Origin of the sequence: Mycobacterium sp., assembly GCF_035314905.1 — a bacterium.
GTDB lineage: Bacteria > Actinomycetota > Actinomycetes > Mycobacteriales > Mycobacteriaceae > Mycobacterium.
The window spans coordinates 1-55,388 of record NZ_DATFYW010000097.1 but is presented as its reverse complement, the minus strand read 5'-3'; the positions used below and the strand labels follow the sequence as shown (position 1 = coordinate 55,388).

Annotated in this window: 59 protein-coding genes (1 of these 59 running past the window's edge); 27 read left to right on the top strand and 32 right to left on the bottom strand. The window is 68.3% G+C overall.

Going from position 1 to position 55,388, the window contains the following annotated elements; all coding sequences use genetic code 11:
- The 4 genes from cysD to VKG81_RS08065 all read left to right on the top strand — a co-directional run.
- Window positions 1-268 carry the end of a sulfate adenylyltransferase subunit CysD gene (cysD, locus tag VKG81_RS08080; RefSeq protein WP_324395314.1) on the top strand. 650 nt of this gene lie to the left of the window's left edge, so 268 of the gene's 918 nt are visible here — the last part of the coding sequence; the start codon falls outside the window, past its left edge; it ends in the stop codon at window positions 266-268.
- Window positions 268-2,130, top strand: a complete 1,863-nt coding sequence (cysN, locus tag VKG81_RS08075) for a sulfate adenylyltransferase subunit CysN (RefSeq protein WP_324395313.1) — start codon at window positions 268-270, stop codon at window positions 2,128-2,130. Before cysD ends, cysN begins: the two co-directional genes overlap by 1 nt.
- Entirely contained in the window at window positions 2,127-2,855 is a 729-nt protein-coding gene (locus tag VKG81_RS08070) for a 3'(2'),5'-bisphosphate nucleotidase CysQ (RefSeq protein WP_324395312.1), read from the top strand. The genes cysN and VKG81_RS08070 overlap by 4 nt, the downstream gene beginning before the upstream one ends.
- 105 nt (window positions 2,856-2,960) lie before the next feature.
- Window positions 2,961-3,440, top strand: coding sequence for an RrF2 family transcriptional regulator (locus VKG81_RS08065; protein WP_324395311.1), 480 nt, complete (start codon window positions 2,961-2,963; stop codon window positions 3,438-3,440).
- 19 nt (window positions 3,441-3,459) lie between these two features.
- Here the strand turns inward: VKG81_RS08065 and VKG81_RS08060 are convergent, their stop codons facing one another.
- From VKG81_RS08060 to VKG81_RS08050, 3 genes are read right to left on the bottom strand one after another with little or no spacing between them, the layout of a single operon-like run.
- Window positions 3,460-4,515, bottom strand: coding sequence for a nucleoside hydrolase (locus VKG81_RS08060; RefSeq protein ID WP_324395310.1), 1,056 nt, complete (start codon window positions 4,513-4,515; stop codon window positions 3,460-3,462).
- Window positions 4,516-4,546: 31 nt separating this feature from the next.
- Window positions 4,547-6,571, bottom strand: coding sequence for an SDR family oxidoreductase (locus tag VKG81_RS08055; protein WP_324395309.1), 2,025 nt, complete (start codon window positions 6,569-6,571; stop codon window positions 4,547-4,549).
- Window positions 6,572-6,611: 40 nt separating this feature from the next.
- Window positions 6,612-7,334 (bottom strand): VIT family protein, encoded by a 723-nt coding sequence (locus tag VKG81_RS08050; RefSeq protein ID WP_324395308.1) that lies wholly within the window; start codon window positions 7,332-7,334, stop codon window positions 6,612-6,614.
- Window positions 7,335-7,391: 57 nt separating this feature from the next.
- Here VKG81_RS08050 and VKG81_RS08045 point away from each other — a divergent pair, with 57 nt between their 5' ends.
- A complete protein-coding gene (locus VKG81_RS08045; protein ID WP_324395307.1) occupies window positions 7,392-10,703 on the top strand; it encodes an error-prone DNA polymerase in 3,312 nt (1,103 codons plus the stop codon).
- Between the two features lie 13 nt (window positions 10,704-10,716).
- On the opposite strand, the gene VKG81_RS08040 is transcribed toward VKG81_RS08045, so the two are convergent.
- Window positions 10,717-11,133, bottom strand: coding sequence for a TIGR03667 family PPOX class F420-dependent oxidoreductase (locus VKG81_RS08040; protein ID WP_324395306.1), 417 nt, complete (start codon window positions 11,131-11,133; stop codon window positions 10,717-10,719).
- 22 nt (window positions 11,134-11,155) lie between these two features.
- Between VKG81_RS08040 and VKG81_RS08035 the strand changes: the two genes are divergently transcribed.
- A complete protein-coding gene (locus VKG81_RS08035; protein WP_324395305.1) occupies window positions 11,156-11,803 on the top strand; it encodes a nitroreductase family protein in 648 nt (215 codons plus the stop codon).
- Between the two features lie 3 nt (window positions 11,804-11,806).
- Here VKG81_RS08035 and VKG81_RS08030 read toward each other — a convergent pair whose 3' ends face one another.
- A complete protein-coding gene (locus tag VKG81_RS08030; RefSeq protein ID WP_324395304.1) occupies window positions 11,807-12,271 on the bottom strand; it encodes a tRNA (cytidine(34)-2'-O)-methyltransferase in 465 nt (154 codons plus the stop codon).
- Window positions 12,272-12,517: 246 nt separating this feature from the next.
- Here VKG81_RS08030 and VKG81_RS08025 point away from each other — a divergent pair, with 246 nt between their 5' ends.
- The 4 genes from VKG81_RS08025 to VKG81_RS08010 are packed head-to-tail and all read left to right on the top strand — an operon-like array spanning window position 12,518 to window position 16,528.
- Entirely contained in the window at window positions 12,518-15,169 is a 2,652-nt protein-coding gene (locus VKG81_RS08025) for a sensor histidine kinase (RefSeq protein ID WP_324395303.1), read from the top strand.
- Entirely contained in the window at window positions 15,166-15,582 is a 417-nt protein-coding gene (locus tag VKG81_RS08020) for a roadblock/LC7 domain-containing protein (protein ID WP_324395302.1), read from the top strand. Before VKG81_RS08025 ends, VKG81_RS08020 begins: the two co-directional genes overlap by 4 nt.
- Before the next feature lie 6 nt (window positions 15,583-15,588).
- A complete protein-coding gene (locus VKG81_RS08015; RefSeq protein ID WP_324395301.1) occupies window positions 15,589-15,963 on the top strand; it encodes a DUF742 domain-containing protein in 375 nt (124 codons plus the stop codon).
- Window positions 15,944-16,528: an ATP/GTP-binding protein gene (locus VKG81_RS08010; RefSeq protein ID WP_324395300.1), complete on the top strand. Its 585-nt coding sequence runs from the start codon at window positions 15,944-15,946 to the stop codon at window positions 16,526-16,528. The genes VKG81_RS08015 and VKG81_RS08010 overlap by 20 nt, the downstream gene beginning before the upstream one ends.
- An 18-nt stretch (window positions 16,529-16,546) precedes the next feature.
- Here the strand turns inward: VKG81_RS08010 and VKG81_RS08005 are convergent, their stop codons facing one another.
- The 3 genes from VKG81_RS08005 to VKG81_RS07995 all read right to left on the bottom strand — a co-directional run bounded on the left by VKG81_RS08005 (window position 16,547) and on the right by VKG81_RS07995 (window position 20,424).
- On the bottom strand, window positions 16,547-19,057 hold the full coding sequence (locus tag VKG81_RS08005; RefSeq protein WP_324395299.1) for an FHA domain-containing protein: 2,511 nt from the start codon (window positions 19,055-19,057) through the stop codon (window positions 16,547-16,549).
- 36 nt (window positions 19,058-19,093) lie between these two features.
- On the bottom strand, window positions 19,094-19,723 hold the full coding sequence (locus VKG81_RS08000; RefSeq protein WP_324395298.1) for an MspA family porin: 630 nt from the start codon (window positions 19,721-19,723) through the stop codon (window positions 19,094-19,096).
- Between the two features lie 287 nt (window positions 19,724-20,010).
- Entirely contained in the window at window positions 20,011-20,424 is a 414-nt protein-coding gene (locus VKG81_RS07995) for a DUF952 domain-containing protein (RefSeq protein ID WP_324395297.1), read from the bottom strand.
- A 153-nt stretch (window positions 20,425-20,577) separates the two neighbouring features.
- On the opposite strand from VKG81_RS07995, the gene VKG81_RS07990 reads away from it, so the two are divergent.
- Both VKG81_RS07990 and VKG81_RS07985 read left to right on the top strand, forming a co-directional pair.
- Entirely contained in the window at window positions 20,578-20,775 is a 198-nt protein-coding gene (locus VKG81_RS07990) for a DUF7455 domain-containing protein (protein WP_324395296.1), read from the top strand.
- A gap of 186 nt (window positions 20,776-20,961) precedes the next feature.
- Window positions 20,962-21,936, top strand: coding sequence for a YihY/virulence factor BrkB family protein (locus tag VKG81_RS07985; RefSeq protein ID WP_324395295.1), 975 nt, complete (start codon window positions 20,962-20,964; stop codon window positions 21,934-21,936).
- On the opposite strand, the gene VKG81_RS07980 is transcribed toward VKG81_RS07985, so the two are convergent.
- Window positions 21,923-22,162 carry a DUF3039 domain-containing protein gene (locus VKG81_RS07980; RefSeq protein ID WP_324395294.1) on the bottom strand — a complete coding sequence of 80 codons (240 nt, stop codon included), beginning with the start codon at window positions 22,160-22,162 and terminating at the stop codon, window positions 21,923-21,925. The genes VKG81_RS07985 and VKG81_RS07980 overlap by 14 nt on opposite strands.
- A gap of 58 nt (window positions 22,163-22,220) precedes the next feature.
- Between VKG81_RS07980 and VKG81_RS07975 the strand changes: the two genes are divergently transcribed.
- The 3 genes from VKG81_RS07975 to VKG81_RS07965 all read left to right on the top strand — a co-directional run bounded on the left by VKG81_RS07975 (window position 22,221) and on the right by VKG81_RS07965 (window position 24,563).
- Complete coding sequence (locus VKG81_RS07975) at window positions 22,221-22,643, top strand: DUF3099 domain-containing protein (RefSeq protein ID WP_414685197.1); 423 nt, start codon at window positions 22,221-22,223, stop codon at window positions 22,641-22,643.
- Window positions 22,644-22,789: 146 nt separating this feature from the next.
- Window positions 22,790-23,749 (top strand): sigma-70 family RNA polymerase sigma factor, encoded by a 960-nt coding sequence (locus VKG81_RS07970; protein WP_324395292.1) that lies wholly within the window; start codon window positions 22,790-22,792, stop codon window positions 23,747-23,749.
- Window positions 23,750-23,870: 121 nt separating this feature from the next.
- Window positions 23,871-24,563 (top strand): metal-dependent transcriptional regulator, encoded by a 693-nt coding sequence (locus VKG81_RS07965; protein WP_324395291.1) that lies wholly within the window; start codon window positions 23,871-23,873, stop codon window positions 24,561-24,563.
- Here the strand turns inward: VKG81_RS07965 and VKG81_RS07960 are convergent.
- Window positions 24,560-25,615: a DUF4192 domain-containing protein gene (locus tag VKG81_RS07960; protein WP_324395290.1), complete on the bottom strand. Its 1,056-nt coding sequence runs from the start codon at window positions 25,613-25,615 to the stop codon at window positions 24,560-24,562. The two genes, VKG81_RS07965 and VKG81_RS07960, sit on opposite strands and share 4 nt — an antisense overlap.
- Window positions 25,616-25,806: 191 nt before the next feature.
- Here VKG81_RS07960 and sthA point away from each other — a divergent pair, with 191 nt between their 5' ends.
- Window positions 25,807-27,213, top strand: a complete 1,407-nt coding sequence (gene sthA, locus VKG81_RS07955) for a Si-specific NAD(P)(+) transhydrogenase (RefSeq protein WP_324395320.1) — start codon at window positions 25,807-25,809, stop codon at window positions 27,211-27,213.
- Window positions 27,214-27,215: 2 nt separating this feature from the next.
- Here the strand turns inward: sthA and VKG81_RS07950 are convergent, their stop codons facing one another.
- Window positions 27,216-27,998: a trypsin-like serine peptidase gene (locus tag VKG81_RS07950; RefSeq protein ID WP_324395289.1), complete on the bottom strand. Its 783-nt coding sequence runs from the start codon at window positions 27,996-27,998 to the stop codon at window positions 27,216-27,218.
- Window positions 27,999-28,186: 188 nt separating this feature from the next.
- Between VKG81_RS07950 and VKG81_RS07945 the strand changes: the two genes are divergently transcribed.
- Together VKG81_RS07945 and VKG81_RS07940 are read left to right on the top strand one after the other, a co-directional pair.
- Window positions 28,187-29,158: a PAC2 family protein gene (locus VKG81_RS07945; RefSeq protein WP_324395288.1), complete on the top strand. Its 972-nt coding sequence runs from the start codon at window positions 28,187-28,189 to the stop codon at window positions 29,156-29,158.
- Between the two features lie 77 nt (window positions 29,159-29,235).
- Entirely contained in the window at window positions 29,236-30,258 is a 1,023-nt protein-coding gene (locus tag VKG81_RS07940; protein WP_324395287.1) for an alpha/beta hydrolase, read from the top strand.
- 42 nt (window positions 30,259-30,300) lie between these two features.
- Here the strand turns inward: VKG81_RS07940 and nrdR are convergent, their stop codons facing one another.
- Complete coding sequence (gene nrdR / locus VKG81_RS07935; protein ID WP_324395286.1) at window positions 30,301-30,765, bottom strand: transcriptional regulator NrdR; 465 nt, start codon at window positions 30,763-30,765, stop codon at window positions 30,301-30,303.
- A gap of 82 nt (window positions 30,766-30,847) precedes the next feature.
- Entirely contained in the window at window positions 30,848-31,300 is a 453-nt protein-coding gene (locus VKG81_RS07930) for a LysM peptidoglycan-binding domain-containing protein (RefSeq protein ID WP_414685198.1), read from the bottom strand.
- A gap of 197 nt (window positions 31,301-31,497) precedes the next feature.
- Between VKG81_RS07930 and lexA the strand changes: the two genes are divergently transcribed.
- Both lexA and VKG81_RS07920 read left to right on the top strand, forming a co-directional pair.
- Window positions 31,498-32,175, top strand: coding sequence for a transcriptional repressor LexA (gene lexA / locus VKG81_RS07925; protein ID WP_324395284.1), 678 nt, complete (start codon window positions 31,498-31,500; stop codon window positions 32,173-32,175).
- Window positions 32,176-32,215: 40 nt separating this feature from the next.
- Window positions 32,216-32,488, top strand: coding sequence for a hypothetical protein (locus VKG81_RS07920; protein WP_324395283.1), 273 nt, complete (start codon window positions 32,216-32,218; stop codon window positions 32,486-32,488).
- Window positions 32,489-32,522: 34 nt separating this feature from the next.
- Here VKG81_RS07920 and VKG81_RS07915 read toward each other — a convergent pair whose 3' ends face one another.
- Window positions 32,523-33,683: an acyl-CoA dehydrogenase family protein gene (locus VKG81_RS07915; RefSeq protein ID WP_324395282.1), complete on the bottom strand. Its 1,161-nt coding sequence runs from the start codon at window positions 33,681-33,683 to the stop codon at window positions 32,523-32,525.
- Between the two features lie 106 nt (window positions 33,684-33,789).
- On the opposite strand from VKG81_RS07915, the gene VKG81_RS07910 reads away from it, so the two are divergent.
- Window positions 33,790-34,296, top strand: a complete 507-nt coding sequence (locus VKG81_RS07910) for a hypothetical protein (protein WP_324395281.1) — start codon at window positions 33,790-33,792, stop codon at window positions 34,294-34,296.
- On the opposite strand, the gene hflX is transcribed toward VKG81_RS07910, so the two are convergent.
- From hflX to VKG81_RS07885, 5 genes are read right to left on the bottom strand one after another with little or no spacing between them, the layout of a single operon-like run.
- Entirely contained in the window at window positions 34,278-35,693 is a 1,416-nt protein-coding gene (hflX, locus tag VKG81_RS07905) for a GTPase HflX (protein WP_324395280.1), read from the bottom strand. The two genes, VKG81_RS07910 and hflX, sit on opposite strands and share 19 nt — an antisense overlap.
- 46 nt (window positions 35,694-35,739) lie before the next feature.
- Window positions 35,740-36,612 carry a diaminopimelate epimerase gene (gene dapF, locus VKG81_RS07900; RefSeq protein WP_324395279.1) on the bottom strand — a complete coding sequence of 291 codons (873 nt, stop codon included), beginning with the start codon at window positions 36,610-36,612 and terminating at the stop codon, window positions 35,740-35,742.
- 4 nt (window positions 36,613-36,616) lie between these two features.
- Window positions 36,617-37,546 (bottom strand): tRNA (adenosine(37)-N6)-dimethylallyltransferase MiaA, encoded by a 930-nt coding sequence (gene miaA / locus VKG81_RS07895; RefSeq protein WP_324395278.1) that lies wholly within the window; start codon window positions 37,544-37,546, stop codon window positions 36,617-36,619.
- Entirely contained in the window at window positions 37,543-38,226 is a 684-nt protein-coding gene (locus VKG81_RS07890; RefSeq protein WP_324395277.1) for a hypothetical protein, read from the bottom strand. Before VKG81_RS07890 ends, miaA begins: the two co-directional genes overlap by 4 nt.
- Before the next feature lie 4 nt (window positions 38,227-38,230).
- Window positions 38,231-39,109, bottom strand: a complete 879-nt coding sequence (locus tag VKG81_RS07885) for a DMT family transporter (protein WP_324395276.1) — start codon at window positions 39,107-39,109, stop codon at window positions 38,231-38,233.
- A 195-nt stretch (window positions 39,110-39,304) separates the two neighbouring features.
- On the opposite strand from VKG81_RS07885, the gene VKG81_RS07880 reads away from it, so the two are divergent.
- A complete protein-coding gene (locus VKG81_RS07880) occupies window positions 39,305-40,630 on the top strand; it encodes a DUF349 domain-containing protein (protein WP_324395275.1) in 1,326 nt (441 codons plus the stop codon).
- Here the strand turns inward: VKG81_RS07880 and VKG81_RS07875 are convergent.
- Both VKG81_RS07875 and miaB read right to left on the bottom strand, forming a co-directional pair.
- Entirely contained in the window at window positions 40,627-41,211 is a 585-nt protein-coding gene (locus tag VKG81_RS07875; RefSeq protein WP_324395274.1) for a hypothetical protein, read from the bottom strand. The two genes, VKG81_RS07880 and VKG81_RS07875, sit on opposite strands and share 4 nt — an antisense overlap.
- On the bottom strand, window positions 41,208-42,707 hold the full coding sequence (miaB, locus tag VKG81_RS07870) for a tRNA (N6-isopentenyl adenosine(37)-C2)-methylthiotransferase MiaB (RefSeq protein ID WP_324395273.1): 1,500 nt from the start codon (window positions 42,705-42,707) through the stop codon (window positions 41,208-41,210). The genes VKG81_RS07875 and miaB overlap by 4 nt, the downstream gene beginning before the upstream one ends.
- A 121-nt stretch (window positions 42,708-42,828) precedes the next feature.
- Here miaB and VKG81_RS07865 point away from each other — a divergent pair, with 121 nt between their 5' ends.
- Window positions 42,829-43,557 (top strand): amino acid ABC transporter ATP-binding protein, encoded by a 729-nt coding sequence (locus tag VKG81_RS07865; protein ID WP_324395319.1) that lies wholly within the window; start codon window positions 42,829-42,831, stop codon window positions 43,555-43,557.
- Window positions 43,558-43,594: 37 nt separating this feature from the next.
- Here VKG81_RS07865 and recX read toward each other — a convergent pair whose 3' ends face one another.
- The 4 genes from recX to VKG81_RS07845 form a co-directional block, all read right to left on the bottom strand.
- Complete coding sequence (gene recX / locus VKG81_RS07860) at window positions 43,595-44,122, bottom strand: recombination regulator RecX (protein ID WP_324395272.1); 528 nt, start codon at window positions 44,120-44,122, stop codon at window positions 43,595-43,597.
- Window positions 44,088-45,128 carry a recombinase RecA gene (gene recA / locus VKG81_RS07855; protein WP_324395271.1) on the bottom strand — a complete coding sequence of 347 codons (1,041 nt, stop codon included), beginning with the start codon at window positions 45,126-45,128 and terminating at the stop codon, window positions 44,088-44,090. The genes recX and recA overlap by 35 nt, the downstream gene beginning before the upstream one ends.
- Before the next feature lie 224 nt (window positions 45,129-45,352).
- Entirely contained in the window at window positions 45,353-45,547 is a 195-nt protein-coding gene (locus VKG81_RS07850) for a DUF3046 domain-containing protein (protein ID WP_324395270.1), read from the bottom strand.
- 9 nt (window positions 45,548-45,556) lie between these two features.
- Window positions 45,557-46,729, bottom strand: a complete 1,173-nt coding sequence (locus tag VKG81_RS07845) for a glycosyltransferase (RefSeq protein WP_324395269.1) — start codon at window positions 46,727-46,729, stop codon at window positions 45,557-45,559.
- A gap of 42 nt (window positions 46,730-46,771) precedes the next feature.
- Here VKG81_RS07845 and VKG81_RS07840 point away from each other — a divergent pair, with 42 nt between their 5' ends.
- Window positions 46,772-47,218, top strand: a complete 447-nt coding sequence (locus tag VKG81_RS07840) for a limonene-1,2-epoxide hydrolase family protein (protein WP_324395268.1) — start codon at window positions 46,772-46,774, stop codon at window positions 47,216-47,218.
- On the opposite strand, the gene pspM is transcribed toward VKG81_RS07840, so the two are convergent.
- The 5 genes from pspM to pgsA all read right to left on the bottom strand — a co-directional run bounded on the left by pspM (window position 47,215) and on the right by pgsA (window position 50,426).
- The gene (gene pspM / locus VKG81_RS07835) at window positions 47,215-48,030 is read right to left on the bottom strand and encodes a phage shock envelope stress response protein PspM (protein ID WP_324395267.1); all 816 of its coding nucleotides are present in this window, start codon (window positions 48,028-48,030) and stop codon (window positions 47,215-47,217) included. The two genes, VKG81_RS07840 and pspM, sit on opposite strands and share 4 nt — an antisense overlap.
- Before the next feature lie 9 nt (window positions 48,031-48,039).
- Entirely contained in the window at window positions 48,040-48,858 is an 819-nt protein-coding gene (gene pspA, locus VKG81_RS07830) for a phage shock protein PspA (protein WP_324395266.1), read from the bottom strand.
- A gap of 130 nt (window positions 48,859-48,988) precedes the next feature.
- Window positions 48,989-49,315, bottom strand: coding sequence for a transcriptional regulator ClgR (clgR, locus tag VKG81_RS07825; protein WP_324395265.1), 327 nt, complete (start codon window positions 49,313-49,315; stop codon window positions 48,989-48,991).
- A 72-nt stretch (window positions 49,316-49,387) separates the two neighbouring features.
- Window positions 49,388-49,876: a nicotinamide-nucleotide amidohydrolase family protein gene (locus VKG81_RS07820; RefSeq protein WP_324395264.1), complete on the bottom strand. Its 489-nt coding sequence runs from the start codon at window positions 49,874-49,876 to the stop codon at window positions 49,388-49,390.
- Window positions 49,854-50,426, bottom strand: a complete 573-nt coding sequence (pgsA, locus tag VKG81_RS07815; protein ID WP_324395263.1) for a CDP-diacylglycerol--glycerol-3-phosphate 3-phosphatidyltransferase — start codon at window positions 50,424-50,426, stop codon at window positions 49,854-49,856. The genes VKG81_RS07820 and pgsA overlap by 23 nt, the downstream gene beginning before the upstream one ends.
- Before the next feature lie 132 nt (window positions 50,427-50,558).
- Here pgsA and VKG81_RS07810 point away from each other — a divergent pair, with 132 nt between their 5' ends.
- Entirely contained in the window at window positions 50,559-51,071 is a 513-nt protein-coding gene (locus tag VKG81_RS07810; protein WP_324395318.1) for an amino-acid N-acetyltransferase, read from the top strand.
- Between the two features lie 15 nt (window positions 51,072-51,086).
- On the opposite strand, the gene VKG81_RS07805 is transcribed toward VKG81_RS07810, so the two are convergent.
- Window positions 51,087-53,681, bottom strand: coding sequence for an FtsK/SpoIIIE family DNA translocase (locus VKG81_RS07805; RefSeq protein ID WP_414685196.1), 2,595 nt, complete (start codon window positions 53,679-53,681; stop codon window positions 51,087-51,089).
- Between VKG81_RS07805 and VKG81_RS07800 the strand changes: the two genes are divergently transcribed.
- Both VKG81_RS07800 and VKG81_RS07795 read left to right on the top strand, forming a co-directional pair.
- Window positions 53,656-53,970: a putative quinol monooxygenase gene (locus tag VKG81_RS07800; protein WP_324395261.1), complete on the top strand. Its 315-nt coding sequence runs from the start codon at window positions 53,656-53,658 to the stop codon at window positions 53,968-53,970. The genes VKG81_RS07805 and VKG81_RS07800 overlap by 26 nt on opposite strands.
- Window position 53,971: 1 nt before the next feature.
- Window positions 53,972-54,790, top strand: a complete 819-nt coding sequence (locus VKG81_RS07795) for a mycofactocin-coupled SDR family oxidoreductase (RefSeq protein ID WP_324395260.1) — start codon at window positions 53,972-53,974, stop codon at window positions 54,788-54,790.
- Between the two features lie 14 nt (window positions 54,791-54,804).
- Here the strand turns inward: VKG81_RS07795 and VKG81_RS07790 are convergent.
- On the bottom strand, window positions 54,805-55,388 hold a 584-nt coding region (locus tag VKG81_RS07790; protein WP_324395259.1), incomplete at its 5' end, for a ribonuclease J.

The window sequence follows — 55,388 nt, the reverse complement described above, 5'->3', positions numbered from 1 at the left end:
GCAAGTATTCGAGCGCGACGGCATGCTGCTGGCGGTCCACCCGTTCATGCCGCCGAGGCCCGGCGAGGAAGTCTTCGAGACCAGCGTGCGGTTCCGCACGGTCGGCGACGTCACCTGTACGGGTTGCGTCGAATCCAGCGCGGCGACAGTCGACGAGATCATCGCCGAGACCGCGGTTTCGCGGCTCACCGAACGTGGCGCCACCCGTGCCGACGACCGCATCTCCGAAGCCGGAATGGAAGACCGCAAGCGGGAGGGCTACTTCTGATGACCACGCTGTTGCGGATCGCCACCGCCGGTTCCGTCGACGACGGCAAGTCGACGCTGATCGGCCGACTCCTCTACGACTCCAAGGCGGTGATGGAAGACCAGCTGGCGGCCGTCGAGCGAACATCAAAGGAGCGCGGCAACGACTACACCGACCTGGCGCTGGTCACCGACGGGCTGCGCTCGGAGCGCGAGCAGGGCATCACCATCGACGTCGCCTACCGCTACTTCGCCACTCCCAAGCGGAAATTCATCATCGCCGACACTCCCGGCCACATCCAGTACACCCGCAACATGGTGACCGGCACCTCCACGGCCCAGCTGGCGATCGTGCTGGTCGACGCTCGACACGGTCTGCTCGAACAGTCCCGGCGGCACGCATTCCTCGCGTCGCTGCTCGGCGTGGCGCACATCGTGCTAGCGGTCAACAAGATGGACCTGATCGACTGGGAGCAAGAGCGATTCGACAACATCCGCGACGAGTTCCATGCGTTCGCCGCACGGCTGGGTGTGCACGACGTGACGACGATCCCGATGTCGGCGCTGCACGGCGACAACGTCGTGGCCAAGTCGGGCAAGGCGCCGTGGTACGGGGGACCCGCGCTGCTTTCCCATCTGGAAGAGGTTTACATCGCAGGTGACCGCAACCTGGTCGACGTTCGCTTTCCGGTCCAGTACGTCATCCGTCCGCAGACGCACGAGCATCTGGATCATCGAAGCTACGCCGGCACCGTCGCCAGCGGGGTCATGCGTCCGGGCGACGAAGTCGTCGTGCTGCCCAGCGGCAAGACGAGCCGGATCACCGCGATCGAGGGAACGAATGGCCCTGTAGCAGAGGCATTTCCGCCCATGGCGGTGTCGATCAGTCTCGACGACGACATCGACATATCTCGCGGCGATCTAATCGCGCGGATCAACAACCAGCCGCGCGTGACCCAGGAGTTCGACGCGACAGTGTGTTGGATGGCCGATGATTCGGCCCTGGAGCCGGGCCGCGACTACGTCATCAAGCAGACCACCAGGACGACGCGCGCGCGGGTCACGGCGCTGGACTACCGACTCGACGTCAACACACTGCACCGCGACCAGAATGCAACAGCGTTGAAGCTCAACGAACTCGGCCGCATCACGCTGCGCACCCAGGTCCCGCTGATGCTCGACGAATACACCCGCAACTCCAGCACCGGCTCGTTCATTCTCATTGATCCCGCCACCAACGGCACGGTCGCGGCCGGCATGGTGTTGCGCGACATGTCCGAACGGGCCGCCGCCGCCCGGGCGTCAAGCCCCAACACCGTCAAACACCGCTCTCTCGTCACGGCCGAGGAGAGGCTGTCGAGGGGATGCACGGTCTGGTTCACCGGGCTGTCCGGCTCGGGCAAGTCGTCGGTGGCCATGCTCGCCGAACGCAAGTTGCTCGGATCTGGAAGGCCGGCCTATGTGCTCGACGGTGACAACCTGCGGCACGGCCTCAACGCCGATCTCGGGTTCAGCATGGACGACCGCGCTGAGAACCTGCGCCGGCTGGCGCACGTCGCGAAGCTGCTCGCGGACTCCGGGCAGATCGTGCTGGTGCCGGCCATCAGCCCGCTGGCAGAACATCGCGAGCTGGCGCGGCGCCTGCACGAGGAGGCGGGGCTGCCCTTTTACGAGGTATTCTGCGACACGCCTATCGAGGACTGCGAAAAGCGCGACCCCAAGGGGCTTTACGCCAAGGCTCGGGCAGGGGAGATCAAGGATTTCACCGGCATCGACAGCCGGTACGAAGCGCCGGAGCACCCGGACCTACGGCTGGTGCCCGGCCGCAATCCCGATGAGCTCGCCGACCAGGTGCTCGGCCTGCTGGACGATGGGCGCCGATGACCGACCACGAGGTGGCCGAGCGGCTGGCCACGGCAGCCGGGCGGCTGCTGCTGGAGGTGCGCGACGAGCTCGCCGACGCCACCGAGGGTGAGCGGAAAGCCGCGGGTGACAAGCGGTCACACGACTTCCTGATGGCGGCTCTGGCGGCGGAACGACCAGACGACGCGGTGCTTTCGGAAGAGGGCATCGACAATCCGGGCCGGCTGTCGGCCGACCGGGTGTGGATCGTCGACCCGTTGGACGGCACCCGGGAGTTCTCTGAACCGGGACGCGACGACTGGGCCGTCCACCTCGCGCTCTGGCAGTCCGGTGAGCTGGTGGCCGGCGCGGTCGCTCTCCCGGCGCAAGGAGTTACGTTCGCCACCCCGGACGTCGCGACGCCGCCGATTTCGCAAGAGCCGCCTCGCATCGTGGTGTCCCGCACCAGGGCGCCCGCGATCGCGTTACGGGTTCGCGACCGCCTCGGCGGCACGCTGGTCGAAATGGGCTCGGCCGGCGCCAAAGTCGGGTCGATCGTGCAGGGAAATGCCGATGTCTACGTGCACGCGGGCGGCCAGTACGAGTGGGACAACGCCGCACCCGTCGCGGTGGCGCGGGCCGCGGGTCTGCACGCCTCCCGCATCGACGGCTCCGCGCTGCAGTACAACCGACCGGATCCGCGACTGCCCGATCTGGTGATCTGCCGTGCCGAGCTGGCCGAGGCCGTCCTCTCCGCGACGAACTGATCGATCTTGGCTTCGGCGACGGTGGGAAAACCAGACCTGCCGATCTGGATCAGGCAGTAACCGCCGCCGGCCGGAGAATCGCGCACTGATGGCAGAATTCGCACCATGCGGATGTCGGCCAAGGCGGAGTATGCCGTCAGGGCCATGGTTCAGTTGGCCTCGGTCGGCGAAGGCGTCCTGGTGAAAACCGACGATCTGGCGCAGGCGCAGGGCATCCCGCCGCAGTTCCTTGTCGACATCCTGTCCGACCTTCGCACCGACAGACTCGTGCGCAGTCACCGTGGCCGCGAGGGTGGCTATGAATTGGCCCGGCCCGCAGCCGACATCAGCATCGCCGACGTGCTCCGGTCCATCGACGGACCGCTCGCCAGTGTGCGCGATATCGGACTCGGCGAACTGCAGTATTCCGGGCCCACCACCGCGCTGACCGATGTGTGGCGGGCACTGCGGGCCAGCATGCGCTCGGTTCTCGAAGAGACCAGCGTTGCCGATGTCGCGGCCGGGAGGTTGCCTCGCCACGTCGGCGACCTCGCCGATGATTACCGTGACCAGGAACGGCGCCGCGGTCACCGGAGCCGCGACTGAGCGACGTCGCCGGTGACGCTCAGGCCAGCCCACGCGCGAACGGTCCGATGCGCTCCGTGAACCGGTCGAAGAACACCGCCGGGTCGACGCCCACGCCGACGTGCGCATTGGGTGTCCGGCCCCAGCGCCCGGTCCAGTCGGCGATGGTCATGCCTCTGGTGAGGGTGCCGGTCAGTTCGACGTCGACGGTCGCGGTCCGGGTCTGCACCAGGTCGGGATCGAGCGCCACCGCGGCCGCCAGCGGGTCGTGCAGATGGGCCAAATACCCTTCGCCCTGGTCGAAATGGAATTCGAAGTAGAACCGCATGGCGTCCTCGAGCACCCGGATCAGCGGGTTCGACGCCACCGAGCGGGTGCCCCGCGCGTCGGTTGCGCTCATCGGCAGCGTCGATGAGCCGGCCGCCTCGGCCAGCCGTGTCAAGATCGCAGGCGTCATCGCGATGTGCTCGGTCAGGTTGAGCCCCAGCACGATCGGGAGGTGGCCGGCGGAGAACTCCCATGCCCGGAACACTTCGGCCGCCGCCTCGGGGTCTACGCTGACGTTCCATTCGGCCACCACATCGGTGTTTCCGCGATACTCGAACGAGCCTGCCATGATCACGAGCCGGTGCAGCATCGTCGGCAACGTCGGCTCGGCGCGCAACGCCAGCGCAAGGTTGGTCAACGGTCCTGTCACCAGGCCGACCAGCCGGCCGGGGTGCGTCTGGGCGGCACGCACCCACGCACGTGCAGAGTCGTCGGCGGCGAGCTTGCGATCGTTCGGCGGTAGCTGCGCGTACCCAAGGCCCCGTGGGCCGTGGGTGTCCTCCGCGGTCCGCAACGGACTGCTGAGTGGCCTGGCGGCGCCTTCCGACACCGGCACACCGCTGACGCGGCACAGCTCGAGCAGCCCAAGATTGTTTTCGGAGACCTGCTGCACCGCAACGTTTCCGCCCGTCGATGCGATACCGACCAGTTCGGCGTCGGGGCTGGCCAACAGGTAGACCAACGCCATCGCGTCGTCGACACCGGTGTCGACGTCGGCGAAGATCGGCAACGGCGCCGTCTTGTCGGTCTTGTCCGTCTTGTCCGTCAAGGCGTTCGGCATCGCTGATGGGCGGCAGACACTACCAGTGCACGCCGGGCACGATCCGGACGGCGCGTCTGACCGGCCGGGTGACGGGCCGCAGCACCCGCATCCCGGTGACCGGCCTGGCCGGGCGCCGTGGCCGGCGGCGCGACGGACGCTGGGACGGCGACGGCTCGGCAGGCTCGATCCCGCGCGCCGCGGCCGAATCGGGATACCCCAGGTAGAGCTGGTGCAGAATCCGGCGCGACAGTTTGGGCGTGAAGTAGTTGCCGATCCCGGCCAACGTGCCGAGCGGGGTGTCGATGCGGGCCGGCTTCTCGATCAACGCGCGGACCACCATCGCCGCGGCATGCTCGGCGCTGATCGCCGGGGCCGGGTTGAGCCGCCGCGACGGTGCGATCATCGGGGTCTTCACCAGGGGCATGTGGATGTTGGTGAACGTGATGTGGTCGGACAGCGTCTCGGTCGACACGACATCGGCGAACGTGTCCAACGCGGCCTTCGTCGGCAGGTACGAGCTGTACTTCGGGTTGCGGGCCTGCACACCGGCGCTGGAGACGTTGACGACGTGGCCGAAGCGACGCTCCCGCCAATGCGGCAGCAGCGCCAGCACCATCCGCACCGCGCCGAAGTAGTTGACCGCCATCACCCGCTCGTAGTCGTGCAACCGGTCCGTCGAGTTCACCACCGAGCGGCGAATCGATCGACCCGCGTTGTTCACCAGGTAGTCGACGTGGCCGAACCGGCCGAGGATGTCCTTGACGGTGTGCTCCACCGACGCCGTGTCGGTCACATCGCAGGCGAACGCGTGAGCCTGGCCGCCGGCCTCGCGGATCTGGGTGACGAGCTCGTCGAGCGCGTCGCCGTTGCGGGCCAGTGCGAAAACCGTGGCGCCCCGCTCCGCGACGGCGATCGCCGACGCCCGCCCGATGCCGCTGGACGCCCCCGTGATGATCACGTGCCGACCGACAAGAGGGCCCGCCCGGTTGTCGCGCCGCGCCCGGTTGGGATCCAGGTGCCGCACCCAGTACCTCCACAGCTTCGGCGCGTACGACGAAAACTCCGGCACCTCGATGGCGCTGCCGCGCAACGCTTCGCGCGTGTCGTCGGAGACGAAGGTGGGTGCCAGATCGACGACGTCGAGCACCTCCGCGGGGATGCCGAGCTGGGTGACCGCCATATTGCGGACGAGCTTGGCCCGGCCCGTTGCCTTCAGGAAGGGCGTTGCCACCGACCGCGGCAGCACACCGCGCAGCGGCGGCAGCCCGGCGGCGCCGGCGACCCCGCGATAGATGCCGCGCAGCCCGATGCTGGTCGGCGACGTCAGGTGGAACGTCTGCGCGTCACGGCCGGGGGCGTGCATCAGCTCGACCAACGCGTCGACCACGTAGTCGACGGGCACGATGTTGGTGCGCCCGCTGTCGGGCAGCGCAATCGGGGTGAACGACGGCAGCTTGGCCATCGCGGCCAGCACGCCGAAGAAGTAGTACGGCCCATCGACCTTGTCCATCTCGCCCGTGCGTGAGTCGCCGACCACGACCGCGGGCCGGTAGATGCGGTAGCACAACCCCGGTTCGCTGCGCACCAGCAGCTCGGCTTCGAACTTCGTCCGGTGGTATGGCGTCGGCAGGTCCTGGCCGACGTCGAAGTCGGCCTCGGTGTAGTCGCCGCGGAACGTCCCGGCCACCGCGATCGACGACACGTGATGCAGCGTCGCGCCGAGGCGACACGCCAGGCCGATCACCGACCGGGTGCCCTCGACGTTGGCCGCCCGCTGATCGGGCTCGGGAGCGGTGATGTCGTAGATCGCCGCGCAGTGCACGACGTGCTCGACACCGGCGAGCTCCGCGACGGTCTCGGCGCACAGCCCGAGATCGGCGGTTGTCAGATCGCCGACCAGCGGTTTCACGCGATCGCCCCAGTCGATCGCCAGCCGCTCGAAGCGTGCGAGCGACTCACGGCGCACCAGCACGCCGACCTCGTCGTCGGGAAACTTCTCGAGAAGGCGAGACACCACGCGGCGGCCGATAAACCCGGTACCGCCGGTAACGACATAGCGCATGGCTGTCATCGTGGTCGGCACACTTCGCGGCGTCAATGACCTATGTCACAGCGTGGCCGATAAGGTGACCGATCGCAAACGTGATCGCCATGGCGAGCGCGCCGCCGATCGTCACCCGCAAGGCCGCCCGTTGGGGTCGGGCGCCACCGAGCCGTGCGCTGACCCAGCCGGTGATCGCCAGGGCGACCAGAACGGACGCCACCGTTACCGGGATCCGGGCAGGCGCGGGCGGTAAGAGGATCGCCAGCAGCGGCAACAGCGCCCCGACTGTGAACGACACCGCTGAAGACAATGCGGCCTGCCACGGGTTGGTCAGCTCTTGCGGGTCGATACCCAGCTCCGCGTCGACGTGCGCGGCGAACGCGTCGTGCTCGGTGAGTTCCTTGGCGACCTGCTCGGCGGTCTGCGGTGAGAGCCCCTTGGCCTGATAGATCCGGGCAAGCTCGTCGAGCTCGTCGCGCGGCTCTTCGACCAGTTCGGCCCTCTCCTTGTCGAGTGCCGCTTGTTCCGAATCGCGCTGCGTGCTCACCGACACGAACTCGCCGACAGCCATCGACAGGGCTCCTGCGGCCAGCCCGGCGATTCCGGCCGTGAAGATCGGCCCGCGGGTGGCACTGGCCGCCGCGACACCCACCACGATGCCGGCGACCGACACGATGCCGTCGTCGGCGCCGAGCACCCCGGCGCGAAGCCAGTTGAGCCGGTTGGCGAACGAGCCGGTGTGCGGCTCGGAGGGATGCCCGGCGTCGTCACTCCTCGTCACACAAGGAAGGTTAGCGCCCGCGCCCGCTATCGAATGTTTGTTCGATACACTGGGCCGGTGAGCTGGTTCACGGGGCCGCCGAGCTGGGGAGAGCTGGAGCGGGTGCTCAACGGCAAGCCCCGCCGGGCGGGCATGCCGTTGGCAGACCCGCCGATCGACGGGGGCGACAGCCCGGCATTCTCGCGCAAGCGTGGGGCATACCTGCCGCCTGACGTCCAGCGGGCGGGTTCGGACGTCCCCTACGCCGAACTGCATGCCCATTCGGGTTACAGCTTCCTCGACGGGGCCAGCACCCCGGAGGAGCTGGTCGAGGAGGCCGTGCGCCTGGACCTGCGCGCAGTCGCGCTGACCGACCACGACGGCCTATACGGGGTGGTCCGCTTCGCCGAGGCGGCCAAGGAGCTGCACATGCGCACGGTGTTCGGTGCCGAGCTGTCACTGGGCGGCTGGAGTCGCGCAGGCGGCTGGAGTCGCACCGACGAGCCCGACCCGCCCGGCCCGCACCTGCTGGTGCTGGCCCGCGGGGCCGAGGGCTACCGGCGGCTGTCGCGCCAGCTGGCCGCCGCGCACCTGGCCGGCGGCGAGAAAGGCAAGCCCCGCTATGACTACGACGCGCTGACCGAGGCCGCGGGCGGCCACTGGCACATCCTAACCGGATGCCGCAAAGGTCATGTGCGCCAGGCGCTCTCGGATGGCGGCCCAGAGGCGGCCGCCAAGGCGCTTGCCGATCTGGTGGACCGGTTCGGCCGTAACCGGGTCAGCATCGAGCTGACTCACCACGGCCATCCGCTCGACGGCGAACGCAACGGCGCGCTGGCCGACCTCGCGGCACGCTTCGGCATCGGGGTCGTCGCCACCACGGCGGCGCACTTCGCCGAACCGTCGCGCGGACGGCTCGCCATGGCGCTGGGCGCGATACGGGCCCGGCACTCGCTCGACGAAGCGGCCGGGTGGCTGGCGCCGCTGGGCGGGTCGCACCTGCGCTCGGGAGCGGAGATGACACGGCTGTTCTCGCACTGCCCGGAGGTCGTGACGGCCGCGGCCGAGCTGGGCGAGCAGTGCGCGTTCGGCCTGGAACTCATCGCGCCGCAGCTGCCGCCGTTCGACGTCCCAGACGGGCACACCGAGGACAGTTGGCTGCGGCATCTGGCCATGACGGGCGCGCGCGAGCGATACGGTCTGCCTGAAAGAGCTCCGCGGGCGTATGCCCAGATCGAGCATGAGCTGGAAGTCATTGCCCGGCTGCAGTTTCCGGGATACTTCCTGGTGGTTCACGACATCACCAGGTTCTGCCGGGAGAATGGCATCCTGTGCCAGGGCCGCGGATCGGCTGCCAACTCGGCGGTCTGCTACGCACTTGGTGTCACCGCGGTGGACCCGGTGGCCAACGAGCTGCTGTTCGAGCGGTTCCTGTCGCCCGAACGCGACGGACCGCCCGACATCGACATCGACATCGAATCCGACCTGCGCGAGAACGTCATCCAGTACGTCTACGACCGCTACGGCCGCGACTACGCCGCCCAGGTGGCCAACGTCATCACGTACCGCGGTCGCAGCGCGGTTCGCGACATGGCACGGGCGCTGGGATTCTCTCAGGGCCAGCAGGACGCCTGGAGCAAGCAGATCAGCCGGTGGAACGGCCTGGCCGACTCTCCCGATGTCGAGGACATCCCCGAGCAGGTGATCGACCTGGCGCTGCAGGTCAGCAACATGCCGCGGCACATGGGCATCCACTCCGGCGGCATGGTGATCTGCGACCGCCCGATCGCCGACGTGTGCCCGGTGGAATGGGCGCGGATGGAAAACCGCAGCGTTCTGCAGTGGGACAAAGACGACTGCGCCGCGATCGGTCTGGTCAAGTTCGACCTGCTCGGCCTCGGCATGTTGTCGGCGCTGCACTACGCCATCGACCTGATTGCCGAACACAAGGGCATCGAGGTGGACCTGGCCAAACTCGACCTCTCGGAGCCCGCGGTGTACGAGATGCTGCAGCGGGCCGACTCCGTCGGGGTGTTCCAGGTTGAGTCGCGCGCGCAGATGGCCACGCTGCCGCGCCTGCGACCGCGGATCTTCTACGACCTGGTGGTGGAGGTGGCGTTGATCCGGCCCGGCCCCATCCAGGGCGGCTCGGTGCACCCGTACATCCGGCGGCGCAACGGCCTGGACCCGGTGACATACGAGCACCCGTCGATGGAGCCGGCGCTGCGAAAGACATTAGGGGTACCCCTGTTTCAGGAACAGCTCATGCAGCTGGCGGTCGACTGCGCAGGCTTCACCGCCGCCGAGGCCGACCAGTTGCGCCGCGCGATGGGATCCAAGCGGTCCACACAGCGGATGCGACGGCTGCGGGGCCGGTTCTACGACGGCATGCGCGAGCGCCACGGCATCACCGGCGAGGTGGCCGACCGGATCTACGAGAAGCTGGAGGCGTTCGCCAACTTCGGCTTCCCGGAAAGCCACGCGCTGAGTTTCGCGTCGCTGGTGTTCTATTCGTCGTGGTTCAAGCTGCACCACCCGGCGGCGTTCTGCGCGGCGCTGCTGCGGGCGCAGCCGATGGGTTTCTACTCACCGCAATCGCTGGTGGCCGACGCGCGCCGCCACGGCGTCACCGTGCACGGCCCAGACGTCAACGCCAGCCTGGCCTACGCCACGCTGGAGAACGCGGGCCTCGAGGTGCGGCTCGGTCTTGGCAGTGTCCGCCACATCGGCGACGAGCTGGCCCGGCGGATGGTCGACGAACGAAATGCCAACGGCCCGTATGCTTTTCTGCTCGACCTGACGTCCCGGCTGCAACTGTCCGTGCCCCAGACAGAGGCGCTGGCCACCGCCGGTGCGCTGGGCTGCTTTTCGATCAGCCGCCGCGAGGCGCTATGGGCCGCAGGTGCGGCCGCCACACAGCGGCCCGACCGGTTGCCGGGTGTGGGCTCGTCGTCGCACATCCCCGCGCTGCCGGGGATGTCGGAGCCGGAGCTGGCCGCGGCCGACGTGTGGGCCACCGGCATCTCACCGGACAGCTATCCCACGCAGTTCCTGCGCGGGGACCTCGACGCGTTGGGCGTGATCCCTGCGGACAAGCTCCTCGATGTCCCCGACGGAACCCGCGTGCTGATCGCGGGCGCGGTCACCCACCGGCAGCGGCCGGGGACGGCCGGCGGGGTGACCTTCTTGAATCTCGAGGACGAGACCGGGATGGTCAACGTGTTGTGTACGCCAGGGGTGTGGGCACGCCACCGGAGGGTGGCGCAGACGGCACCGGCGATGCTGATCCGCGGTCAGCTGCAGAACGCCACCGGGGCTGTCACCGTGGTGGCCGAGCGCATCGGCCGCATTCGGCTGGCGGCGGGCTCCCGCTCTCGCGACTTCAGGTAGTCACACGCAACAGCTATCCCCCCGCCGGGGTGGTCCACACCCGGTCGATGCTGATCTTCAACCGGGTGTTGAATGCGCCGAGGAACTCCTTGCTCATTCCCATGCTGACGGCGTAGTCGGCGTACTTGGCCTGATACTGCCGGTCCGCGATCGGATCAGCATCGACCGCATCCACCCTCGCATCGCCGCCGACGACGACGACCCCTGCGCCATTGCCGTCGGAATCCAGATTCAGGCTCACCCGTGGGTGGGCCTTGATGTGCGCGACCTTGGCGGCGTTCGGCATCGAATACACCGTCACCTCGTTGCCGTCGAAATAGAACCACACCAGCCGGGGTACCGGTTGGCCCGACTTCGCCACAGTGGTCAGCCACCCGTAGCGGCCGGATTCGAGCCTTCTGGAAACCTCTTGCGTCAGTTCGACAGTCATGGTGCGAATGTAGTCTCCCGACATGAACTTGAACCTGACCGTCGACGAAGTACTCACCACCACGCGCTCGGTGCGCAAACGCCTCGACCTGGACAAGCCGGTGTCGCGGGAGGTGCTCAAGGACTGTCTGGAGCTGGCGATTCAGGCGCCGACAGGTTCCAACGCCCAGGGCTGGCAGTGGGTGTTCATCGACGACCCGGACACGAAGTCGGCACTCGCCGACGTCTACCGTGCCAACGCCATGCCTTACCTGAATCTGCCGAAGCCCGACTACGGCGACGGGGATGTCCGCAACGAGCGGATGGGCCTGGTCAGCGAATCCGCCAGGTACCTGGCGGAGCATCTGCACGAGGTGCCCGTCATGCTCATCCCGTGTCTGCAGGGGCGGGTCGAGAACGCGCAGCTGGGGTTGGGCGCGTCGTTCTGGGCGTCCCTGTTACCGGCGGCCTGGAGCTTCATGCTGGCGCTACGGTCGCGCGGGCTGGGCTCGACGTGGACGACGCTGCATCTCGTCGGCGACGGCGAACGCAAGGCCGCCGAGATCCTCGGCATCCCGTTCGAGGAGTACAGCCAGGGGGGCCTGTTCCCGATCGCGTACACCAAGGGCACCGACTTCCGCCCGGCCAAGCGGCTGCCGGTCGACCAGATCACCCACTGGAACCACTGGTAGGCGCTAGACGGCCCCGGCGAAACCGTGCTGGCGCCACGCCTCGTACACCGCGACGGCGGCGGCGTTGGACAGGTTCAGCGAGCGGCGCCCCGCCAGCATCGGGATCCTCACCCGCGCGGTGATGTGGGGGTCGCCAAGCGTCGCGGTGTCCAGCCCGGTGGGCTCGGGCCCGAACAACAGCACGTCACCCGCGCGGTAGTCGACGTCGGCGAACGAGGACTTCGCGCGCGCGGTGAACGCCAGGACGCGCGCGGGCCCGAGCGCCTGCCAGGCGGCCCACAGCGAATCATGAACGGTGACCGAAGCGAGGTCGTGATAGTCCAGGCCCGCGCGGCGCAACTTCGGTTCCGACAGGTCGAAGCCGAGCGGCTCAACGAGATGCAATTCGCAGCCTGTCGCGGCGACCATGCGGATCGCGTTGCCGGTGTTGGGCGCGATGCGCGGGGAGTAAAACATCACCCGGAACATTCTCCAAATCATGGCAGCTGAGCCGCCGGGAATTTGCTCGGCTACTCTTCACGGCGAGCCGCCCGAACCCCGCGAAGTCTGTCTGTTCAGTAAGAATTGTTGGTGCCCCCGGGCAATCACTGTCATACTCGTCGAGTTGCCAGGCGTTTACCGCCCGCCCAAACTTGGGTCGATTGCAGGAAAGTTTATGAACGACGCGCTAATTCAACAATTCGCATCACCGGTCGGTAGCGCGGCCGCGGTCCGATGACCATGTTTGCGCAGCCCAAGCTGCTCGAGGAGCCGGCCGAGGCCGGGGAGCCGAAGGCCGCGCCGGCCAAGCGCCCGTCGAGATGGTCCCCGTCCAACTGGTCGGTCCGCTGGAAGGTGTTTGCGATCGTGCTGATACCGACCGCGCTGGCGGTCGCGTTCGGCGGCATGCGCATCTACAACAGCGTGAATCAGGCGTCTGACCTGAGGCTTGCCGCCGACCGCGCCGAGATGGTCCAACCGATCGAAAGGTACATGTCGGGGCTGAACGACGCCCTGCTGGCCAACTCCACCGGCACCGACGTGTCGTCCGCGCGCAGCACGTTCGACCAGGGCATGTCGGCCCTTCAGCGGCAGACGGCCAGCACCAACGTGGCGCCCGACATCCGCTCGGGTATCACAACCCTGCTCAACGCGGGCCCCGGGCTCCTGGACAAGGTGCAGTCCGACAGCATCCCGCTGCGCGACGAGGTCACCACCTACGCACCGATCCTGATGACCGCCCAGGAGGCGATCGACGGATCGGTCCGGATCGACGACCAGAAGATCCGCGCCGAGGCTCAGGGCCTGAGCCGCGCGGTCGGCGCCCGCGGCCAGATGCTGATGCAGCAGTTGCTGGTGAACAAGGGCGGTGACCTGCCCGAGCCCGAGCTGCGGACGTCGATGATCACGCTGGCCGGCACCGAGCCGTCGACGCTGTTCGGCATGAGCCAGGTGCTGGGCGTCGGCTCGCCCGATGTCCAGAAACTTCAGCAGGAGATGGTCGGCCGGATGGCGACCATGTCGGACCCATCGGCTGTGCTGGCCGGCAACCCCCAGCTGCTGCAGTCGCTGCAGAGCACCGATCAGATCGCTTCCCGGATCATCAACGACACCACTGCGTCGGTCACCAAGGCCGTGGATGACCGGGCCAACTCCGCGCGCACGGCCGCGATCCGGGACGCGGCGATCATCGCCGCGGCGATCATCGTGGGCCTAGTTCTGGTGCTGTTGGTGGCCCGGTCGCTGGTGCGGCCGCTGCGGCGGCTGCGCGCCGGCGCCCTGAAGGCGGCCCACGAGGACCTGCCCGCCGAAATCGAGCAGGTGCGGGCCGGCCAGGAGCTGCCGTCCGTGGAGCCGATCCCGGTGCACACCAGCGAGGAGGTCGGCCAGGTCGCCCATGCCGTCGACGAGCTGCACGAACAGGCCCTCATGATGGCCGGCGAGCAGGCGCGGCTGCAGATGCAGGTCAGCGACATGTTCGAGACGCTGTCGCGGCGCAGCCGTTCGCTGGTCGACCAGCAGTTGTCACTGATCGACAGCCTCGAGCGCGACGAGGACGACCCACAGCGGCTCGACAGCCTTTTCAAGCTCGATCACCTCGCCGCGCGGATGCGGCGCAACGGCACCAACCTGCTGGTGCTGGCCGGCGCAAAGCTGCGGCGGGAGCAGGCCGAGCCGGTGCCCGTCGCCTCGGTGATCAACGCGGCCGCCTCCCAGGTGGAGGACTATCGGCGCGTCGTCACCGCCACGGTCCCGCACAGCTCGCTGGTCGGTTCGGCCGCCGGCGACGTCGTGCACCTACTGGCCGAGCTGATCGACAACGCACTGCGCTACTCGCCGCCGAGCTCCCCCGTGCGCATCAGCGCGGTCCACACCGGCAATCGCGGGCTGGTGATCGAGGTGAGCGACATGGGCCTCGGGATGACCGAGGGCGATCTGCGCATGGCCAACATGCGCCTGGAATCCGGCGGTGAGGTCACGCCGTACACCGCCCGGCACATGGGCCTGTTCGTGGTCGGCAGGCTGGCTGCGCAGCACGGGCTTGTCGTGCGGCTGCGCAGCTCGGTCGTCGGCGAACCCCGCTCCGGGACGACAGCGGGGATCTTCGTGCCCGCCGAGCTGATCTCGGAGACTGCGGGACCCAGCTGGCCGGACCGCGAGGACCTGGGCGAGGACTCGACGCCGGAAGCCCGGTCGGGCGCGGCGACGGCACGCGCGCTCGACGACCTGCCCGGCGTGGCCGCGACGATGCACAGCGACGCCGGCCTGTTCGGTGAGCCCTATCGCAATGGGTCGTCGCAGGAAGACGCATCGCTCTCGTCCCTGCCGCGGCGCGATCCGGGGGCGAGCGGAATCCTCGGCACCCCGGAGCCGGCCGCCGGCGAGCACGAGGCGCAACAGCCGGAGGAGGCCGCCGAGACGCGCGCCCCCGCCGACACGTCCGCGTTCTTCACCGCCCGGTCACAGCCGGCCAACGGCGCGCCGCCGGCGGAGGCCGGAAGCGCCGATGACACAGACGTGATCTTCCAGCGCCTGGTGTCGGAGTGGCTCATCGATCCCGAAACGCTGATGGAGCCGCTGCAGTCGTGGGAGTCGGTCTGGGACAGCGGCTGGGCCGCAGCCGAGCACGCCGAGCAGGCGCCGGTCAACGCGCACACCGACCAGGGGCTGCCGATGCGGGAGCCAGGTGCGCGGCTGGTACCGGGCCGTCCGAACGGCGCCGCGCACCGCAAGCCGGACGATGACAACGGGGTAGCATCGGCCGCCGGTGAGTCGGTTCGACGCGACCCCGACGCGGTACGCGCGTCGTTGTCCAACCACTGGGGCGGTGTTCGCGCCGCACGATCCCACGCCCGAGAAAACGGCCCGGAGATGGATAGCCAATGACCTACCCGTCACGTCCTCCGCACGACAAGTCGCTGGACTGGCTGCTCTCGAATTTCGCCCGCGAGGTGCCCGGTGTGACGCATGCCGTGCTGGTGTCGGCCGACGGCCTGCTGGTCGCCGCCAGCGAGCACCTTCCGGCGGAGCGCGGCGACCAGCTCGCCGCGGTGAGCTCGGGCCTGGCCAGCCTGTCGACCGGTGCGGCGCAGCTCTTCGACGGCGGGCAGGTGTTGCAGTCGGTGGTCGAGATGGAAAACGGCTACCTGCTCCTGATGCGGGTGGGCGACGGCTCGCACCTGGCGACGTTGGCCGCCACGTCGTGCGACATCGGGCAAGTCGGCTACGAAATGGCCATCCTCGTCGAGCGGGTGGGCGGCGTGGTGAAATCGTCGCGACGAGCTCCTCAGCCCTCGTGAGCCGCGATGGACACGCCCGACACGCCGGCGCAGGCGAATGAGCCCAAACTCGTGCGGCCGTACACTCTGACGGCCGGCCGGACCAGCTCGAGTGTTGTCCTTCCGCTAGAGGCGTCGATCGAGGCGCTGGAGTCGGCGCGTCACCACCAGTGGCTGCCCAATGACGTCAGAGGGGAGATCGTGGAACTGTGTATCACCCGGCCGTCGGTCGCCGAGATCGCTGCCCGGCTCAGTCTGCCGCTCGGGGTGGCGCGTGTTCTGGTGGGTGATTTGGTGACACAAGGCTATCTGCGGGTGCTCCACACCCTTGACGACCACTCGACACTCGAGGAACGCCGCGAATTGATAGGAAGGACGCTGCGTGGTCTACGCGCACTCTGAGATGAACGCAGCCGCGTCGACCAAGATTGTCATCGCCGGCGGATTCGGTGTCGGCAAAACGACGTTCGTCGGCGCCGTCTCGGAAATCCTGCCGCTGCGCACCGAGGCGATCCTGACCGACGTGTCGGCCGCGGTGGACACGCTCGAGGACACGCCGGACAAGAGGACAACCACCGTCGCGATGGATTTCGGACGGATCACCCTCGCGGACGACGACCTGGTGCTCTATCTGTTCGGGACGCCCGGGCAGCGGCGTTTCTGGTTCATGTGGGACGACCTGGTACACGGGGCAATCGGCGTAATCATCCTGGTCGACTGTCGGCGGCTGCAGGACAGCTTCGCCGCGGTCGACTTCTTCGAGGCCAGGGGACTGCCGTTCTTGATCGCGATCAACGAGTTCGACGGCGGGCCGCGCTATCCGACAGACGAAGTGCGCAGAGCGCTTTCGCTGACGACCGGTGTCCCCGTGATCACGGTCGACGCGCGTGAACGCGATTCGGCGAAGGAGGCGTTGATCGCGATCGCCGAGTACGCGCTGGCGAAGCTCACGCCGCTACACCGCTGATTTCTGCCCCGCGGCGGCCTAGCCCCCCTTGAGCCGGATCTTCCACCGGACGAAGGTGGCGTAGCCAAGGCTCAGCACGCCGAGCATCGCCATGTCGAAGAGCCAGGCTTTCGACGTGTGCTGCCAGTGCGAGTCCTTCGGCGTCAGCGGTCCCGGGACAAGCTTGGTCAGGTCGACCGTCGAGGCCGAGGCCGCGAAACCCCAACGCGCCGGGGTGAACCAGGACAGCTGGTCGAGCAGCAACCGGTCGGTCACCGGGATCATCCCGCCGGAGAACACCAGCTGCGACATGATCGACACCACCAGCAGCGGCATGATCTGGTCGTTGGTCCTGGCCAGCGCCGAGAGTGCCAACCCGAGAATGGCCGACGCCACACAGGTGGCCGCCACATCGACGAACAACTCCAGGCCGGGATGGCCCAGCATCACCGCGCCCTGGGTCGGCTGGCCCTTGCCGTAGATCACGATCGCGCTCAGGATCGCCGACTGGATGACCGCGGCGGTGCAGTACACGCAGATCTTGGCCAAGAGGTACGCGCTCGTCGACAGGCCGACGGCCTGTTCGCGGCGGAAGATCGGGCGCTCACCGATGAGGTCACGAATCGTCAGGGCGGTCCCCATGAAGATCGCGCCGACATTGAGCAACACCAAGATCTGGCCCGGCTCGTTCGGCGCGTTTCCCATCGGGTTGGGTATGCCGAAGCCGACATTGCCCGGCACCGCCAGGGACAGCACGCCCAGGATGAACGGCAGCAGCGCCAGGAACGCGAAATAGCCCCGATCGGAGACGATCAGCCGAACCTGGCGGCGCGCGATCGTCGAGAACTGACGGCGCAGGCTCGTGTGCACCGGCTTGCCGAGATCTGACGGCTTCCCGATCTCCGGCGGCGGGGGCGGCGGACCGGTCTGCGCGAGGAATCGGCGGTTCGCCGCGTCGGGGTCGGCGCCCACCGCTGAGAAGATGTCCGCCCAGTTGGTGGTGCCCATGGCCCGGCCGATCTCGCCGGGCGGCCCGCAGAATGCGGTCTTGCCGCCGGGCGCCAGCAGCAGCACCTGGTCGCAGACGTCGAGATAGGTCAACGAGTGCGTCACCACCACGACCACGCGACCGGCGTCGGCCAGCTGGCGCAGCATGGTCATCACCTGCCGGTCAAGCGCCGGGTCCAGGCCAGAGGTCGGCTCGTCGAGGATCAGCAGCGACGGGCCGGTGAGCAGTTCCATCGCGACCGACGCGCGCTTGCGCTGGCCGCCGGACAGCTTGTCCACCCGTTTCTGCGCGTGGGGTGTCAGCTCGAGTTCCCCGAGCACCTCCGCGATCACCTGCCGCCGGTCTTCCTTGGTGGTGTCCGGGGGCAGCCGCAGCTCCGCCGCGTATCCGAGCGCCTGCTCGACCGTGAGCTGACGGTGCACGACGTCGTCCTGCGGCACCATGCCGATGCGGCTCCGCAGCGATGCGTACTCGGCGTGGATGTCGTGGCCCTCGAACAACACCTTGCCGCGCGTCGCGCGGGTCGCGCCGACGATGACCCTGGCCAGGGTCGACTTGCCGGCCCCCGACGGCCCGATCACCGCGGTAAGGGTGCCGGGCCGGGCGGCGAACGAGATGTTGTCCAGCAGCTTGCGGTCGTGCTCCACCGTCAGGCTGACACCGTGCACCTCGAGTCCACCGGTCCGGGTCGCGGCCTCGGTCTCGGTCCGACGCACCAGCGTGCCGCCGGAGAACACCAGGTCGACGTTGCCGATCGTGATGACGTCGCCCTCATGCAGCAGTGCCTGGTCGACGCGGGTGCCGTTGACAAACGTGCCGTTGATGCTGCGGTTGTCCTGGATCTCGAGGCCGTTAGGCGTCGGCACCAACGTGGCGTGGTGGCGGGACGCCAGCACGTCGGGGATCACGATGTCGTTGTCCGTGGCCCGCCCGATCGTGACCGACCCCGGCGCGCGGGCGGCGGCGCCACCACCGCCCCGCAGGATCCGCATCATGCTGGTCGCAATGTTGGACGTCTCGCTGCCGCCGCGGCCCGGTGACGGGCCGATCTGCTGGGGCGCCTGATAGTTCGGCTGCGACGTGCTCGGCGGGTACGACGGCTGCGACGTGCTCGGCGGATACAACGACCGTGACGAGATCGACTGCTGCGGCGCCTGGAATGACGCGCTCGCGCGCTGCGGCACCGGGACGGCTGTCGTCTGCGGCGGACGTCCCACCGAGCCGGTGTGCCGGCCCACCTCGAATGTCATCCGCGGCCCATCCGGATTGCCGATGTGAATGGTCTGCCCGTCGCGGATTTCGACGGAGGGCACCCGGCGGTGGTCGACGAAGATGCCGTTGAGGCTGCCGTTGTCGATCGCCACCCACCGACCGCGGTCGAACCGCAGCACCACGTGGGCCCTCGACACCAACGGGTGCGCCACGCGCACGTCGGCCCGAAGGTCGCGTCCGATGACCACATCGTGGCCGGGTGCGAAGGTGCGCTGCGATCCGTCGGTTCGGACGGTGAGCGCAGGTGGCGCAGGTCGGCTCATCGGCACCAACTCTATAGGTAGGTTGGCGCCATAGTGACTTAGCTAGTTCATGTTCCAGGGGTCGCCGTAGGTGGTGACGCTGTCACCCGCTTTGGAGATGAGCCGCGCGAACGGGCGCAGCAGCACACCGCCGGCCGCGCCGGTCACCGTGCCGTGCGCGTTGGACACCGCCACCGCGCCGTCCGGGCCGGTGACGTCGACCGAGAACGTGGCGACCTCCTGAATACCGGGGCCGTTGCCCAGGTTGGCGGAGATCGACACGCCGGGGAACAGCGGCGGCGAGGTCACGACCAGGGCCGGTGTGGCCGAGATGGCCGTCTGGTCGAGGTTGATGTTGGGCGTGGTGTAGCTGAAGTTCACCCCCACCCCCAGCGACCACGGGAAGCCGATCTGATAACCCAGCTCCAGCGTCCCGGCGAATTGGGCGGCGTTGGGGCCGGTGACGTGGTAGACGGCCTTGCCGGAGTGGAACCACTCCCGGGTCAGCCGGTTGCGGTCCAGCGGATACACGCCGTTGAGGAAGGTGTCCCACTGCTCGATGTCGAGGGTGTCGCCGCCGCCGTCGACCAGGGTCAGGTTGTTGTCCATACCGGCATGCGAAGTGCCATGACCGATCAACAGGCATGCGGTTGCTGCCACGAGGGCAACGAAAACGCGGGTGATGGTTCTCAATGTTCTCCCTAGCATCATCAGGCGCAGATGAGAACATCATCAGGATGCTCTTATGCTGCGCTCATCTTGGCTCAGAGGAACATAGCAGTGCGAGCACGACCCGGCAACGCATACAACGCGTAACGAAACACGAATTAAACAGTCGGGACGCCCACGCCGCCCACGCAGTGTCCTGAAGGGCATCCATACAGAGGTCGAAGGTGAGATGCGAACCCCGGCCTGACAATTCCGGCCGCGTTCCCAGAACCCTTGTAATCGCGAGGTTACGTGCCCGGCCGGCTCGAAATTCAGCCGCCTCTGTCCTTGCCCGCTTCCTGCCCGACCGCATCGGTGTGCACGGGCTCGCCCGCCACGGGCTCGAACCGCCCGTCCGGCCCCGGGCGGTATTCGCTGACCGCGACGACCGCACCCACCGGCAAAGGACCGTACAGGTGCGGGAACAGCATCGACGCCGGATCGGTTGGTAGGCCCGGCTCCCAGCGCACCGGCGCGGCCAGCCGCGTGGGGTCCAGGTGTAGCAACACCAGATCCGTCCGCCCGGCATAGATGCGGTTGGCGGGCAGGTGCACCTGCTCGGGCGTCGAAAGGTGGACGAAGCCGACCGCTTGCAGCGAGTCGGGACGTAGCTTCCCGAGCCGTCGCGCGCGTTCCCACTCGGCGGCGGCGCAGATGTGTAGAAGCACCTGGTGGGTGGTATCCATCCACCCAGCATCGTCGACGGCTCGAGGAAACGTGAGACATGACACACCGGCGCAGGGCGCGGGAACAAGGCCGGACGTGAATGCGTCTGTCACAGTGGATATGCACGAGAAGAGCGATGAGCCGCTCGCGCGGGAGCAGGAAACGGAGACGCCATGAACGCAACGCTTACCAGTCCGGAACTCACCAGGGCTGATCGCTGCGATCGCTGCGGCGCCGCTGCTCGCGTACGGGCGAAGCTCCCGTCCGGCGGAGAACTGTTGTTCTGCCAGCACCACGCCAACGAGCACGAGGCCAGGCTGATCGAGTCGGCGGCCGTGTTGGAGACCAGCGCCGAACCGCTGAAGGACTAGCGGGCCGTTCTCGGCGCGGGCGCTCGGCCAGCTACCTCGCCCGACTGTGAACACAGTGCGAAAATCGTTGTGATTTTTCGCGGTGATTTCACGCTCGGCGTTGTCGTCAGCCCATGCAGATCCGCGGCCCGTCCTCGGCGCGGGCGCTGGGCATGAGTACCCGGCGTCAGGGATCCTGTACTGGTCATGACGGACCAGTACCCGGTGAAGCCGACAAAACACCAGATCTGGCGTGTCGTCGTGCGCACGCTGTCCAAGGCGTGGGACGACTCGATCTTTTCCGAGTCCGCGCAGGCCGCGTTCTGGCAGGTGCTGTCGTTGCCCCCGCTGTTGCTGGGCTTGCTCGGCAGCCTCGCCTACATCGCGCCGCTGTTCGGGCCGGACACGCTGGCCACCATCGAGCACCGTCTGATCAGCGCGGCGAACAGCTTCTTTTCCCCGAGCATCGTCAATGAGATCGTCGCCCCCACCATCACCGACATCGTTCAGGGCGCGCGCGGCGAGGTGGTGTCGGTCGGCTTTGTCATCTCGTTGTGGGCAGGTTCGTCGGCGATCTCGGCATTCGTCGATTCGGTGGTCCAGGCTCACAGCCAGACCCCGCTGCGGCACCCGGTGCGACAGCGCTTTTTCGCGCTTGGCATCTACGTGGTCATGCTTGTCGCGGCCGTGATCGTCCTGCCGGTGCTCGCGGTTGGCCCGCAGAAGATCGCACAGTGGATCCCCGACAGCTGGGACAGCGTGCTCCAGTACGGCTACTACCCGATTCTGGGCATCGGGCTCGTGTTCGTCGTCACCGTTTTGTACCGGGTCTCATTGCCCAAGCCACTGCCGACGCACCGGCTGGTGCTCGGCGCCGTCCTGGCGACCATCGTCTTCCTGATCGCGAGTTTCGGCTTGCGCTTTTATCTGCGCTGGATCACCAGCACCGGCTACACGTACGGCGCCCTGGCCACACCCATCGCGTTCCTGCTGTTCGCGTTCTTCTTGGGATTCGCGGTCGTGATCGGCGCGCAGCTCAATAACGCCGTCGAGGAGCAGTGGCCGGCGCCGCAGACGCATGCCCGCCGACTGCGCTGGTGGCTGAAGACCCGCACCGGCGAAATCACCGGCACCGCGCCCACGCCGGACAACAGCGCCGCCGGCCGGGTCAGCCCTTCTTGAGCGCCTCGTAGATGCGCTTGCAGTCCGGGCAGACCGGCGACCCGGGCTTCGGCGAGCGCGTCACCGGGAACACCTCGCCGCAGAGCGCCACGACGTGCGTGCCCATCACCGCACTCTCGGCGATCTTGTCCTTCTTGACGTAATGGAAGTACTTCGGGGTGTCGCTGTCGGTCCCGTCGTCGACGCGTTCGTCGGTCTCGGTGCGTTCGATCGTCTGGGTCTGCATATCGCCATTGTGCCCGGTAAGACCCCCGTAAGAAACTGGCCTGCCCACCGGAGGCCAGGTGTGCAACAGTGGAGGTATGAAACACGGCCCTGAGCTGAGTTTCGACGACGATGGACGGCCCGTCCTCATCACCGCCGCGGCTCCCCCGTATGAGGTCGAGCAGCGCGAGCGGATCCGTAAATACGTGACGTTGATGGCGTTTCGCATTCCGGCATTGGTGTTCGCAGCGGTCGCCTTCGGCATCTGGCATAACGGGTTGATCTCTTTGCTGATCCTTTTGGCCTCCGTGCCCCTGCCGTGGATGGCTGTGCTGATCGCCAACGACCGCCCGCCGCGCCGAGCCGAGGAACCGCGCCGCTTCGCTCCCGGCAACCGCCGCACGCCCTTGTTCCCGACGGCTAACCGGGCTGCGCTCAGCCGTGGTATCGATGCCGATCCGCAACCGGAGCGATCGAATCCGGCGGCGACCGAGGAAGATTAGGGCAATCTAGCCCTATTCTCAGGACATTCTCAGGTCATCGGCGCATAGCCGCAGATCAGAGGGGTTACCCCGGTACATGCACGGGAACTTTGGGCGCGGTTCCGACGTTGGACTCCATGACAGTTCGAGGCGATCAGGAGGCCGCTATGGCAAATGCGACCGTTAGCCGGGTTGAGAGCGATCTGGACGCTCAGAGTCCAGCAGCCGACCTTGTCCGGGTGTATCTGAATGGCATCGGCAAGACGGCATTGCTCAACGCGGCGGACGAGGTAGAGCTGGCGAAGCGCATCGAGGCCGGCCTCTACGCCCAGCACCTCTTGGAGACGCGGAAGCGCTTGGGCGAGAACCGCAAACGTGAACTTGCGATGATTGTCCGTGACGGCCAGGCGGCGCGTAGCCACCTGCTGGAAGCCAACCTTCGGCTGGTGGTGTCGCTGGCCAAGCGCTACACCGGACGCGGGATGCCGCTGCTGGACCTCATCCAGGAAGGCAACCTGGGCCTGATCCGCGCGATGGAGAAGTTCGACTACACCAAGGGTTTCAAGTTCTCCACCTACGCTACGTGGTGGATCCGCCAGGCGATCACCCGCGGCATGGCAGACCAGAGCCGCACCATTCGGCTGCCGGTGCACCTGGTCGAGCAGGTGAACAAGCTCGCCCGCATCAAGCGGGAGATGCACCAGAACCTGGGTCGTGAGGCCACCGACGAGGAGCTGGCCGCCGAGTCGGGCATCCCGGTTGACAAGATCACCGACCTGCTCGAGCACAGCCGCGATCCGGTGAGCCTGGACATGCCTGTGGGCAGCGACGAGGAAGCGCCATTGGGCGACTTCATCGAGGATGCCGAGGCGATGTCGGCGGAGAACGCGGTGATCTCCGAGTTGCTGCACACCGACATCCGCCACGTGCTGGCGACTCTCGACGAGCGCGAGCAGCAGGTTATCCGACTGCGCTTCGGCCTCGACGACGGCCAGCCGCGCACTTTGGACCAGATCGGCAAGCTGTTCGGGCTGTCCCGCGAGCGGGTCCGCCAGATAGAGCGCGAAGTCATGGCCAAGCTGCGCAACGGCGAGCGTGCCGACCGCCTGCGGTCTTACGCCAGCTGACCTCCCTCCCCGTGTGCCCGCCGGCCGCACCCCGGCGGGCACACGGCTTTTTGCGCCCGCTTTTTGAGCGATCTCCGCGCCGGCCGGACCGGTAGACTCAGCTCGAACGAAGGGTGCCCTTATGAACGATCTGGTCGACACCACCGAGATGTATCTGCGGACGATCTACGACCTCGAGGAAGAGGGTGTCGTTCCGCTGCGGGCGCGCATCGCCGAGCGCCTCGAGCAAAGTGGTCCCACCGTCAGCCAGACCGTGTCGCGGATGGAGCGCGACGGGCTGCTGCACGTCGCCGGCGACCGCCATCTGGAGCTGACCGAGAAGGGCCGCATGCTCGCCGTCGCGGTGATGCGCAAGCACCGGCTCGCCGAACGCCTCCTGGTGGACATCATCGGCGTGCCGTGGGAGGAAGTGCACGCCGAGGCGTGTCGCTGGGAACACGTGATGAGCGAGGACGTTGAACGTCGGCTGGTTCAGGTTCTCAATCATCCGACGACATCGCCGTTTGGCAATCCGATCCCGGGTTTGGCCGAGCTCGGCGTCGACTTGCTCCCCGACGCGGAGGACGCCAGCCTGGTGCGGCTCACCGAGCTGCCCTCCGGTCCGCTGGTGGCCGTGGTGGTGCGCCAACTCACCGAACATGTGCAGGGCGACGTCACCCTCATCACCCGCCTGAAGGACGCCGGCGTCGTGCCTAACGCCCGCGTCACAGTGCAAACGAACCCAGCCGGGGGCGTGACGATCATCATCCCGGGCCATGAGCAGGTCGAGTTGCCCCACCACATGGCCCACGCCGTCAAGGTCGAGAAGGTCTAGCCCGCCCGCCGACCGAATTCCCGCCGTGGCGGCAGCTGCACGCCCAGTCGAGCAGCCAGCAGGTAGCCCGTCGCGGCCAGTTCCCGGATCTGCTCCGGCCGAAGACCCGACTGCAAGGCGGCGTCGAGCATGCCGGCCATCCGGTGTTCGTCCTCGCCGCGCAGCGCCGCTTCGAGCGCGACCCCTGCCAGCGGCCCGTCGCCTCTCGCATAGGCCGAGAAAGCCAGCAGCACAAGCGGTTCCACCCGCCATGGTTCAGGCAGTGCCCGCGACAGCACGCCCCACAACGCCTCGGCCTGCGCCGCGTTTTCGCCCACAGCCAGCGCGTACAGCGTGTCGCGGACGCGGATATCCGTCAGCGCGCATGCCAGTTCGATGAGCTGGTCATCCGAGAGTTCCGCTCCGTCGGCCACCTTGCCGGCCACCGCGATCGCCTGCTCCACGTTGCGACGGGCGCGGTCGGCGTCCTCGGGCTGCGCACCGGCAGCGGCGCGGAGCCGCTCGGCGATCAGGCCGGCCAGCCGCTCACAACGCGCTGCATCATCCGTGGCAACGACCGCTTGGAGCTCCTGGCGGCGAGCGTAGAGTCGTCGACCGTCGAGCACCGCCGCCATCGCCAGCGGCGACGCCGTCGGGTCCTCGACCGCTCCTGCCGCGCCGCAGCAGTCGGCGCAATGCCAACGGCCCCCGGCCGCGATCCGGTCGACAACATGGGTGGCGATCAGCACAATGCCCTGCGCCGCAAGGGCTTCGGTGAGTTCGGCTGTAAACTCCCGGAAGTCTTCGACGCATCCCGCGCACTGCGCGCCGAGAGCGTCCACGATCACGGCGATAGCGGCGTCGGGCCGCGCGGCGGCAGCCACCTCGGCGATGTGAGCGATGGTGTCGGTCATGTGGGTCGAGAGGTCGGCGCGAATCACGGGGCCGAGCTCGCCGCGGTCGAGAGCGACAAGCACCAGCGATTTCTCGGGTACGAAACCCAGCACGGCAGGCAACGCCGCGATCAGTGCGCCGGGCCGGTTGAACAGGAAGTCGGGTTGCGAAGTGGTCATGCGACGAATGTGACGGCCACCACCGTCTCCGATGTGGTCGGAAACCGCCGCCGCGCCCCTTGCTGTGGACGAAATCGCGTCTGCGGATAACCGCCCGCGACCGGCCGCGGATCGAGTTTGTTCACGCGCTATTGACGCCCTCGGCATGCGAGATTCCCGCAATCGGCGTACACCTCTACCTCATGGGTTCCATGCAGGAGTACGACCTCGTCGTCATCGGTTCCGGGCCGGGCGGCCAGAAGGCCGCGATCGCGGCGGCCAAGCTCGGCAAGTCGGTGGCGGTGATCGAACGCGGCCGCATGCTCGGCGGCGTTTGCGTGAACACCGGGACCATTCCGTCCAAGACGTTGCGTGAGGCCGTCGTGTACCTCACCGGCATGAGCCAGCGCGAACTCTACGGAGCCAGTTACCGGGTCAAGGAGAAGATCACCCCAGCCGATCTGCTGGCCCGCACCCAACACGTCATCACCAAGGAAGTCGACGTGGTGCGCAGCCAGCTGATGCGCAACCGCGTTGAGCTGTACACCGGCCACGGCCGGTTCGTGGACGAGCACACCGTGCGTATCGAGGATCCCAACCGCGCCGAGCGAGTTATGGTCAGCGGCCGCTATGTGATCATCGCCACCGGCACCAAGCCGGCCCGGCCCGCCGGTGTCGAGTTCGACGAGGAACGTGTGCTCGATTCCGACGGCATCCTGGATCTGAAGTCCATCCCGTCCTCCATGGTGGTGGTCGGCGCGGGCGTCATCGGCATCGAATATGCGTCGATGTTCGCCGCGCTCGGAACAAAGGTCACCGTCGTCGAGAAGCGCGACTCGATGCTGGACTTCTGCGATCCCGAGATCGTCGAGGCGCTGCGGTTCCACCTGCGTGATCTCGCCGTCACGTTCCGCTTCGGCGAGGAGGTGACCGCCGTCGACGTCGGCGCCGCCGGCACCGTCACCACGCTGGCCAGCGGCAAGCAGATTCCGGCCGAGACCGTGATGTATTCCGCGGGGCGGCAGGGCCAGACCGACCACCTTGACCTCGCAACCGCTGGCCTGGAAGCCGACAACCGCGGCCGGATCTTCGTCGACGAACAGTTTCAGACCAAAGTTGACCACATCTATGCGGTCGGCGACGTGATCGGGTTCCCCGCCCTGGCAGCCACGTCGATGGAGCAGGGCCGCCTCGCGGCCTACCACGCATTCGGCGAGCCGACGGCCGGGATCACCCCGTTGCAGCCCATCGGCATCTACTCCATTCCCGAGGTCTCCTACGTCGGCGCCTCTGAAGTTGACCTGACCAAGGACTCAATCCCCTACGAGGTCGGCGTGTCGCGTTACCGGGAGCTGGCACGCGGCCAGATCGCCGGCGACTCCTACGGCATGCTCAAGCTGCTGGTCTCCACCGAGGACCTCAAGCTGCTGGGCGTCCACATCTTCGGCACCGCCGCCACCGAGCTGGTGCACATCGGGCAGGCCGTGATGGGCTGCGGCGGCACCGTCGAGTACCTGGTCGACGCCGTGTTCAACTACCCGACGTTCTCGGAGGCCTACAAGGTCGCGGCGCTGGACGTGATGAACAAGATGCGCGCGCTCAACCAGTTCCGCAACTAGGGTCAACAGCCGTCGCTGAACGTCGCGGGGCCCGTGTCGCCCGGCCCGCCGGCCTCGGCCCTCATCAGCAGCGCGGTTACGGCGCCGTCGAAGGGCGGCGAATACGAGACGTCGTCGTTGCAGCCGCCGCCGTGGAAACCGCCGATCAGACCGACGACGGACGATCCGCTCAGCCACGGCGCACCGCTGGTACCGGCTGGCAGGCCCGCGCACGGCAGCGACGGAAACCCGCGGGGCCCGGTCGCGGTGTCGCCGCGGCATCCGATCGGCGTCCCGCCGACGCTGGCGGGATAGGCCGTGACGCTCACACGCGTGCCCTTCTGCGGGGCGGCACCCAGCGATAGCCCGCGTCCGACCACGGCCTCCACCGATCCCCCGCCGTCTCGGCTCACCCGCGCGACGGCGAAGTCGGCGATCGGATCCGTCGCGGATAGCCACCGCGGGTCCATATAGACCGAGCCGATCTTCCACGTCCCGGCGGGGCCGGAGTCGCCGCTGAAGCCGGGCACGAACGTGGCGTCGGACCCGCCGGCAAGACAGTGGGCGGCCGTCAGGATCAGGTCGCCGGAAACCGAATGGAGCACCGAGCCGGTGCAGGTGTGTTGGTCGGTGTTTCCGACGAAAACCGCCCCGATGAGCGGGTTGGCGTCGACCGGCGCGGCCGCGGGCGGCGGCAATGGAGGTGACGGACGGGCCACCGGCGGCCCGGGATGGCCACAGCCGGCCAGCGCCGGGAACATCGCGGCACCGGCCACCACAAGGCGCCGAAACCTTCCGAACCGCATGGTTGTCGATCATGCCTGAGCACGCCGAAGGCGGCGCGGCAGCGTGTTTTCTGCATGGAATCGGTGAGCCGGCTGTTGCGTTTCTGCATTTGCGGGTATCCGCGCTCGCAAAATCGCGGTGTCCGATGGCGTCCGCCGCGATCTGAGGGACACTAGACGTCACGGCACTGCGGAAGGAGGCGAAATTCATGGCTGCTGAGGACCAATACCGGCCGGAGCAGACCGGGATGTACGAGCTTGAGTTCCCCGCGCCGCAGTTGTCATCCCCCGACGGCCGTGGACCTGTGATGATCCACGCACTCGAAGGGTTCTCCGACGCAGGTCACGCGATACGGCTGGCAGCCAGGTATCTCAGGGACGCGCTGGATACGGAGCTGGTGGCGTCGTTCGCGATAGACGAGCTGCTGGACTACCGGTCGAGGCGCCCGCTGATGACGTTCAAGACCGACCACTTCACGAAGTACGAAGATCCTGAGTTGAGCCTGTACGCCCTGCACGACAGCGTGGGCACGCCATTTCTGCTGTTGGCCGGCTTGGAGCCGGACCTGAAATGGGAGCGGTTCATCACGGCGGTACGGCTGCTGGCCGAGCGGCTCGGGGTGCGCCAGACGATCGGCCTGGGCACCATCCCGATGGCAGTGCCGCACACCCGCGCGGTCACACTGACCGCACATTCCAACAACAAGGAGTTGATCGCCGATCACCAGCCGTGGGTTGGGGAGGTGCAGGTGCCCGGCAGTGCCTCCAACCTTCTCGAGTTCCGGATGGGTCAGCACGGCCATGACGTCGTCGGCTTCACCGTTCATGTCCCGCATTACCTCGCGCAGACGGACTATCCGGCAGCCGCCGAGGCCCTGCTCGAAGAGGTCAGCAAGGTGGGCTCACTTCAGATTCCGTTGGCGGCGCTGACCGAAGCAGCGGCCGAGGTGCGGGCGAAGATCGACGAACAGGTCAACGCGAGTCCCGAGGTGGCGCAGGTGGTGGCGGCGCTGGAGCGGCAATACGACGCGTTCGTCGCCGCGCAGGAAAACCGCTCATTGCTGGCCCGTGACGAAGATCTCCCGAGCGGCGAGGAGCTGGGCGCGGAGTTCGAACGCTTCCTAGCCGAACACAGCGGCGGCTTCTCCGACGGCTTCAGAGAGGGCGAAGACAAGCCCTAACCGACAGGCAAGACAAGCCCTAACCGACAGGCAAATAACCGACAGCGGCCCGCCCGCCCCGACCTGAAGTTGGCCATATGACCGCTCGCAAACGCAACCTGCGTCCGGTGCGCGAGGTGACACCGTCGCTGCAGTTCCGCACCATCCACGGCTACCGGCGGGCATTCCGGATCGCGGGCTCGGGTCCCGCGATCCTGCTGATCCACGGCATCGGCGACAACTCGTCCACGTGGGAAACCGTGCAGGCCAAGCTCGCGCAGCGGTTCACCGTGATCGCGCCCGACCTGCTGGGCCACGGCAAGTCCGACAAGCCGCGGGCCGACTATTCGGTGGCGGCGTACGCCAACGGCATGCGGGACCTGCTTGCGGTGCTCGACATCGAGCGGGTCACGCTTGTCGGCCATTCCCTGGGTGGCGGAGTCACGATGCAATTCGCCTACCAGTACCCACAATTGGTGGAGCGGATCGTCCTGGTTGGCACCGGAGGTGTGACCAAGGACGTCAACTTCGCGCTGCGGGTGGCGTCGCTTCCGATCGGCAGCGAGGCGCTGGCGTTGCTGCGGCTGCCCGGCGCGGTCCCGGCGCTGCAGTTGGCGGGGCGCATCATCGGCACCGTGCTCGGCGCGACGAGCTTCGCGCGCGACCTGCCCGACATGCTGCGGGTGCTCGCGGAACTTCCCGAGCCCACCGCGTCGGCGGCGTTCTCCCGCACGCTGCGCGCCGTCGTGGACTGGCGCGGCCAGGTGGTGACGATGCTCGACCGATGTTATCTCACTGAATCCGTTCCGGTGCAACTGATTTGGGGCAGACACGATTCGGTCATCCCGGTGAGCCACGCCCGGATGGCCCACGCGGCGATGCCGGGTTCGCAGTTGGAGATCTTCGACCGCGCGGGCCATTTCCCGTTTCATGACGACCCCGACCGCTTCGTCGAAGTGGTCGAGCGGTTCATCGATGCCACCGAGCCGGCCGAGTACGACCAAGACCTGCTGCGCAACCTGTTGCGCACAGGCATCAGCGAGAAGGCCATCACCGGGCCGCTGGACACCCGTGTCGCGGTACTTGATGCGATGAGCTCGGACGAACGCAGCGCGACCTGACGGCTGCAGCAGTGACGGCCTGACGCATATCGCCTACCGGGCTTACTGCGAGGCGGAGACCTTGCGGTGTGCGCGCATCGCCTCGATCTCGCGCTCGAAGTCGGCCGCCGACGAGAAGGACCGGTACACCGAGGCGAACCGCAGGTAGGCCACCTCGTCGAGGTCACGCAGCGGCCCGAGGATAGCCAGGCCAACTTCGTGACTGGGCACCTCCGGAGAACCCTTGGCCCGCACTGTGTCCTCGACCTGCTGCGCAAGCAGGTTGAGCGCGTCTTCGTCGACCTTGCGGCCCTGGCAGGCGCGCCGCACGCCGCGGATCACCTTTTCGCGGCTGAACGGCTCGGTGATCCCGCTGCGCTTGACCACCGCCAGTACCGCCGTCTCGACGGTGGTGAAGCGGCGGCCGCACTCGGGGCACGAGCGTCGCCGCCGGATGGCCTGGCCTTCGTCGGTTTCGCGGGAGTCGACGACGCGGGAATCGGGATGGCGGCAGAACGGACAGTGCATCACTGCTCCTTCACCGCGCCAACGATCCGGGGACTCAACCGCCTCCGAGACTACCTGCGGGCGCCCGAGCATGCCGCCGCCGTCAGCCCACCGGAGCGATGAGCGTCTGCCCGGCATCCAATGCCGCAGAGTCGAGTCGGTTGAGTTCTTTGATGCGCTCGACGACTTGGCCCACCGGCGCGTCGGGCGCCACCCTGGCTGCCAGCCGCTCGAGGTTGTCGCCGGCCTGAACCTGCACCACCGCCAGTTTGTCGGGGACCGCGGGGGCGGAGCCGCCGACACCGCCGGAGTGTGCCAGCGCCCCCAGCCAGACGGTGATCAGCGCCGCCATTCCGGCCAGCGCGATCGTCACGGCGGCGCTGACCGGCCGGCGGCGGTGCGGCGCCCGCGACGTCGCCACGCCGGTCCCCCGGAAGGCGACCGCCCCGCCCGCCGGCCGCGTTGGCGCCGGACGCCTGCGCCCGTTCGGTGACCTCGCCGGCCGATGGCCGACTGCCCGGCCCGCCGGCCGCAGCTCCACATCGGTGACCGTCATCTTCCTGCCCTCTCTCCCGCCCACCGGATCGCTCCTGTGTTCGAATATAGTCGACCATGCGTTCGAATCCGAACATTTGATCGATTTGTACCAGAGGGCACCGACAAGTCCGCGAGGACTCTGGGGCGGACACGGTAACGCGACACGCCTCGAACAAATGTTTGATGATGTCGTGCACGCGGACTACATTCAGCGGCATGAGCGACAGCAGCGACACATCGCGACCTACTCCCGACTCGGCGCTCACCCAGCGTCAGCGCAAAATCCTGGAAGTGATACGCGCCTCCGTGACCGGCCGGGGCTATCCCCCGAGCATCAGAGAAATCGGCGACGCGGTCGGCCTGACGTCCACGTCGTCGGTGGCTCATCAGCTTCGCACCCTGGAGCGGAAGGGCTACCTGCGGCGCGACCCGAATCGACCCCGCGCCGTGGACGTTCGAGGCGCCGACGAGGCCGCAACATCGGTTGGCACCGACGTCGCCGGATCGGATGCGCTGCCGGAGCCGACGTTCGTGCCGGTGCTGGGCCGCATCGCCGCGGGCGGCCCGATTCTCGCCGAGGAAGCCGTCGAGGACGTCTTCCCCCTGCCGCGTGAACTCGTCGGCGACGGATCGCTGTTCCTGCTGAAGGTGGTCGGTGAATCGATGATCGACGCGGCGATCTGCGATGGCGACTGGGTGGTGGTCCGACAGCAGAGCGTCGCAGACAACGGAGACATCGTCGCCGCGATGATCGACGGCGAGGCCACGGTGAAGACGTTCAAGCGCACCGGCAATCAGGTCTGGCTGATGCCGCACAACCCGGCATTCGACCCGATTCCCGGCAACGAGGCCGCGATCCTCGGCAAGGTCGTCACGGTTATCCGCAAAATCTAGATTCCGGGCGCCTTCGGCCCCGATGCGGCACTGTGGTGGTATGGCCGCCGATTTCCCGCGTCGTGGAAGGCGCCTGTTGTGGGCATCGGGATTCGCGTTGGCGATCGCTGTGCCCGCGCTCACCGCAGTTCCCGGCCACGTCGACGTGATCGCCGGGTGTCCGGTGAATGAAGTCCCCAATCCGCGCGGCTACGGCTGCGTACCGGTCCTTGCTCGTGGCGGTGCCGTCGTCGGCGCCCCGACCGAGCACGAACTCAGTGTCTGCCACGGCGGCAACCTCTACTTCTGCATCGACCCGTACGCCGTGCCGTAGCTGGCTACCGGGCTGCACTGGCAGGCCGGGGCCGTCAGACACCCAGGCTGCGGCCGATGATCTCCTTCATGATCTCGGTCGTCCCGCCGTAGATCGTCTGCACCCGCGAGTCGAGGAACGCCCGCGCTATGCCGTATTCGCGCATGTAGCCGTAGCCGCCGTGCAGTTGCAGGCAGCGGTCGATCAGCCGCACCTGCGCCTCGGTCGAGTACCACTTGGCCATCGCGGCCTGCTCGGCGGTGAGCTTCTCGTCGAGGTGCAGCCGGATGAATTCATCGACCATGATCCGCACTGCGGTGGCCTCGGTCGCCAACTCGGCCAATAGGAAGCGACTGTTCTGGAAGCTGCCGACCGGCTTACCGAAGGCCTTGCGCTCCTTTGTGTATTCGAGGGTCGACTCCAACACCTGCTCCATCGCAGCCGCGGCCATCACCGCGATCGACAGCCGCTCCTGCGGCAGGTTCTGCATGAGGTAGACGAAGCCCTGGCCTTCGTCACCGAGCAGGTTCGCCGACGGTACCCGCACGTCGTTGAAGGACAACTCGGCCGTGTCCTGCGCGTCCAGGCCGATCTTGTCCAGCTTGCGACCGCGCTCGAAGCCCTCCATACCCCGCTCGACCACGAGCAGGGAGAATCCCAGCGCGCCCTTGTCGGGACTGGTCTGCGCGACCACGATCACCAGGTCGGAGTTGATCCCATTGGTGATGAAGGTCTTCGCGCCGTTGAGCACCCAGTCATCGCCGTCTCTGACCGCCCGGGTTTTGATGCCCTGCAGGTCGCTTCCGGTACCTGGTTCGGTCATCGCGATGGCAGTGATCAGCTCGCCGGTGCAGAACTTCGGGAGCCAGCGTTGCTTCTGCTCGTCGTTGGCGAGGCGCATCAGATACGGCGCGATGACGTCGTTGTGGAGGCCGAAGCCGATCCCGCTGAACCGGCCGGCGGTGGTTTCCTCGGTGATGATCGTGTTGTAGCGAAAGTCCGGGTTACCGCCGCCGCCGTACTCCTCAGGCACCGCCATGCCCAGAAAGCCCTGCTTGCCGGCCTCCAACCACACCCCGCGGTCGACGATCTTGTCCTTCTCCCACTCCTCGTGGTATGGCGCGACGTGGCGTTCGAGGAAGGACCGGTAGGACTCGCGGAACAGCTCGTGCTCGGGCTCGAAGAGCGTGCGCTCGTACATGACGGCTTTGCCCATGGGATGACCTCCGGTGTACGGGGAACTTTGCCGACCAACGTATACCAACCGGATGGTTGGGTGGGAACCGGCGCCCGGTCCTACGACGCCGCCTACAGTCACGGCCATGGCCGAAACGATCACCGTGCGGGAGCGCGGGCGCCTGATCGAGTTTTCGTTCGAGGACATGCTTCGCTATGCCGGGCCGCACTCGCCCGGCGGCGTGGCCCATGCATTCAAGGCGCTGCAACGCGCGATCGCGGTCCTGTCGCCCGACGTGCCGCCGCAACGCAGGTCGATCGCCGTCCGCACACCCTTCCAGGGCCCGGGCGCCCGCGACGGGTTCGAGGCGGTGACCAGGGCCGTCACCGATGGCCGGTACATCGTCGACACCACGCTGGCCCGGCCCGGGCTCGGCCGGCTGCGCCAGAGTTTCGTGTTCGAGGTCGGCATCGGCGACCGGACGGTGACGCTGCTGCTGCGCGACGGGTTCGTCACCGACGAGTTCATCGATCTGGCGGGCAAAGCTGCGCGCAGCGAGGCCGAGGAGTCCCGCCTCGACGAGCTCAAAGCGCAGCTGGCGCAACGGGTGATGGGGGCGCCGGCCGAGCACGTCTACGACGTCGCGAACTGACGCAGGCTGGCCGCCAGCGCCACCGGCACGCGCGCCCTGATCCGGGTGCCGTCGGCGCTGTGTTCGGACTGCTGGACCCGTCCGTCGGCGTGCACTCGTGCGACGAGATCGCCGCGGTCATAGGGGATGACGACATCGACCGGAGTATCGGTGGGCGCGACGAGCCGGGACATCTGGGCCCGCAACGCGTCGACGCCCTCCCCGGTGCGGGCCGAGACGAATACCGCGTCCGGCAGTGCCCTGCGCAGCTTGGCCAACGTCAAGTCGCTCGCGGCGTCGACCTTGTTGACCACCAAGAGCTCCGCCGCCCCGTGTCCGTCGTGATCGGCGACAACCTCGCGGATGACCTGTCGGACCGCGTCGATCTGCGCCAGCGGATTGGGGTCGGAACCATCGACGACGTGCACCAGCAGGTCGGCGTCGACAACCTCCTCGAGCGTCGACCGGAACGCCTCGACCAACTGGGTCGGCAGGTGCCGGACGAACCCGACGGTGTCGGTCAGCACGAAGGGCCGTCCGTCGTCGAACTCACCGCGCCGTGTGGTCGGCTCCAAGGTCGCGAAGAGCGCGTTCTGTACCAGCACACCGGCACCCGTCAGCGTGTTGAGCAGACTGGACTTGCCGGCGTTGGTGTAGCCGACGATCGCTATCGACGGCACCTCGCTGCGCAGCCGGCGACCGCGTTGGGTGTCGCGGGCGTGCTTCATGGCCTTGATGTCGCGGCGGAGCTTGGCCATCCGCTCACGGATGCGGCGCCGGTCGGTTTCGATCTTCGTCTCGCCGGGGCCGCGCAGGCCCACCCCGCCGGTGCCGCCGCCGGCACGGCCGCCGGCCTGCCGCGACATCGATTCGCCCCAGCCGCGCAGCCGCGGAAGCATGTACTCCATCTGGGCCAGCGACACCTGCGCCTTGCCTTCCCGGCTGGTCGCGTGCTGGGCGAAGATGTCGAGGATCAGCGCCGTACGGTCGACTACCTTGACCTTGACCGCCTTCTCCAGCGCGGTCAGCTGCGCCGGGCTCAGTTCGCCGTCGCAGATGACGGTGTCGGCACCGGTGGCGACGACGATCTCGCGCAGCTCCTTGGCCTTACCCGAGCCGATGTACGTCGACGCGTCGGGCTTGTCGCGGCGCTGGATCAACCCTTCCAGCACTTCGGATCCGGCGGTTTCAGCGAGTGCGGCCAACTCGGCGAGGCTGGCCGCGGCGTCTGCCGCGCTGCCCTCGGTCCATACACCGACCAGCACGACCCGCTCCAGGCGCAGCTGGCGGTATTCGACCTCGGAGATGTCGGTGAGTTCGGTCGACAGGCCTGCGACGCGGCGCAGCGCCGAGCGGTCCTCGAGCGCGAGCTCACCCGAGCTCGGTGTGTCGTCAAACGGAAATTCTGGATGTGTCATAGCCAATAACAGATGGTGCACGGCGCACCCGCGCCGCGCATCCGAATTAACGCTGCTGGGAGCGCCACCATTCCTCCGACAACTCGCCGCGCGCGACCAACACCGACGGCCCGCGCAGGTAACTCGTCGCGTCGGTGACCGTGACCTCGACCTCGCCGCCGGGGATCCGGACCGTCAGCGACCCCGTCGACGCGCCCGTGCATACCAGCGCTGCCACCGCGGCGGCGACGGTTCCCGTTCCGCACGAACGGGTTTCTCCGACGCCGCGCTCGTGTACCCGCATCGACACGGCACCGTCACGCGGGGCGGTGACGATCTCGACGTTGACCCCCTCGGGGAACTGCCGGCGGTCGAATGACACCGGCGCGCCGACGTCGAGGACAGCCAGCTCGCCGGCGGTCAACGCGGGATCGACGCACGCCAGGTGTGGGTTACCGACGTCGACCGCCACGCCGCGGAACCGCCGGCCGCCGACGACCGCCTCCCCGGTGCCGACCTGGTTGGCCTTGCCCATCTCCACGGTCACGTCGGCGAACGTGTCGTCGACGCGATGCAGCTGCACCGGCCGCGGACCGGCCAGCGACCCGACGACGAACTCGTCGCGCGTCTCCAGCCCGTTGGCGCGCAGGTAGTGCGCAAACACCCGGACGCCGTTTCCGCACATCTGCGCGATGGACCCGTCGGCGTTGCGGTAGTCCATGTACCAGTCGCCCGGCCGCACGCCTTCGGGCAGCCGCTCGAGCACGCCCGCGGCGACAGCCGCGTCGGCGGTCGTCACCCTCAGCACGCCGTCGGCGCCCAGCCCGCGGCGGCGATCGCAGAGCGTCGCCACCGCGGCGGGTGTCAGGGATATCTCCGCCGTCAGGTCGGCGAGCAGCACGAAGTCGTTCTGCGTGCCGTGGCCCTTGACGAAGATCACCTGCTCAGGATACGTGTCGCCACGCTCGCACAGTGGCCTCGACGTTGGCGGCCGGTGCGTCGGCGCCGTTGAGCCAGCCGATGCGGTGGTCACGGCGGAACCACGAGCGCTGCCGCCGGACGTACCGCCTGGTGCCGGCGTACGTCTGCTCCCGTGCCGCGGCCAGTGCTTCGGGTCCTCCGCCGGCATCGAGCGCGGCGATCACCTGGGCGTATCCCAGGGCCCGGGACGCGGTGACGCCGTCGCGCAGGCCATGACGCAGTAGCCCGGAGACCTCGTCGACCAGCCCCTCGGCGAACATCCGCTCGGTGCGCTGAGCCAGCCGCTCGTCGAGTTCAGCCGTCTCCCGGTCTAATCCGACGATCGCCGTGTCCCAGCGCGGTGCGCCGATGACGGGTGCCGATGCCGCGAACGGCCGGCCGGTCAGCTCCACGACCTCCAGCGCGCGCACGATGCGCCTGCCGTCGGTCGGCTGAATCGCGGTCGCGGCGACGGTATCGCGGCGGGCCAGTTCGGTGTGCAGCTCGGCCGCCCCCACCTCGGAAAGCCTGCTCTCCCAGCGGCCACGGACCGCGGGGTCGGTGGCCGGGAAATCCCAGTTGTCCAGAAGCGACTGAACGTACATCATCGAGCCGCCCACGACGACTGGCACCGCGCCGCGCGCCGCGATCCGCTCGACGTCGGCCGCGGCGGCGCGCTGGTAGTTCGCGACTGTCGCGGTCTCGATGACATCGAGCACGTCGAGCTGATGGTGCGTGATGCCGCCCCGTTGCGCGACGGTCAGCTTCGCGGTACCGATGTCCATGCCGCGGTAGAGCTGCATCGCGTCGGCGTTGACGATCTCGCCACCGACTCGCTCCGCGACAGCCAGCGCCAGCTGTGATTTGCCCGAGCCGGTCGGCCCAACGATCGCGATCGGTCGGCTGATGGTCATGGCTGCCAGATGCCGGCGAAGTAGCCGACGCCGTACGGTGCGCCGCGGTACAGCTCCTTGGCGCAGCGCGGTCCCGGTTCTGTCAACCCGGCCAGGACCTGCCAGGCGACGCGGCCGGTGATCGACGCAGGCAGCCGGCCCAGGGTGGCGAGGTCGCCGGCGCCCAGCGCGTCGTCGAGCGCAGCCTGCACAGCGACGGAGGCAGGGTCGTGACCGCCGGGGGCCGACGGAGTCAGCGTGTGAGCGCCATCGGCGACGATCAGCGCGCCGATCGGCTCCGCCGGCTCGTCGACGGCGGCCCGCAGCGCCCGCCCGCGGGCCGCCGCGGTGTCGGCGTCGTGGTCGTGGGCGAACACGTGAACCTCCGCACGGGCGTGCGGACGGACCAAGCCGCGCAGCCACCCGGTGATCAGTGCGCACAGCGGCAACCGGTCCATCCCCGCTGCGGTGGGCGACATCCCCACTGGCACGTCGACGCCGTACCCGGCGAAGGTGCCGGCCGAGTCGCGGCCGACGACGGTGTCGGCGCCGTCGACGCCGACCGCGAGCCACCGGTCCGGCAACGTCGCGGCCGCCGCGAACACGGCCTCCCGCAGATCCGCGATTTCGTCGGCGGCGGCGCCGGCCAGGTCGGGAATCAGCACCGGCGCGGACGGGATGATCGCGATGGCCGTCAGCACGGGTTCACGCTAACGCTTCCGCCGGTTTCTGCGACGCGGCTGCGGCGCCACGGGCGAGCGCCGCGGTGGAAAAGACCATGACCACGACCGCCAGCCCGAGCGCTGAGTAGCCGGCCCGGTGGGTGTGGAGCGTCTCGCCGAGCACCACGATGCCCAGCACAGAGCCGACGATGGGTTCGGCGACCGTCATGGTCGGCAGCGACGCGGTCAGCGAGCCGGCGCGAAATGACGACTGCTGCCAGGCCGTGGCGGCGATCGCGACGAGCGCCCACACGTACAGTTCCGGCGTGCGCAGCAGCGCCCATAGGCCGTGGTCGATTCGGTGGACCACACCCTTGGTCAGCACCGCGAACACGCCCCACAGCGCACCGGAGACGAAACCCAGCAGCACGGCACTCACCGGCCCGGACCACACGCGGGCCCCTAGCACGCAAAGCACCAGCAGCGGACCCAGGACGGCGACCACGCCGGCCCAGACCTCCAGCGACCCCCGCGCATGCCCCGCCGCGGGGTTGCCGACCGTCACGATCACCGCGACGCTGGTGGCCAGCAGCACCGCCCAGGCCCACTCCCACCGCGTCACCCTGCGGTGTGCCAGCTTGGCGCTGATCGGAATGGCGAACAACAGGGACGTCACGAGCAATGCCTGGACCAGCAGTACCGACCCGAATCCCAGCGCGGCGGCCTGCAGCGCGAAGCCGAGGGCGGCCACCAGGCTGCCCAGCCACCACTGGGTGTTGCGCAACAGCTTGGCGAACAGCCCGATGTGGCTCACCGGCTCATCGGTGACCGCGTGGGCCGAACGCTGGTGGATGACGTCGCCGATCGCGATGAACAACGCGGCGGCAAGGGCGAGCACGGCGGCGATGTCCGCCTTCGCCATGAGGACCTCCTGACCGGTCTTGCAGACTACATGCAACCCCGGTCGTGAATGCAACGCCAACGCGCAGGTATGACGCGCGGCGACCTGCTTCAATAGCTGGGTCGGAACGGCCTGTGGCCGGGTCGGCGAGAGCTATTGGGCGCCGCGACGCGCGGCAGGTGTGCGGGTACCCCTCCCGCGCGGAGGTATGACCAGATGACCGACAGCCAACCCGATCAGACGGCGCCGGCTCCCAAGCCGGCTCCCAAGCCGATCCCGCATCCTCTACCGCATCCGGCCCTCCCGCCCGGCGCGCGGCTGCCATCCCAGTCCAGCGATCCGCACCGGTTTGGCCGCGTGGATCCCGACGGCACCGTGTGGCTGATCACGTCGGCCGGCGAGCGGGTGATCGGGTCGTGGCAGGCCGGCGAACCCGAGGCGGCATACGCGCATTTCGGCCGCCGCTATGAGGACCTGTCCACCGAGGTCGATCTGCTGGAGCGCCGGCTGGCGTCGGGGACCGGCGACGCCCGCAAGATCAAGAGCACGGCCGCCGGGCTGTCCGAGGGGCTGCCCACCGCCGCGGTTCTCGGCGACGTCGACGCGCTCGCGGTGCGGCTTGAGGCCATCCGGGACCACGCCGAGGAAACCGCGCAGGCGGAGAGGGCGCGACGCGAAAAGCATCGGGCCGAACAGGTCGCCCGCAAGGAGGCGCTGGCTGCCGAAGCCGAAGATCTGGCGGCCAATTCGATGCAGTGGAAGGCCGCCGGCGACCGGCTGCGCGCCATCCTCGACGAGTGGCGCACCATTTCCGGCGTCGACCGAAAGACCGACGACGCGCTGTGGAAGCGGTACGCGGCGGCCCGCGAGACGTTCAACCGCCGCCGCGGGTCGCACTTCGCCGACCTGGACCGCGAGCGCGTCGGCGCCCGCCAGGCCAAGGAGCAGCTGTGCGCGCGGGCCGAGGAGCTGGCCGATTCGACGGACTGGGGCGCGACGGGCGCGGCGTTCCGCGAGCTGCTTACGGAATGGAAGGCCGTGGGGCGGGCGTCCAAGGAAGCCGACGACGCGCTGTGGCAGCGGTTCAAGGCGGCCCAGGACAGGTTCTTCACGGCACGCAACGCCGCCAGTGCGGAACGCGACGCCGAGCTACATGCCAACACCGAGGCCAAGGAACGGCTGCTGGCCCAGGCCGAGAAGCTCGACACCGGCGACCTGGACGTGGCCCGTGCTGCGCTGCGGTCCATTGCCGAGAAGTGGGAAGCGATCGGCAGGGTGCCGCGGGAACGGACAGCCGAGCTGGAGCGGCGGCTGCGTGCCGTCGAGAAGAAGGTGCGCGAGGCTGCCGAGTCGGGGTGGACCGACCCGCAGGCGGCGGCGCGCGCCGAGCAGTTCCGTGCTCGCGCCGAGCAATTCGAGCGGCAGGCGCAGAAGGCGCTGGCCGCCGGCCGCACCGCGGATGCCGAGGCGGCAAAGGCGAGCGCCGAGCAGTGGCGGCAGTGGGCCGAGGCCGCGGCCGACGCGCTCGGCAAGAACCGCTAGGCCTCGTCGGGGCCGTTGTCGTCGAGGCTCTCGAGGAAGGCCTTGGACTGCCGCTCGGCTGCGGCGCGGCGCCGTTCCTCTTCCGCGGCGAGATGAACCGCGGTGCGCGACCACACCACCCTCGCCCAGTGGAACGTCAGAAGAATCACCATCAACCAGGCCAGGATAAGGCCGAAGCCGGGGCCGGGGTGGCCGGCGCCGGCGGTCTGCCGTGACCACACGGCGAGCATGCCGGCCGGGATGGCGAGCGCCGAGCCGGCCAACGCGATCCAGGCCAGTACCCATCGGCGGGTCAGCAGCGCCAGCATCGAGAACCCCACGCTGAACACCAGCGCCAGCCAGGTGAACACCCGCGACGGGAGCGCGACCGCTGCGTGTGCGGCGGCCGGGCCGCCGATCAGCGCGTCCCATCCTCTGGCGCCACCGGTGTGCGGCAGCGCGAACGACCCGAGCAGCACGAACACCAGGATCGCGACGACGAGAGCCCGCCGGCCGGGGTCGATCTCGCCGGCCACCCGACGCTCGGCGGCGTCGATGTCCCTCTTGAACGCGTCGAAGTCGTCGTTGTTCTTGCCGGTCACGTCGGGTCCCCGATCCGGGGCATGCCCAGCCCGACGCCGCTGGGGCGGCGGCCGGCCTCGTGGGCGTCACCGGCCCGTGTGCGCCGGTGGGCGAGCAGCGAACCGTCGGCGATCAGGTGGTGCGGCGCGGCGCCGGTGATTACCGCGGTGACGAGGTCTCCCGGGCGGATCGCCCTGCCGTGGGGCGCGAAGTGCACCAGCCTGCCGTCGCCGGCGCGTCCGCTCATCCGCGCGGTGCGGTCATCTTTGCGGCCCTCCCCCGCAGCCACCAAGACCTCGACGGTCGTTCCCACTTGAGCGCGGTTTTCCTCGAGCGAGATTCGCTCCTGCAGCGCAAGGAGACGCTCGTAGCGTTCTTGGACAACGGCTTTGGGCAATTGGCCGGGCATTTCCGCGGCGGGCGTGTCGGGCCGCGTTGAGTACTGGAACGTGAACGCGGCCGAGAACCGGGCCTGCTCGACGACGTCGAGCGTCGCCGCGAAGTCGTGCTCGGTTTCGCCGGGAAAGCCGACGATCAGGTCCGTGGTGATCGCGGCGTGCGGCATCGCGGCGCGCACCTTCTCGATGATGCCGAGGTAGCGTTCGGTGCGGTAGGAGCGTCGCATCGCACGCAGGACCCGGTCGGAGCCCGACTGCATCGGCATGTGCAGGGCCGGGCACACGTTGGCGGTATCGGCCATCGCGTCGATCACGTCATCGGTGAACTCGGCCGGATGCGGCGAGGTGAAGCGAACCCGCTCCAGCCCGTCGATGCCCCCGCAGGCCCGCAGCAGTTGCGCGAACGCGCCTTTGTCGCGGGGCAGTTGCGGGTCGGCGAACGAGACACCGTAGGCGTTCACGTTCTGGCCCAGCAGCGTGACCTCGAGCACGCCGGCCCCGACCAGCGACCTGACTTCGGCAAGGATGTCGTCGGGGCTGCGGTCGACCTCCTTGCCGCGCAGCGACGGCACGATGCAAAACGTGCAGCTGTTGTTACAACCGACCGAGATGGAAACCCATGCGGCGTATGCCGATTCGCGGGCCGCGGGCAGCGCCGAAGGGAATTCCTGCAGGGCCTCCGCGATTTCAACCTGGGCTTCGCGGTTGTGCCGCGCGCGTTCCAGCAGCACCGGCAGAGCGCCGATGTTGTGGGTGCCGAACACGACGTCAACCCAGGGCGCCTTGCGCAGCACCGTGTCGCGGTCCTTCTGGGCCAGGCAGCCACCCACGGCGATCTGCATGCCGGGATCGCGCTGCTTGCGAGGCGCCAGGTGGCTGAGGTTGCCGTAGAGCTTGTTGTCGGCGTTCTCCCGGACCGCGCAGGTGTTGAAGACAACGACGTCCGCGTCGCAGCCGTCCGGTGCCCTGCGGTAGCCGGCGGACTCCAGCAATCCGGCCAGCCGCTCGGAGTCGTGGACGTTCATCTGGCAGCCGTAGGTGCGGACCTGGTAGGTCCGCGCCGGTGCCACCGAGGCACCCTCGCACGAAGAGGCAACACGCGCAGCCACCCCAGTCACATGCCCATCGTACGTATGCGCCGGAGAGGGAAATTCGCCCGCCGAGTCAAGCTGTGGGTTCCCTGGGTAGGGTCAAATCATGGCGGATGCCGCGTCAGCGATACACGGCGCATCGACTCCGATGGTGTCGCTGCGCGGGGTGGACAAGCATTTCGGCAGCTTGCACGTGCTCAAGGACATCAATCTCGACGTGCAGCGCGGCGAGGTCGTCGTGATCCTCGGCCCGTCGGGATCGGGCAAGTCCACGCTGTGCCGCACAATCAACCGGCTGGAGACCATCGATGCCGGCACCATCAGCGTGGACGGAGTGCCGCTGCCGGCGGAGGGACGGGAACTGGCGCGGCTGCGTTCCGACGTCGGGATGGTATTCCAGTCGTTCAACCTGTTCGCCGACAAGACGATCCTGGAGAACGTGACGCTCGCGCCGATCAAGGTGCGCAAGCTGCCCCGTGATCGCGCCCACGAGAACGCGATGGCGCTGCTGGAGCGGGTGGGCATCGCCGATCAGGCCGACAAGTATCCCGCGCAGCTGTCGGGCGGCCAACAGCAGCGGGTGACGATTGCGCGGTCACTGGCGATGAACCCGAAGGTGATGCTGTTCGACGAGCCGACCAGCGCGCTGGACCCGGAGATGATCAGCGAGGTGCTGGGCGTGATGGTGCGGCTCGCGGCGGACGGCATGACGATGCTGGTGGTCACCCACGAGATGGGCTTTGCGCGGCGCGCCGCCGATCGGGTGGTGTTCATGGCCGACGGGGCAATCGTCGAGTCGGCCGGGCCCGCGGCGTTCTTCGAGTCACCCCGGACCGACCGGGCGAAGGACTTCCTCGGCAAGATTCTCCACCACTGAACCCCGAGCAGACAGCTCGGCGATTCGATCGGCAGCCTCAGGTGCGCCGCCGGTCCAACTCGAGCGCCAGTTCGGTGCCGACGGTGTCGAACGCCATCGTCTGGCTGTAACCGCGCCGCGAAAGCATTCCGACGAGCCGACGGGCCACCTTCGCCTCGTCCCCGTCGAGGTTTTCGCGCCGCAGCCGCTTTCGCACGAGCTCGACCGCTTTGTCGCGCTCGGCACCGGCGTCTATGCCGTCCAGTGCCGCACTGATCACGTCGTCGCCGACACCCTTTGTCCGCAGCTCGGCGGCCAACGCCCGCTTACCTTTTCCGGCGTTGAGCCGACGCAACCGCACCCACTGCTCGGCGAAGTCGGCGTCGTCGACCAGACCGACCGCGCCGAGGCGGTCGAGCACACGATTGCTCACGTCGTCGGGATAGCCGCGTTTCGCCAACTGCCCGGCGAGTTCGGCACGGGTGCGGGCCCGCGCGAGGAGCAGGCGCAGACACAACGCCCGCGCCTGCTCCTCGCGGGCCACCGGCCCGTCAGAAATCGACGGGGGCGGGCAGGACTTCGTCATCGGTCAGCACCGCACCAATGCCGAGCTTTTCCTTGATCTTCTTTTCGATCTCGTTGGCGACGTCGGCGTTTTCCATCAGGAAGCTGCGGGCGTTCTCCTTGCCCTGGCCCAGCTGCTCCCCCTCGTAGGTGAACCACGAGCCGGACTTGCGGATGAAGCCCTGCTCGACACCCATGTCGATGAGCGAGCCTTCGCGGCTGATGCCCTTGCCGTAGAGGATGTCGAACTCGGCCTGCTTGAACGGCGGCGACACTTTGTTCTTGACGACCTTGACCCGGGTGCGGTTGCCGACCGCGTCCGTGCCGTCCTTGAGAGTCTCAATTCGCCTGACGTCCAGGCGAACTGAGGCATAGAACTTCAACGCCTTGCCACCCGTCGTCGTCTCTGGACTCCCGAACATCACCCCGACCTTCTCCCGCAGCTGGTTGATGAAGATCGCGGTGGTGCCCGAATTGCTCAACGCACCAGTCATTTTCCGCATCGCCTGGCTCATCAGTCGGGCTTGCAGGCCGACGTGACTGTCTCCCATCTCGCCCTCGATCTCGGCGCGCGGCACCAGCGCCGCCACCGAGTCGATGACCAGGATGTCCAGTGCGCCGGACCGCACCAGCATGTCGGCGATCTCCAGCGCCTGCTCACCGGTGTCGGGCTGGGACACCAGCAGCGAGTCGGTGTCCACGCCGAGCCTCTTGGCGTACTCGGGGTCCAGTGCGTGCTCAGCGTCGATGAACGCCGCGATGCCGCCGGCCGCCTGGGCATTGGCCACCGCGTGCAACGCGACGGTGGTCTTGCCCGAGGATTCCGGACCGTAGATCTCGACGATCCGGCCGCGCGGCAGCCCTCCGATGCCCAGCGCCACGTCCAATGCGATCGAGCCGGTGGGGATGATGGAGATCGGCTGACGCACCTCGTCGCCGAGCCGCATCACCGAACCTTTGCCGTGACTCTTCTCGATCTGCGCTATCGCCAGCTCGAGGGCCTTTTCACGGTCAGGGGCCTGCGTCATGAGTCATGCCTCTCTAAGTAGTCGTGTCCGGTTGATCGGTTATCGATCAGTTGGTCGTGACGCTAGAGGCAGGCACCGACAAGTCGGCCTGACCAGCATCTCGCCGTCGAACAGTGATCACTGTAGACGAACGTGTGTTCGACTCAAGCTGACACGCCGTGGTCGCGCCGAGCATGACATGAAATCCTGCGACACGAACGCGACACGAACGCGACACGAAGGAGTCACCACTCGGCGCGGGGGACGTCGAAGTCCGCGCACAGCGCCCGCCAAACATCGCGCGGGTCGGCGCCGTCCTCGATCGCCTGCGCGGCCGTGCGCCCGCCGAGGCCCGTCAGCACATGGTCGACGAGCACCGAGGCGCCGCGGACAGGGCCGAACTGCCCCTCGACGAGCTCGCGGAATTCCGTCAGCCGCACATTTCCACGCTACCGGGCCTGGGCCAGCGCCTCCTGGCACACGCGTACCGGATCGGCGACCCCGGCTATGCTCGCGCCGGCCCGCCGCGCAGCGTCGCGGTAACGCGGTGACGACAGCACGGCACCGACCGCGTCGACCAGCGCGTCCGGTGTCAGGGGCCGGACCAGACGTGCACTGCCCTGTCGCACAACACGATTCGCCATCTCCCACTGGTCGCCACCGCCGGGCACCACCACCAGCGGCACTCCGGCCAGTAGCGCCTTGGACACCATGCCGTGCCCACCACCGCAAACCACCACGTCGGCATGCGCCAGCAGTTCGTCCTGCCGCCCCAGCCCGGCGACCGCCCACGGCGGCACCGACACATCGCGACCGTTCAGCCGCGACAGCACCACCCGAGCGCCGTCCGGCAGCGTCCTGCCCGGCACCAGCGATTCGAGCGCGACCTGCGCCAAGCCGAGAGCGCCCGTCAGAGCCGTCGACGGCGCCACCACCACCACGGGCCCGAAGCCGGGTGGAATCTCGAGCACCGCCTCGGTGGGCTCGAAGTGCAGCGGCCCGACCACCACGGCTTCCGGCGGCCAGTCCGGCCGCGCCACCTCCAGCGCCGGCAGCGTCGCGATCAGCCGCCGCAACGGATCGACCCCCGCAGCCGGCAGTCCGATCCCCACCCGCGCCTCGGCGCGCTGCCGCTGCCCCGCCCGCAGTGACCGGGCCGTCAGCGTCCGCATCAGCGCGTCGCGCAGCCGCCCTCGCACACCAACGCCGGGAGCCAGCCCGCTACCCACCGGAGGCAGCCCCTTCGACGGCAGATACAGCGGATGCGGGTTCAGCTCCACCCACGGCAGACTCAGCAGTTCGGCAGCCAGCGCGCCGCACGCCGTGATTACGTCGGACACGATCAGGTCGGGCGCCAGCTCGTGCAGCCGCGCCGCGTTGAGCACCGCCATCCGCGCGGCGCGTCGGTGAATCTTGGCGCCGGCGTCGCTGTCGTCATCCGCAGGGGTGGGATCGAGCCCGTCGAGCTCGACGGCGTCGACGCCGGCCACGCGCGGGGCGTCCAGCCATTCCACTCCGGTCAGCAGCGTCGGTGTGTCGCCGGCCGCCAGAAACTTCAAACACAGCGCGATCGCCGGAAACGAGTGCCCCGGGTCTGGTCCGGCGACGACGGCCACCCGCATCCGCCTACCCTGCCACAGCCGCGACCCACTACGCTGACGGCCATGACCGACCAGCCGCTGGAGCAAACCGCTGTCGCCACGCCAACCCAGATCGTCGAAAGCTTCCTCTACGCAATACGTGACGAGAACTACGACGCCATGCTGGCGGCGCTGGACGACGACGTGGTCTATCACAACGTGGGGATGCCGATCATCCGCGGCGGCCGCCGTACCGTGAATACTCTGCGCCGCGGGCTCGAGCTTCCGCGGGCGGGCTTTGACGTCAAGATCCACCGCATCGCCGCTGAGGGTACGTCCGTGCTCACCGAGCGCACCGACGTGATTCTCTTTGGGCCGCTGCGGATTCAGTTCTGGGTGTGCGGCGTGTTCGAGGTGCGCGACGGGCGGATCACGCTGTGGCGCGACTACTTTGACTTCCTCGACATTGTCAAGGCGACTGTGCGTGGGCTCATCGCGCTGGCGGTGCCGTCGCTGAAGCCCGGCTTCTAGCGGCGAAAGCCGCCGGGGCGACTCAGCTCGTCGAACGCCTGCGCCCAGCCGGTCAGCCGTTCGGTGGCGTCGACCAGCTCGTCACGGTACCGCTGCCGCCACATCGGCGAGCTCGACACCGGCCCGCTGTTGGCCGACGAGACTAATTGCGCTGCAGCGCCGACCATCTCGTTGTACTGCTGCACGCCGTGATTCAGCTGCGCGGCGAACGCGTGGATGGTCGGTTGCAGCGACGTCCGCGACGACGGGCTCGAGGCCACCGCCCTCTCCATCGACACGACGTCTGTAGCGGTGCCCGACATCGTCGCGGCCACCGAGTTCGCGGTCCGGCTCAGCTCGACGATCTCGTCGCTGGGCAACAACCGGCCGCGTTCCATCACACCCAGCAGCGAGAACATCCCGCGTTCCGCGGTTCCCAGGGCCACCATCGCCCCACGGGCGGCCGACCCGAGCGGCGGCAGCCGCCGGGCCGCGCCCGGCCGCGGCGACGGGAGCGGCTCCGCCCGAAGCCAGCGGTAGCGCAGCAACAACAGCGTGGCCGGAGCGGCTGCTCCTGCCGCGATGATGCCGGGGATCAGCAGTGCCCACGCCGGTGTGTTCCACGACGCCAGCAACAGCGTCACCAGCACCCAGAACACGCACGCGAATGCGAAGAACAAGCCGGATCGCAGCGCCCACCGGCGCTTACGCAGCAGGCGAGCCCGGGGGTCGGCGGCCGCGCTGAGCTTCTGGGCCGCCAGGTCGGCGAACTCGCTGACGCTGTCGAGACTTCGCTGCAGCACCGAACGCCACTGTCGCGAGCCGACGACCATGATCTCGACCTACTGCTGGATCGGGTTCTGCTGCGCCGGTTCCGACGACGGCGTGGCCGCAGTCGGCGTGGAGGACGGCGTCGCCGCCCCGCCGGAGGGCAACGCCTCGCCGCGCATCGACGCGCGGATCTGCTCCAGCCGTGAATGGCCGGCCATCTGCACGCTGGCCTGCTGAACCTCGAGCATCCTACCCTGCACCGAGTTCTGTGCCAGCTCGGCTGATCCCAGCGCGTTGGCGTAGCGTCGCTCGATCTTGTCGCGTACCTCCTCCAGGCTCGGTGTGTTGCCCGGCGCGGCCATTTCGCTCATCGACCTCAGCGAGGCGCTGACCTGCTCCTGCATCTTCGCCTGCTCCAGCTGGCTGAGCAGCTTCGTGCGCTCGGCGATCTTCTGCTGAAGCACCATCGCGTTCTGCTCGACGGCCTTCTTCGCCTGGCCCGCCGCCTGCAGCGCCTGGTCGTGCAGGCCCTTGAGGTCCTCGACGCCCTGCTCGGCGGTCACCAACTGCGCGGCGAACGCCTCGGCGGCGTTGTTGTACTCGGTGGCCTTGGCGGCGTCACCCGCCGCGGTGGCCTGGCCGGCCAGTGTCACCGCCTGACGAACGTTTACCTGCAGCTTCTCGATGTCGGCGAGCTGACGGTTCAGTCGCATCTCGAGCTGCCGCTGGTTGCCGATGACCTGAGCCGCCTGCTGCGTCAGCGCCTGGTGCTGGCGCTGGGCGTCCTCGATGGCCTGCTGTATCTGCACCTTCGGATCGGCGTATTCGTCGACCTTCGAGCTGAACAGTGCCATCAGGTACTTCCACGCCTTGACGAACGGATTAGCCATGGATTGCTCCGTCTTCGTGTCGATGGGTCGTCGGAGATGTGTTGAGGTGGTCGTGTGATTGCGGTGCTGCCCAATTTATCGGTTCGCGGGCATCATCACACGCGGTCCGGTCGGGCGGCCGTCACCGACCTCAGGCGACCGCCATCGCGGAGACGTGGGGAATGACGACCCTGGTGTTGACGTCGATGTTCGGGGCGGTGGGCGCCGTCGTGTCGGTGCGCTCTTCGCGGGCCATGCGCTCGCCGGCGCCGGTCAGGACCTCCGACAGCGGGACGTCGAGCGCCCCGCAGATGGCCGTCAACAGTTCGCTCGACGCTTCCTTGCGGCCCCGCTCGACCTCAGACAGATAGCCCAGGCTCACTCGCGCCGAGTCGGAAACCTCGCGCAGGGTGCGCCCCTGCGATGTGCGGGCACGGCGCAGCACGTCGCCGATCACCTCGCGCAACAAAGCCGCCATCGTGCACTCCTTAGCTTGGGCAATGGAACTTCTTCTAGGGCAACGTTCAGCGAGTGCCGCGGGGTTCCCGCCTCACCGGCCCTCCACCAATTGCCGCAGCCGGGTCAGCGCTTGGTGGACCGCGCCGAGCCTGATATCCCATCGGGAGCCGGAAAGCAGCAGCTCGAATACCTCGGTGTCGGTGGGGCCGGCCAGTCCGATGAACACTGTCCCCACCGGATGGCCGCCGTGTGGTTCGGGGCCGGCCACGCCCGTCAACCCGACTCCCCAGGTGGCCTCGCAGCGTTGCTGAGCGCCCACCGCCAGCGCCCGCGCGGTGGGCGCCGCCACCGGGCCGACCTGCGCGAGCACCTGGCGCGGGACACCCGCGAGGGCGATTTTGGTGCCCTCGGTGTAGGTGACGAGTCCGCCCCGCAGCACCGAACTGGCGCCGGCCACACCGGCCAGGGTGGCCGCGAGCAGCCCCGCGGTCAGCGATTCCGCCGTGGCGATGGTCTGCCGTCGTACCGTGAGGTCGGCGACCAGGCCGCGGGCGTCGTCAGTGACCAGCGGGTCGTCCACGGGTGTCCCTGACCGCCTGGATCACGTAATCGATCCCAGTGAGCACGGTGAGCACGATCGCGACCGCCATCACCACCGTCGCCACCAGATGCCACGCGCCGGCCAGCGGCAGGATGAACAACCCGATCGCCACGGCCTGGACAAGCGTCTTCAACTTGCCGCCACGGCTGGCCGGGATCACGCCGCGGCGCAGCACCGCGAACCGCAAGATCGTGATGCCGACCTCGCGGACCAGGATCAGCACCGTCACCCACCACGCGAGGTCCCCGAGCGCCGAAAGACCGATCAGGGCGGCGCCCAGCAGTGCCTTGTCGGCGATCGGGTCGGCGAGCTTGCCGAACTCGGTCACCATTCCGTAGCCGCGGGCCACCGCCCCGTCGAGCCGGTCGGTCACCATCGCCACCGCGAAAACAACGAAAGCCGCAACGCGCCAACGCAGTTCGTGCCCATCGCCGAAGAACAGCGTGACCAGGAACACCGGCACCAGCAACAGGCGAACGACGGTCAGCAGATTGGCGACGTTGACCAGCCGCACGGTCGGGGCCGTCACCGTCGACCTTGACCGGATTGGGGCAGCGCTGACACGGCAACAGGATATCGGTTGCCGGCCCCCGCGCACGCAACCGATACTCTCGCAACTGTGAGTGCGGCCCGGGATGCCTCTTGGCCCGACGCCTCGCCGGTGCGCGTTCAGCGCCCCGACGGCGTCGTGGTGCGGCGCGCGCGAACCTCGGACGTGCCGACGATCAAGACGCTGGTCGACCACTACGCCGGCAGGATCCTGCTGGAGAAGAACCTCGTCACACTCTACGAAGCGGTCCAGGAATTCTGGGTGGCCGAGCGCGACGGCGAAGTGATCGGCTGCGGCGCGCTGCACGTGATGTGGTCGGATCTGGGAGAGGTGCGCACCGTCGCGGTGCATCCGAAGGTCAAGGGCCACGGCGTCGGGCATGCGATCGTCGACCGGTTGCTCGACGTGGCACGCGAGCTGCAGCTGCAACGGGTGTTCGTCCTGACTTTTGAGACGGAGTTCTTCGCGCGGCACGGGTTCACAGAGATCGAGGGCACCCCCGTGACAGCCGAGGTGTACGAGGAGATGTGCCGCTCGTATGACACCGGCGTCGCCGAGTTCCTCGACCTGTCCTATGTCAAACCCAATATCCTCGGCAACTCGCGAATGTTGCTGATGCTCTGATCCCGGCGCCGGGTTCTAGGCGTCTTCGCCACCGGATTGCAGGCCCCGGATCGACGCCAGCGTGGCGGCCAGCTCGTCGGGTTTGACCAGCACTTCCCGCGCCTTGGAGCCCTCGCTGGGACCGACGATGCCGCGGGTCTCCATCAGGTCCATCAACCGCCCCGCCTTCGCGAATCCGACCCGCAGCTTGCGCTGCAACATCGACGTGGAGCCGAACTGGCTCGACACCACCAGCTCCACGGCCTGCAGGAACACATCCATGTCGTCGCCGATGTCGGGGTCGACGTCGGCGCGCTCGCTCGTGGTCTTGGCAGTGGTGACGCCCTCGGTGTACTCGGGCTCGGCCTGGTCCTTGCAGGCCAGCACGACGGCGTGGATCTCCTCGTCGGTGATGAACGCGCCCTGCAGCCGGATCGGCTTGTTCGCCCCCATCGGCAGGAACAGCCCGTCGCCCATCCCGATCAGCTTCTCGGCGCCCTGCTGGTCGAGGATCACCCGGCTGTCGGTCAGCGACGACGTCGCGAACGCCAGCCGGGACGGGACATTGGTCTTGATCAGGCCGGTCACGACGTCGACCGAGGGTCGCTGGGTGGCCAGCACTAGGTGGATGCCCGCGGCGCGGGCCTTCTGGGTGATCCGCACGACGGCGTCCTCGACGTCGCGGGGTGCGGTCATCATCAGGTCCGCGAGCTCGTCGACGATCGCCACCACGTAGGGGTATGGCTGATACTCCCGCTGGCTGCCGAGCGGGGTGGTGATCTCCCCCGCCTTGAGCTTGGCGTTGAAGTCGTCGATGTGCCGCACGCGCGAGGCTTGCATGTCCTGGTAGCGCTGCTCCATCTCCTCGACGAGCCACGCCAGCGCCGCGGCGGCCTTCTTCGGCTGCGTGATGATCGGGGTGATCAGGTGCGGAATTCCTTCGTAGGGCGTCAGTTCCACCATCTTCGGGTCGATCAGGATCAGCCTGACCTCCTCGGGGGTGGCCCGGGCCAGCAGCGAAACCAGCATCGAGTTGATGAAGCTCGACTTGCCCGAGCCGGTGGAGCCGGCGACCAGCAGATGGGGCATCCTGGCCAGGTTCGCCGAGACGTATTCGCCCTCGATGTCCTTGCCCAGGCCGATCACCAGTGGGTGGTGATCGCGGCGGGTCGACCGGTCCGTCAGCACGTCCGCGAGGCGCACCATCTCACGGTCGACGTTGGGCACCTCGATACCGACCGCCGACTTACCGGGGATCGGGGCGAGCATCCGCACGCTCTCGGTGGCCACCGCATAGGCGATGTTGCGGTGCAGCGCGGTGATCTTCTCGACCTTCACGCCCGGCCCCAGTTCGACCTCGTAGCGGGTGACGGTCGGGCCTCGTGTCAGGCCGGTGACCGCGGCATCGACCTTGAACTGCTGCAACACCGACGTGATCGCGTCGATCATGTTGTCGTTCGCGGCGCTTCGGCGCTTGGGCGGGTCACCTTTGATGAGCAGGTCCAGCGACGGCAGCGTGTACGGGCCTTCCACTACGCGGTCCAGTTCGAGCATCTCCTGCCTTGCCGCGCCGGCGTCCTTGGTGGCGCGGCGACGGACCCGCTTGGGTTCGGCAGGTTCTTCCGTCAAGGACGGTTCGGGGATGGTGGGCGCGTCGTCGTCGGGCGGGTAGTTGCCGTACGGCGAGCCGTCCCAGGCCTGCGCCTCGTCCTCGTCGTAGTCGTAGTCGTACCCGTCGTCGGCGGCGGCGTACGCGCCGCCCACGCCCCGCGCCGTGAACATCGCACGCAGAGCGGCAGGCACCTCGCGCACCGTGGTGCCGGACAGCAGCAGCACTCCGAACAGCACGCCGATCACCAGCAGCGGTGTGGCGATCCACACGGTCAGCCCGTCGGAAAGCGGGCCGCCGATCGCGAACCCGATGAACCCGGCGGCGTGCTGCCGACCGGCAGGCGAATCGGGGGAACCCGCCCACAGATGCCACAGGCCGAGCGCAGGCAGCGCGATCATCGTGGCGCCGAGGACGAGCCGGGGCCGGCTCACCGGGTTGGGCTCCGATCGCATCAGCACGACCGCGACGGTCGCCGTCACCAGCGGGAGCACGATGACGCCCGAACCGATCATCACCCGCAGCGCGGTGTCGATCCACTGCCCCACCGGCCGCGCGGCATCAAACCAGGAGCTGGCCGCGATCACCACCGAGAGGCCGAGCAGCGCCAGCGCGATGCCGTCTCGGCGATGCCCCGGGTCGATGTCGCGAGCGTGGCCGACCGAGCGGGCGGCGGTGCCGGCACCCCTGGCGACCATCAGCCAGGAAGCGCGGGCGCCGCTGGCCAGGGCCGCACCGGCCGCGCCGATGCCTGATCCGCGGCGGCCTCTTCGCCTCTTGACTGGCTTGCGCCGCGGTGCCGCACCCCGGGAACCGGCCCTTGACCTGCTCGTTCGGCCTCCTGAGCGGGCGGCGGTCTTACTAGGCATGGACGCAAGCCTAATCGCATACGCCTCATCTGCACCATTCGCCACACTGGTCACCAGTGGATCGCTGGTCCACCATGAGTAGGGTTGCAGGCGTAAAATCCGGCGCTCACCGAGGAGTCCATCGCCAATGCCCGTCGTCGTCGTCGCCGCCATGACCGCCAAGCCCGAATCCGTGGACCACGTCCGCGATGTGTGCAGGCGCACTGTTGAAGCCGTACAACAGGAACCAGGCTGCGAGCTCTACGCGCTGCACGAGGCCAACGGCACGTTCGTGTTCATCGAACAGTGGGCCGACGAAGACGCGCTGAAGACGCACAGCACCGCGCCCGCGATCGGCGCCCTGTTCAGCGGCATCGGTCAGCATCTCGACGGGGCACCCGACATCAAGATGCTGCAGCCTGTTCCCGCAGGCGACCCCGCCAAGGGCCAGTTGAGGCCCTGACGTGGCGTCGCTCAGCGGAAAAGTCGCCTTCATCACCGGCGCCGCCCGAGGCCAGGGCCGCGCTCACGCCGTCAAACTCGCCTACGACGGCGCCGACATCATCGCGGTCGACCTGTGCGACCAGATCGCATCGGTGCCGTATCCGATGGCCACCCCCGACGACTTGGCCGCGACCGTGAAACTGGTCGAGGACACCGGCGCCCGGATCGTCGCGAGGCAGGCCGACGTCCGCGACCGCGCGTCGTTGAGCACCGCGCTGCAGGCTGGTCTTGACCAGTTCGGCCGCCTCGACATCGTGGTCGCCAACGCCGGAATCGCTCCGATGCAGGCGGGCGAAGACGGCTGGCGCGACGTGGTCGACGTCAACCTCACCGGCGTGCACAACACCGTCGAGGCAGCGATACCGGCGATGATCAGGCAACGCGACGGCGGGTCGATCGTCTTGATCAGTTCGGCCGCGGGCCTGGCTGGCATCGGAAGCGCCGATGCCGGCTCGATCGGCTATGTCGCCGCCAAGCACGGCATGGTCGGGTTGATGCGGGTGTACGCGAATCTGCTTGCGCACCACAGTATAAGGGTGAACTCAGTGCATCCGGCCGGCGTCGACACGCCGATGATCAATAACGAGTTCATCCGGGACTGGCTTTCGCGGATGGTCGCCGAATCCGATGTGCCGAAGGACATGGGCAACCTCCTGCCCGTACAGGTTCTGCAGCCGGAGGACATCGCAAACGCGGTCGCCTGGTTGGTGTCGGACGCCGCCCGCTACATCACCGGCGTGACGCTGCCGGTCGACGCGGGCTACATCGCCAAGCGCTGACGACGGGCGCCGGCCTAGATCTCGATGACCGTCGGAATGATCATCGGCTGGCGGCGGTACGTTTCGCCGACCCACTTGCCGACCGTGCGGCGCACCGCCTGGGCGATGCGGGTGGGATCGGTGACGCGCTCGGCGGCGAGGTTCTCCAACTCCTCCTCCACCATGCGGACGGCGGGCTCGAGGGCCTTGGGGTCTTCGGAGAAGCCGCGGGAATACAGGTGTGGCGGCGCGGCCGGGCGCCCGGTGCCCCGCCGCAGGACGATGGTCACGGCCACGAAGCCGGATGAAAGTATCAGCCGTTCACCGAGGGTCGTGTCGCCGACGTCGCCGAGAATCAGGCCGTCGACGAACATCTTCCCCACCGGCACCGCGCCGGCGATGCTGGCCCGCCCGGCCACTAGGTCTACGCTGACCCCGTTCTCAGCCAGCATGATCCTGTCTTCCGGCACGCCGGTCCTGGCGGCCAACTCGGCGTTGGCGCGCAGGTGTCGCCACGTGCCGTGCACCGGCATCACGTTGCGCGGCCGCACACCGTTGTAGAGGAATAGCAGCTCGCCGGCGTATGCGTGTCCCGAAACATGCACCCGCAGTTGGTTGT

Bases quoted from the DNA above. Each gene is read 5' to 3' on its own strand.
- cysN (WP_324395313.1), top strand. From the start codon at position 268: ATGACCACGCTGTTGCGGATCGCCACCGCCGGTTCCGTCGACGACGGC.
- VKG81_RS08070 (WP_324395312.1), top strand. From the start codon at position 2,127: ATGACCGACCACGAGGTGGCCGAGCGGCTGGCCACGGCAGCCGGGCGG.
- VKG81_RS08065 (WP_324395311.1), top strand. From the start codon at position 2,961: ATGCGGATGTCGGCCAAGGCGGAGTATGCCGTCAGGGCCATGGTTCAG.
- VKG81_RS08055 (WP_324395309.1), bottom strand. From the start codon at position 6,571: ATGCGCTATGTCGTTACCGGCGGTACCGGGTTTATCGGCCGCCGCGTG.
- VKG81_RS08040 (WP_324395306.1), bottom strand. From the start codon at position 11,133: ATGACTGTCGAACTGACGCAAGAGGTTTCCAGAAGGCTCGAATCCGGC.
- VKG81_RS08035 (WP_324395305.1), top strand. From the start codon at position 11,156: ATGAACTTGAACCTGACCGTCGACGAAGTACTCACCACCACGCGCTCG.
- VKG81_RS08030 (WP_324395304.1), bottom strand. From the start codon at position 12,271: ATGTTCCGGGTGATGTTTTACTCCCCGCGCATCGCGCCCAACACCGGC.
- VKG81_RS08025 (WP_324395303.1), top strand. From the start codon at position 12,518: ATGACCATGTTTGCGCAGCCCAAGCTGCTCGAGGAGCCGGCCGAGGCC.
- VKG81_RS08020 (WP_324395302.1), top strand. From the start codon at position 15,166: ATGACCTACCCGTCACGTCCTCCGCACGACAAGTCGCTGGACTGGCTG.
- VKG81_RS08015 (WP_324395301.1), top strand. From the start codon at position 15,589: ATGGACACGCCCGACACGCCGGCGCAGGCGAATGAGCCCAAACTCGTG.
- VKG81_RS07995 (WP_324395297.1), bottom strand. From the start codon at position 20,424: ATGGATACCACCCACCAGGTGCTTCTACACATCTGCGCCGCCGCCGAG.
- VKG81_RS07990 (WP_324395296.1), top strand. From the start codon at position 20,578: ATGAACGCAACGCTTACCAGTCCGGAACTCACCAGGGCTGATCGCTGC.
- VKG81_RS07985 (WP_324395295.1), top strand. From the start codon at position 20,962: ATGACGGACCAGTACCCGGTGAAGCCGACAAAACACCAGATCTGGCGT.
- VKG81_RS07980 (WP_324395294.1), bottom strand. From the start codon at position 22,162: ATGCAGACCCAGACGATCGAACGCACCGAGACCGACGAACGCGTCGAC.
- VKG81_RS07970 (WP_324395292.1), top strand. From the start codon at position 22,790: ATGGCAAATGCGACCGTTAGCCGGGTTGAGAGCGATCTGGACGCTCAG.
- VKG81_RS07965 (WP_324395291.1), top strand. From the start codon at position 23,871: ATGAACGATCTGGTCGACACCACCGAGATGTATCTGCGGACGATCTAC.
- VKG81_RS07960 (WP_324395290.1), bottom strand. From the start codon at position 25,615: ATGACCACTTCGCAACCCGACTTCCTGTTCAACCGGCCCGGCGCACTG.
- sthA (WP_324395320.1), top strand. From the start codon at position 25,807: ATGCAGGAGTACGACCTCGTCGTCATCGGTTCCGGGCCGGGCGGCCAG.
- VKG81_RS07950 (WP_324395289.1), bottom strand. From the start codon at position 27,998: ATGCGGTTCGGAAGGTTTCGGCGCCTTGTGGTGGCCGGTGCCGCGATG.
- VKG81_RS07945 (WP_324395288.1), top strand. From the start codon at position 28,187: ATGGCTGCTGAGGACCAATACCGGCCGGAGCAGACCGGGATGTACGAG.
- VKG81_RS07940 (WP_324395287.1), top strand. From the start codon at position 29,236: ATGACCGCTCGCAAACGCAACCTGCGTCCGGTGCGCGAGGTGACACCG.
- nrdR (WP_324395286.1), bottom strand. From the start codon at position 30,765: ATGCACTGTCCGTTCTGCCGCCATCCCGATTCCCGCGTCGTCGACTCC.
- VKG81_RS07930 (WP_414685198.1), bottom strand. From the start codon at position 31,300: ATGACGGTCACCGATGTGGAGCTGCGGCCGGCGGGCCGGGCAGTCGGC.
- lexA (WP_324395284.1), top strand. From the start codon at position 31,498: ATGAGCGACAGCAGCGACACATCGCGACCTACTCCCGACTCGGCGCTC.
- VKG81_RS07920 (WP_324395283.1), top strand. From the start codon at position 32,216: ATGGCCGCCGATTTCCCGCGTCGTGGAAGGCGCCTGTTGTGGGCATCG.
- VKG81_RS07915 (WP_324395282.1), bottom strand. From the start codon at position 33,683: ATGGGCAAAGCCGTCATGTACGAGCGCACGCTCTTCGAGCCCGAGCAC.
- VKG81_RS07910 (WP_324395281.1), top strand. From the start codon at position 33,790: ATGGCCGAAACGATCACCGTGCGGGAGCGCGGGCGCCTGATCGAGTTT.
- hflX (WP_324395280.1), bottom strand. From the start codon at position 35,693: ATGACACATCCAGAATTTCCGTTTGACGACACACCGAGCTCGGGTGAG.
- miaA (WP_324395278.1), bottom strand. From the start codon at position 37,546: ATGACCATCAGCCGACCGATCGCGATCGTTGGGCCGACCGGCTCGGGC.
- VKG81_RS07885 (WP_324395276.1), bottom strand. From the start codon at position 39,109: ATGGCGAAGGCGGACATCGCCGCCGTGCTCGCCCTTGCCGCCGCGTTG.
- VKG81_RS07880 (WP_324395275.1), top strand. From the start codon at position 39,305: ATGACCGACAGCCAACCCGATCAGACGGCGCCGGCTCCCAAGCCGGCT.
- VKG81_RS07865 (WP_324395319.1), top strand. From the start codon at position 42,829: ATGGTGTCGCTGCGCGGGGTGGACAAGCATTTCGGCAGCTTGCACGTG.
- recX (WP_324395272.1), bottom strand. From the start codon at position 44,122: ATGACGAAGTCCTGCCCGCCCCCGTCGATTTCTGACGGGCCGGTGGCC.
- recA (WP_324395271.1), bottom strand. From the start codon at position 45,128: ATGACGCAGGCCCCTGACCGTGAAAAGGCCCTCGAGCTGGCGATAGCG.
- VKG81_RS07845 (WP_324395269.1), bottom strand. From the start codon at position 46,729: ATGCGGGTGGCCGTCGTCGCCGGACCAGACCCGGGGCACTCGTTTCCG.
- VKG81_RS07840 (WP_324395268.1), top strand. From the start codon at position 46,772: ATGACCGACCAGCCGCTGGAGCAAACCGCTGTCGCCACGCCAACCCAG.
- pspM (WP_324395267.1), bottom strand. From the start codon at position 48,030: ATGGTCGTCGGCTCGCGACAGTGGCGTTCGGTGCTGCAGCGAAGTCTC.
- pspA (WP_324395266.1), bottom strand. From the start codon at position 48,858: ATGGCTAATCCGTTCGTCAAGGCGTGGAAGTACCTGATGGCACTGTTC.
- clgR (WP_324395265.1), bottom strand. From the start codon at position 49,315: ATGGCGGCTTTGTTGCGCGAGGTGATCGGCGACGTGCTGCGCCGTGCC.
- VKG81_RS07800 (WP_324395261.1), top strand. From the start codon at position 53,656: ATGCCCGTCGTCGTCGTCGCCGCCATGACCGCCAAGCCCGAATCCGTG.
- VKG81_RS07805 (WP_414685196.1), bottom strand. From the start codon at position 53,681: ATGGCGGCGACGACGACGACGGGCATTGGCGATGGACTCCTCGGTGAG.